At 34.2% G+C, this 57,671-nt stretch carries 52 protein-coding genes (2 of these 52 cut by a window edge); 30 read left to right on the top strand and 22 right to left on the bottom strand.

Features of this window, described 5'->3' with window-relative positions:
* The 4 genes from RM538_RS07615 to RM538_RS07600 form a co-directional block, all read left to right on the top strand.
* Positions 1-1,179: the end of a TonB-dependent receptor gene (locus RM538_RS07615; protein WP_311332816.1), read on the top strand. Its footprint begins 1,548 nt before the window's first position; only the last 1,179 of its 2,727 coding nucleotides appear in the window; its start codon lies off the left edge, out of view; the stop codon is at positions 1,177-1,179.
* Between the two features lie 99 nt (positions 1,180-1,278).
* On the top strand, positions 1,279-2,805 hold the full coding sequence (locus tag RM538_RS07610; RefSeq protein ID WP_311332815.1) for a C1 family peptidase: 1,527 nt from the start codon (positions 1,279-1,281) through the stop codon (positions 2,803-2,805).
* Positions 2,806-2,815: 10 nt separating this feature from the next.
* Positions 2,816-6,088: a caspase family protein gene (locus RM538_RS07605; RefSeq protein ID WP_311332814.1), complete on the top strand. Its 3,273-nt coding sequence runs from the start codon at positions 2,816-2,818 to the stop codon at positions 6,086-6,088.
* Positions 6,089-6,171: 83 nt separating this feature from the next.
* Positions 6,172-6,786, top strand: a complete 615-nt coding sequence (locus RM538_RS07600) for a DUF4230 domain-containing protein (RefSeq protein ID WP_311332813.1) — start codon at positions 6,172-6,174, stop codon at positions 6,784-6,786.
* On the opposite strand, the gene RM538_RS07595 is transcribed toward RM538_RS07600, so the two are convergent.
* Together RM538_RS07595 and RM538_RS07590 are read right to left on the bottom strand one after the other, a co-directional pair.
* Positions 6,781-7,083, bottom strand: coding sequence for a rhodanese-like domain-containing protein (locus RM538_RS07595; RefSeq protein WP_311332812.1), 303 nt, complete (start codon positions 7,081-7,083; stop codon positions 6,781-6,783). The genes RM538_RS07600 and RM538_RS07595 overlap by 6 nt on opposite strands.
* Positions 7,084-7,105: 22 nt before the next feature.
* Positions 7,106-8,857: an aromatic amino acid hydroxylase gene (locus RM538_RS07590; RefSeq protein WP_311332811.1), complete on the bottom strand. Its 1,752-nt coding sequence runs from the start codon at positions 8,855-8,857 to the stop codon at positions 7,106-7,108.
* 70 nt (positions 8,858-8,927) lie between these two features.
* Here RM538_RS07590 and RM538_RS07585 point away from each other — a divergent pair, with 70 nt between their 5' ends.
* From RM538_RS07585 to RM538_RS07525, 13 genes are all read left to right on the top strand, one after another.
* Positions 8,928-9,500, top strand: coding sequence for a TetR/AcrR family transcriptional regulator (locus RM538_RS07585; RefSeq protein WP_311332810.1), 573 nt, complete (start codon positions 8,928-8,930; stop codon positions 9,498-9,500).
* A gap of 80 nt (positions 9,501-9,580) precedes the next feature.
* Positions 9,581-10,654 (top strand): 2Fe-2S iron-sulfur cluster-binding protein, encoded by a 1,074-nt coding sequence (locus RM538_RS07580; protein ID WP_311332809.1) that lies wholly within the window; start codon positions 9,581-9,583, stop codon positions 10,652-10,654.
* 23 nt (positions 10,655-10,677) lie between these two features.
* The gene (gene paaA, locus RM538_RS07575) at positions 10,678-11,634 is read left to right on the top strand and encodes a 1,2-phenylacetyl-CoA epoxidase subunit PaaA (protein WP_311332808.1); all 957 of its coding nucleotides are present in this window, start codon (positions 10,678-10,680) and stop codon (positions 11,632-11,634) included.
* A gap of 2 nt (positions 11,635-11,636) precedes the next feature.
* Complete coding sequence (paaB, locus tag RM538_RS07570) at positions 11,637-11,924, top strand: 1,2-phenylacetyl-CoA epoxidase subunit PaaB (RefSeq protein WP_311332807.1); 288 nt, start codon at positions 11,637-11,639, stop codon at positions 11,922-11,924.
* A gap of 39 nt (positions 11,925-11,963) precedes the next feature.
* The gene (gene paaC / locus RM538_RS07565; protein ID WP_311332806.1) at positions 11,964-12,716 is read left to right on the top strand and encodes a 1,2-phenylacetyl-CoA epoxidase subunit PaaC; all 753 of its coding nucleotides are present in this window, start codon (positions 11,964-11,966) and stop codon (positions 12,714-12,716) included.
* A gap of 10 nt (positions 12,717-12,726) precedes the next feature.
* Positions 12,727-13,230: a 1,2-phenylacetyl-CoA epoxidase subunit PaaD gene (gene paaD, locus RM538_RS07560; protein ID WP_311332805.1), complete on the top strand. Its 504-nt coding sequence runs from the start codon at positions 12,727-12,729 to the stop codon at positions 13,228-13,230.
* A 15-nt stretch (positions 13,231-13,245) separates the two neighbouring features.
* On the top strand, positions 13,246-14,031 hold the full coding sequence (locus tag RM538_RS07555) for an enoyl-CoA hydratase-related protein (RefSeq protein ID WP_311332804.1): 786 nt from the start codon (positions 13,246-13,248) through the stop codon (positions 14,029-14,031).
* A gap of 1 nt (position 14,032) precedes the next feature.
* Positions 14,033-15,190, top strand: a complete 1,158-nt coding sequence (locus RM538_RS07550) for a 3-hydroxyacyl-CoA dehydrogenase NAD-binding domain-containing protein (RefSeq protein WP_311332861.1) — start codon at positions 14,033-14,035, stop codon at positions 15,188-15,190.
* Between the two features lie 77 nt (positions 15,191-15,267).
* On the top strand, positions 15,268-15,675 hold the full coding sequence (locus tag RM538_RS07545; RefSeq protein ID WP_311332803.1) for a PaaI family thioesterase: 408 nt from the start codon (positions 15,268-15,270) through the stop codon (positions 15,673-15,675).
* A gap of 1 nt (position 15,676) precedes the next feature.
* Positions 15,677-16,885, top strand: coding sequence for a 3-oxoadipyl-CoA thiolase (gene pcaF / locus RM538_RS07540; RefSeq protein ID WP_311332802.1), 1,209 nt, complete (start codon positions 15,677-15,679; stop codon positions 16,883-16,885).
* Positions 16,886-17,076: 191 nt separating this feature from the next.
* Entirely contained in the window at positions 17,077-19,611 is a 2,535-nt protein-coding gene (paaZ, locus tag RM538_RS07535) for a phenylacetic acid degradation bifunctional protein PaaZ (protein WP_311332801.1), read from the top strand.
* Between the two features lie 15 nt (positions 19,612-19,626).
* Complete coding sequence (locus tag RM538_RS07530; protein WP_311332800.1) at positions 19,627-20,379, top strand: enoyl-CoA hydratase/isomerase family protein; 753 nt, start codon at positions 19,627-19,629, stop codon at positions 20,377-20,379.
* A gap of 3 nt (positions 20,380-20,382) precedes the next feature.
* Positions 20,383-20,979: an acyltransferase gene (locus RM538_RS07525; RefSeq protein WP_311332799.1), complete on the top strand. Its 597-nt coding sequence runs from the start codon at positions 20,383-20,385 to the stop codon at positions 20,977-20,979.
* Here the strand turns inward: RM538_RS07525 and RM538_RS07520 are convergent.
* A complete protein-coding gene (locus RM538_RS07520; protein ID WP_311332798.1) occupies positions 20,976-21,449 on the bottom strand; it encodes an Lrp/AsnC family transcriptional regulator in 474 nt (157 codons plus the stop codon). The genes RM538_RS07525 and RM538_RS07520 overlap by 4 nt on opposite strands.
* Positions 21,450-21,616: 167 nt before the next feature.
* Here RM538_RS07520 and RM538_RS07515 point away from each other — a divergent pair, with 167 nt between their 5' ends.
* The 3 genes from RM538_RS07515 to RM538_RS07505 all read left to right on the top strand — a co-directional run bounded on the left by RM538_RS07515 (position 21,617) and on the right by RM538_RS07505 (position 26,144).
* Complete coding sequence (locus tag RM538_RS07515; RefSeq protein ID WP_311332797.1) at positions 21,617-22,903, top strand: dihydrolipoamide acetyltransferase family protein; 1,287 nt, start codon at positions 21,617-21,619, stop codon at positions 22,901-22,903.
* A 121-nt stretch (positions 22,904-23,024) separates the two neighbouring features.
* A complete protein-coding gene (locus RM538_RS07510; RefSeq protein WP_311332796.1) occupies positions 23,025-24,077 on the top strand; it encodes a branched-chain amino acid aminotransferase in 1,053 nt (350 codons plus the stop codon).
* A 3-nt stretch (positions 24,078-24,080) separates the two neighbouring features.
* Positions 24,081-26,144: an alpha-ketoacid dehydrogenase subunit alpha/beta gene (locus RM538_RS07505; protein WP_311332795.1), complete on the top strand. Its 2,064-nt coding sequence runs from the start codon at positions 24,081-24,083 to the stop codon at positions 26,142-26,144.
* A gap of 54 nt (positions 26,145-26,198) precedes the next feature.
* On the opposite strand, the gene RM538_RS07500 is transcribed toward RM538_RS07505, so the two are convergent.
* The 4 genes from RM538_RS07500 to RM538_RS07485 all read right to left on the bottom strand — a co-directional run bounded on the left by RM538_RS07500 (position 26,199) and on the right by RM538_RS07485 (position 30,428).
* Entirely contained in the window at positions 26,199-27,293 is a 1,095-nt protein-coding gene (locus RM538_RS07500; RefSeq protein ID WP_311332794.1) for a DUF7452 domain-containing protein, read from the bottom strand.
* A gap of 403 nt (positions 27,294-27,696) precedes the next feature.
* Positions 27,697-28,251, bottom strand: coding sequence for a DUF4136 domain-containing protein (locus RM538_RS07495; protein WP_311332793.1), 555 nt, complete (start codon positions 28,249-28,251; stop codon positions 27,697-27,699).
* A gap of 11 nt (positions 28,252-28,262) precedes the next feature.
* Positions 28,263-30,242: a urocanate hydratase gene (gene hutU, locus RM538_RS07490; RefSeq protein WP_311332792.1), complete on the bottom strand. Its 1,980-nt coding sequence runs from the start codon at positions 30,240-30,242 to the stop codon at positions 28,263-28,265.
* A gap of 15 nt (positions 30,243-30,257) precedes the next feature.
* Positions 30,258-30,428, bottom strand: a complete 171-nt coding sequence (locus RM538_RS07485; protein ID WP_311332791.1) for a C1orf53 family protein — start codon at positions 30,426-30,428, stop codon at positions 30,258-30,260.
* A gap of 33 nt (positions 30,429-30,461) precedes the next feature.
* Here RM538_RS07485 and RM538_RS07480 point away from each other — a divergent pair, with 33 nt between their 5' ends.
* Positions 30,462-30,788 carry a hypothetical protein gene (locus RM538_RS07480; protein WP_311332790.1) on the top strand — a complete coding sequence of 109 codons (327 nt, stop codon included), beginning with the start codon at positions 30,462-30,464 and terminating at the stop codon, positions 30,786-30,788.
* A 4-nt stretch (positions 30,789-30,792) separates the two neighbouring features.
* Here the strand turns inward: RM538_RS07480 and RM538_RS07475 are convergent, their stop codons facing one another.
* The 4 genes from RM538_RS07475 to RM538_RS07460 all read right to left on the bottom strand — a co-directional run bounded on the left by RM538_RS07475 (position 30,793) and on the right by RM538_RS07460 (position 37,595).
* Positions 30,793-34,395 (bottom strand): DUF8693 domain-containing protein, encoded by a 3,603-nt coding sequence (locus RM538_RS07475; protein WP_311332789.1) that lies wholly within the window; start codon positions 34,393-34,395, stop codon positions 30,793-30,795.
* 55 nt (positions 34,396-34,450) lie between these two features.
* Complete coding sequence (locus tag RM538_RS07470; protein ID WP_311332788.1) at positions 34,451-35,305, bottom strand: phage tail-like protein; 855 nt, start codon at positions 35,303-35,305, stop codon at positions 34,451-34,453.
* A 34-nt stretch (positions 35,306-35,339) separates the two neighbouring features.
* A complete protein-coding gene (locus RM538_RS07465) occupies positions 35,340-36,701 on the bottom strand; it encodes a phage tail-like protein (RefSeq protein WP_311332787.1) in 1,362 nt (453 codons plus the stop codon).
* 75 nt (positions 36,702-36,776) lie between these two features.
* Entirely contained in the window at positions 36,777-37,595 is an 819-nt protein-coding gene (locus RM538_RS07460; RefSeq protein ID WP_311332786.1) for a phage tail-like protein, read from the bottom strand.
* 172 nt (positions 37,596-37,767) lie between these two features.
* Here RM538_RS07460 and RM538_RS07455 point away from each other — a divergent pair, with 172 nt between their 5' ends.
* The 3 genes from RM538_RS07455 to hemL are packed head-to-tail and all read left to right on the top strand — an operon-like array spanning position 37,768 to position 40,814.
* Positions 37,768-38,679, top strand: coding sequence for a 1-aminocyclopropane-1-carboxylate deaminase/D-cysteine desulfhydrase (locus tag RM538_RS07455; protein WP_311332785.1), 912 nt, complete (start codon positions 37,768-37,770; stop codon positions 38,677-38,679).
* Positions 38,679-39,521 (top strand): glucosaminidase domain-containing protein, encoded by an 843-nt coding sequence (locus RM538_RS07450; protein ID WP_311332784.1) that lies wholly within the window; start codon positions 38,679-38,681, stop codon positions 39,519-39,521. Before RM538_RS07455 ends, RM538_RS07450 begins: the two co-directional genes overlap by 1 nt.
* Before the next feature lie 6 nt (positions 39,522-39,527).
* Positions 39,528-40,814 (top strand): glutamate-1-semialdehyde 2,1-aminomutase, encoded by a 1,287-nt coding sequence (gene hemL / locus RM538_RS07445; RefSeq protein WP_311332783.1) that lies wholly within the window; start codon positions 39,528-39,530, stop codon positions 40,812-40,814.
* Positions 40,815-40,869: 55 nt separating this feature from the next.
* Here hemL and RM538_RS07440 read toward each other — a convergent pair whose 3' ends face one another.
* The 3 genes from RM538_RS07440 to RM538_RS07430 all read right to left on the bottom strand — a co-directional run bounded on the left by RM538_RS07440 (position 40,870) and on the right by RM538_RS07430 (position 43,131).
* The gene (locus tag RM538_RS07440) at positions 40,870-41,220 is read right to left on the bottom strand and encodes a hypothetical protein (protein WP_311332782.1); all 351 of its coding nucleotides are present in this window, start codon (positions 41,218-41,220) and stop codon (positions 40,870-40,872) included.
* 67 nt (positions 41,221-41,287) lie between these two features.
* Complete coding sequence (locus tag RM538_RS07435) at positions 41,288-41,710, bottom strand: DUF4890 domain-containing protein (protein WP_311332781.1); 423 nt, start codon at positions 41,708-41,710, stop codon at positions 41,288-41,290.
* Between the two features lie 137 nt (positions 41,711-41,847).
* Positions 41,848-43,131, bottom strand: a complete 1,284-nt coding sequence (locus RM538_RS07430) for a fibronectin type III domain-containing protein (RefSeq protein WP_311332780.1) — start codon at positions 43,129-43,131, stop codon at positions 41,848-41,850.
* A 177-nt stretch (positions 43,132-43,308) separates the two neighbouring features.
* Here RM538_RS07430 and RM538_RS07425 point away from each other — a divergent pair, with 177 nt between their 5' ends.
* Positions 43,309-44,595, top strand: coding sequence for a prenyltransferase/squalene oxidase repeat-containing protein (locus RM538_RS07425; RefSeq protein WP_311332779.1), 1,287 nt, complete (start codon positions 43,309-43,311; stop codon positions 44,593-44,595).
* Positions 44,596-44,730: 135 nt separating this feature from the next.
* Here RM538_RS07425 and RM538_RS07420 read toward each other — a convergent pair whose 3' ends face one another.
* Positions 44,731-46,185: a hypothetical protein gene (locus RM538_RS07420; protein WP_311332778.1), complete on the bottom strand. Its 1,455-nt coding sequence runs from the start codon at positions 46,183-46,185 to the stop codon at positions 44,731-44,733.
* 154 nt (positions 46,186-46,339) lie between these two features.
* Between RM538_RS07420 and yiaA the strand changes: the two genes are divergently transcribed.
* A complete protein-coding gene (gene yiaA / locus RM538_RS07415) occupies positions 46,340-46,822 on the top strand; it encodes an inner membrane protein YiaA (RefSeq protein WP_311332777.1) in 483 nt (160 codons plus the stop codon).
* Positions 46,823-46,900: 78 nt separating this feature from the next.
* Here the strand turns inward: yiaA and RM538_RS07410 are convergent, their stop codons facing one another.
* The 4 genes from RM538_RS07410 to RM538_RS07395 form a co-directional block, all read right to left on the bottom strand.
* Complete coding sequence (locus tag RM538_RS07410; RefSeq protein ID WP_311332776.1) at positions 46,901-47,281, bottom strand: thiol-disulfide oxidoreductase DCC family protein; 381 nt, start codon at positions 47,279-47,281, stop codon at positions 46,901-46,903.
* Between the two features lie 119 nt (positions 47,282-47,400).
* Positions 47,401-49,089, bottom strand: a complete 1,689-nt coding sequence (gene lysS, locus RM538_RS07405) for a lysine--tRNA ligase (protein ID WP_311332775.1) — start codon at positions 49,087-49,089, stop codon at positions 47,401-47,403.
* Positions 49,090-49,238: 149 nt separating this feature from the next.
* Positions 49,239-49,658, bottom strand: coding sequence for a DUF1573 domain-containing protein (locus tag RM538_RS07400; RefSeq protein ID WP_311332774.1), 420 nt, complete (start codon positions 49,656-49,658; stop codon positions 49,239-49,241).
* 110 nt (positions 49,659-49,768) lie between these two features.
* The gene (locus RM538_RS07395) at positions 49,769-50,830 is read right to left on the bottom strand and encodes a response regulator transcription factor (RefSeq protein ID WP_311332773.1); all 1,062 of its coding nucleotides are present in this window, start codon (positions 50,828-50,830) and stop codon (positions 49,769-49,771) included.
* 102 nt (positions 50,831-50,932) lie between these two features.
* Between RM538_RS07395 and RM538_RS07390 the strand changes: the two genes are divergently transcribed.
* Together RM538_RS07390 and RM538_RS07385 are read left to right on the top strand one after the other, a co-directional pair.
* Positions 50,933-51,091 carry a YqaE/Pmp3 family membrane protein gene (locus RM538_RS07390; RefSeq protein ID WP_311332772.1) on the top strand — a complete coding sequence of 53 codons (159 nt, stop codon included), beginning with the start codon at positions 50,933-50,935 and terminating at the stop codon, positions 51,089-51,091.
* Between the two features lie 20 nt (positions 51,092-51,111).
* Complete coding sequence (locus RM538_RS07385) at positions 51,112-51,969, top strand: formylglycine-generating enzyme family protein (RefSeq protein ID WP_311332771.1); 858 nt, start codon at positions 51,112-51,114, stop codon at positions 51,967-51,969.
* On the opposite strand, the gene RM538_RS07380 is transcribed toward RM538_RS07385, so the two are convergent.
* Positions 51,966-53,507 (bottom strand): sulfatase family protein, encoded by a 1,542-nt coding sequence (locus tag RM538_RS07380; protein WP_311332770.1) that lies wholly within the window; start codon positions 53,505-53,507, stop codon positions 51,966-51,968. The genes RM538_RS07385 and RM538_RS07380 overlap by 4 nt on opposite strands.
* Positions 53,508-53,573: 66 nt before the next feature.
* Here RM538_RS07380 and RM538_RS07375 point away from each other — a divergent pair, with 66 nt between their 5' ends.
* Together RM538_RS07375 and lipB are read left to right on the top strand one after the other, a co-directional pair.
* Positions 53,574-54,308: a hypothetical protein gene (locus RM538_RS07375; protein WP_311332769.1), complete on the top strand. Its 735-nt coding sequence runs from the start codon at positions 53,574-53,576 to the stop codon at positions 54,306-54,308.
* A gap of 3 nt (positions 54,309-54,311) precedes the next feature.
* The gene (lipB, locus tag RM538_RS07370; protein WP_311332768.1) at positions 54,312-55,016 is read left to right on the top strand and encodes a lipoyl(octanoyl) transferase LipB; all 705 of its coding nucleotides are present in this window, start codon (positions 54,312-54,314) and stop codon (positions 55,014-55,016) included.
* Here the strand turns inward: lipB and RM538_RS07365 are convergent.
* Both RM538_RS07365 and rnhB read right to left on the bottom strand, forming a co-directional pair.
* Entirely contained in the window at positions 55,013-57,445 is a 2,433-nt protein-coding gene (locus RM538_RS07365; RefSeq protein ID WP_311332767.1) for an NHL repeat-containing protein, read from the bottom strand. The two genes, lipB and RM538_RS07365, sit on opposite strands and share 4 nt — an antisense overlap.
* Before the next feature lie 82 nt (positions 57,446-57,527).
* A protein-coding gene (gene rnhB / locus RM538_RS07360) for a ribonuclease HII (RefSeq protein WP_311332766.1) crosses the window boundary here: on the bottom strand, positions 57,528-57,671 show its 3' end. It continues 456 nt past the right edge of the window; 144 of the gene's 600 nt are visible here — the last part of the coding sequence; its start codon lies beyond the right edge, outside the window — the gene reads right to left on this strand; its stop codon occupies positions 57,528-57,530.

The raw sequence follows: 57,671 nt of genomic DNA, 5'->3' as shown, positions 1-57,671 counted from the left end.
AACATAAGTAATTTAAATTTTACAGTTGGGACTACCTATAGTAATCAAAAGTTTAACTCAAATATCTTTCAATTATTAGATAATGGGAGTCAAGTTGACTTTAACGAAACCCCTCCTAACGAGGGGGAAACACTTCCATTAGTAAATGATGTTAGGTATCAATTTACCGATGCATTTTTTGGACTACACTACAAGGTAAAAACGGGACAGTTTATATTTACTCCTGGATTAACACTACATAATTACACATTAAAAGATGAGCAATTGGGTAGTACTACATCTCAAAACGATTGGCTGCTTACGCCAGACTTAAATATCATTTGGAATATTAAAAAGAGCGAAAGTTTGCGTTTTAATTATGCACTATCTGCACAATACACAGATGTAAACAATTATGCTGAAGCATTCGTGTTTAATAATTATAACAGATTATTTAGAGGAAATAGAAACTTGGAGAATGCCTTATCTCATACTTATAATTTGTCTTATTTCAGTTTTAATTTATTTAATTATACCAATATAGGTGGTTCTTTAAATTACACTAGAAGAATTAACGGTATTAAAGGGAACAATCAAATTATTGCAATTAACCAAACGAGTTCTGTTTTTAATATAGACAGTAATTTTCCTGATGAGACTTTTAGTGCTTCGGGTAGGTTTAGTAAAAGAATTAAAAAAATTGAGTTTAGCGGAAGCGGAAGTTTAAATTTAAGCATGTCTAACAACATATTTAATAATGAAATTAGAGAGAGCCAAAGTCTTACACAAAACTACAGAGCTAGTATTAGGTCTTCTTTTAGAGATTGGCCAAACTTTGAAGTTGGATACAGATATACTGTAAACCAATACGATAATGGTGGAATAGAACAGACCTTTTTTACCAATAGGCCATTTGCAAATGTGGATATTAGGTTCTTAAAAGACTTTACTTTTGATGCTGAATGGGATTACTACAATTATACAGATAAGAACAACACGATAGACAATACCTACTCGTTTGTAAATGCAAATTTATACTACCAAAAGGGAGAAAGTAAGTGGGAGTTTCAGTTACAAGCAAGCAATATTTTAAACACAGAGTTTACAAATAACGATAGCTTTAATGATCAATTCAATACAACATCTCAATATTTTGTATTGCCAAGAATATTAATGTTTATAGTTAGATACGAATTGTAATAAACTGTTTTTCAGTAATTAATATTAAAATACGGCAACTGCCGTATTTTTTTTTGCACTCATTTTAAAGAAGTTTACATCATGTAAAAACGAAATATTATGAGAGCACTTACTTTTTTAGCAGTTTTATTACTTACAACAACTTTAGTAGCGCAAGATTACCCTACCGGGATGATTTGGGACGAAGAAGTTTACCGAAGCATTCCTTATAAAGCTCAATTCACAGCATCTACCTACGATAATTTACCTACTTCTTATTCTTTAGAAGAATATGCTCCAATTCCTGGAAATCAAGGGAGATATGGAACATGTGTTGCGTATGCTAGTGCGTATGGATTACGTACAATTATGTTGGCAAAAGACAGGGGTATGAAAGATAAACAAACAATTACTTCAAATGCATTGTCACCTTCATATGTCTATGCCATTATTAAAAGGGAGGATGATATTAATTGTGATAAAGGAGCAAACCCTAAATTAGGTTTAGAAGCTTTAAAAGTAGCTGGAGCTCCTACATTAAAGTCTTTACCATATGCTTGTAATCCTTCCATTAGTACTTCGGTACAACTAGAGGCGATAGATTATAGAATTAGAGATTACCAAACTCTTTTCTTTTTTGATGCCCAACAGCCAGGTGTAAAAACAAATGCAACTAAAAAAGCACTAAGTGAGGGGTATCCAATATTATTGGGGATGAAACTGCCAGAAAGTTTTTTTAAAGCAAAAAAAGTATGGAGATCTGTTGCTGCAGACAAAGGCACAATGGCAAAAAAACATGGATACCACGCAATGGTAGTAGTAGGGTATGATGATAATTATGAAGGTGGTGCCTTTAGAGTTTTAAACAGTTGGGGGACTAATTGGGGTGATGAAGGTTATATATGGGTTCCATACAAAGAATATGAAGAATGGGCTATGGGCGCTTTACAGCCATATAGTTACCATAAAAAGAAAGAAGATGATAACAAGCCTAAAGTAATTCCTGTAAAACCAAATAAGCCTGGGAAACCTTCTCTACCAGATAATACTCCAGATGAAGAACCTATCGCTGGAAAACTACCTAAAGGAAGTCTACGTTTTGAAACCAATCAAGGACAACCTATGGAAGTTTCAAGAATTTCAACTAGAAATCTTGTAGTTGAAGATGATGTAAAGACTGAAAAAGAAGACCTAGTTGCCTATAGAATGACGCAAGGATATCCTTCTGGAACGCGGTTTAGATTTTATCTTAAAAATGAAAACGAAGGCTATATCTATGCATTTGCTACAGATTTAACCCAGAAAATAAATAAGATACTTCCTTATAGTGATGGAATGTCCCCATTAATTGGAGCAAATTCTGAAATCGCTTTTCCTAGTGAATCCAAAGTGATAAAAATGGATGATAATCCCGGAACAGACTACCTTCTTATTCTCTTTAGTCAACAAGAATTAAATGAGAAAGAATTACTTCAAAAAATGCAAAGTACTTCAGGAGGGTTAACATCAAAAATTAAAAGTGCTCTTGGCGATAAATTAATTGATAAAAGTATGGTAAAATACGCTTCTGGAACACCAGGATTTGAGGTTAAAAACGGAGCCAATGGCTATGTAGTACCCGTAATGGTAGAAATTTCACACCAATAAAATTTTGAGTATGAAAAAGTTAGCCAGTTTATTACTCACACTTTGCAGTTTTCTTACAGTTACTGCTCAGCAAGACTTTGTAGTGCAAAGCATACATTCTCAAGGAGCAAATAGTGTAGCTTATGATGAGAATAGAAATTTGCTTATAACGTATGGATATCAAGATAAGACCTTAAAATTTTGGGATGAACCTAGTGGGCTCTTGTATAGAACAGTAGACCTTGAAGGATATAACAATGATTTTGAGATAGATAAGAAGAATGGAAAAACCTATTTACTTATTAATAACAAAGTTGTCATTTATGAAAACACAACATTTAAAAAAGTAAAGGAATATCCTTTAGGAAGAATTTACGCCTTAGATTTTTTAGAAACACAAGAATTTAGTTATGTAACACTATTTGCTCAAGATACAGAAGGAAAACAAAGCCTTTATGCACTTGATGAAAATACTGGCGAATTTTTACCTGCAAATAATATTCCTCCATTTACAGGTGAGGGAGAAATAAATCATTTTGAATTCAATAAAGACAATTCATTCATTTTTATAACTACAGACAGGTTGTATAGTTATGTGTATTCTTATCAAACTCAACAATATTATGAGATAAGAGACTACGCACTTGCTATGTTAGAGAATGGAGATATTATTACAGGAGCGTATGAAGATGAAGGTAAGAGAGCTGTGTATTCTAGAATTAACCCTATTACAAAAGCTGTGGTATGGAAACAAGAATTGAAAATAGACATTAATGTTGAATCAATTGTACCTACACCCTACAGAACTGATGTTATAATAAATAGTGATGAAAAATCTTTATGGGTTTCACCAGGAACTAGCTTGTTTGTAGAGCTTGATGCTAAAGCAGGGTATATAATGGGTAAAATTTATAGAGAAGAACAAAAATTAGCTGGATTAGCTGTGGGAGATTATTTCTATGCGCAAAGCGGAATTGACAAGCCTTTCGCAAAATTTAGAAGATATGAAAATAAGCCAGTATTAACCTATGGTCATAATGTTGTAAGCCCAAACAATATTGTAGTTTATTATGGAGCAAGTGAAGCTGATATTATTTTCTCTGCAAATTATGGAGAACATACATACTCTTTATTAGCAAACCCTAATGTTACTCGATTTACAAACTATAAAACTAACTATCGGGACGATTATAGTGATGGGCGCTTAGTTGTAGATCAAAAAAGTAATAAAGTATTTTCGGTTACTAATACTTCAGACCCAATAAAAGTTTTTAAACGAGGAAAACCTAATAGTTTTAAAGATTTAGTTAATAACATCAAAGAAGTAGAGCATTTTGATTATAACAAATCTAGTAACATATTAGCTACCCTAGGGAAATCGGGACTTAGAATAATTAATACTGAAGAGGGTAGAGAAGTCTTTTCAAAAGTAATAGGGCTAGATATGCAATTTGCAGATAGAGGCCTAGCACTTTCTCCTGTAAATAATACGCTGGCGTATATAACTCGAGAAATGACTGGGAGTAGTGATACTAATGAACAATTACATTATTTTGATTATGTAACTAATCAAGAATTATGGAATAAAAAAGGGAAGTATTCTGCACTACAGTTTATTAAAAACGGAAGCCAATTAGTTGCGGCTAACAATACTACTAGTACGCTTGAGTTGTTAGACCCACAAACGGGTAATGTACTTAGGTCATTTCCATTAAATTTTGGAAAATCTACACTTGAAAGTACCATTTCTCCAGATGAGAAGTATATTATTTTTTCAGGATTTGAAGCAAAGCTATATGTTTTTGAAATTGATACAGGCAAATTAGTAACCAGTTATATAAATCAAGCTTTTAAATACAGTCCGGGTACTTTTGTGTCTAATGAAATTGTAGCTATTTCAGATGCTAGCGCAATAAAATTCTTTAATGTTCTAAACAATAAAGAGGTGTTGCGTATCTATATTTTTACAGATGGTGATTGGATTGCTTATACCCCAGAAGGACTCTTTGATGGTTCTCCTAGTGCTTGGGATAAAGTGGCTTTTGTGAAGAATAGAGAAGTAATTCCATTAGAAAGTGTTTTCAGCAGTTTTTATACACCTAGACTATTACATAAAACCCTTTTTAATGGTAAGGTGGAGAAAAGAGAAGATATTAAAAATTTAAAAGCACCACCTTCAGTAACTATTACGTATAAAGAAGGTTCTAGAAATCTTACTGTTGAAGATGATGTGCAATCATCTAAAGTAATTACAACTCAGAACCAAAACGGCGAAATTACTTTAAACGGCAATGCCAACGGCGATAGAATTATAGAAATGCGATTGTTTCAAAACGGGAAGTTAGTTAGTGCAAATACTAGAAACTTGATTGTGGAAGATGATTTGCCTAGCGGAAATTCAAAATCATACAAGGTAAAACTGGCAGAAGGAAGTAATGAGTTTATAGCCGTAGCTATCAATTCTCAAGGGACTGAAAGTCGCCCAGACAAACTAACCGTAATCTATAAACCAGTAAAATCTGAATTTACACCACAAGGGCTACAAGCGCATATCCTTGTTATTGGCATTGATAAATATAAGAACTCAAAGTATGATTTAAACTATGCTGTTGCAGATGCTACTAGTTTTAAAGAGAGTGTAATGAAAGGTGTAAAAAATATTACTTCAAAAGTAAATATCTATGAGATTAAAAATGATGAAGCGGTACGAGACAATATATTATCTAAGCTTACCGAAGTTGCTTCTAAAGCAAATCCACAAGATATTTTTGTGTTTTACTATGCTGGTCATGGAGTGGTGGCGCAAGAAGGAGATAAAGATTTTTATTTAGTGCCTTATGATGTAACACAATTATATGGTAATGATGGCGCATTAAAGCAAAAAGGAATTTCGGCTAAAGAGTTAAAGCAGATTGCAAGTAGTATACCCGCTCAAAAACAATTATATATCCTAGATGCATGTCAAAGTGCTGGAGCACTTTCTACCATTGCTGCTCGTGGTGCTATTGAAGAAAAAGCAATTGCACAACTTGCTAGAAGTACTGGAACGCATTGGTTAACAGCTTCAGGGAGCGAACAATTTGCTACAGAGTTTGATGAGCTTGGACATGGAGTATTTACATATGCCCTTTTAGAAGCACTCTCTGGAAAAGCCGATAGTGGAGATAAGCGTATTACTGTAAATGAAATTAAAGCATACATTGAAAGTAGAGTCCCAGAAATTTCAGAAAAATATAAAGGAAGCCCACAATATCCATCAAGTTTTGGGTTTGGTCAAGACTTCCCTCTAGGAATCCAAAATTGAGTTAGTGTTGTTTTTGTTTTTAAGAGTTGCTTTTGCATAAGTAAAAGCAACTCTTGTTTTTTGTATATTAGATAAAAACAAAAATGCGTAAAATTCTCTTCGGAATAGTAATAGCTTTCTTTATAATGTTTGGGGTGCAATATTGTACACATCAAAAAGAAGAGACTCAAAAATTGCAGGCTACCTCTTCACTTATAGAAAAACAACTTAAAAATGTAGGTAAACTTGTTGTTACAGAAGGTACCTATGCACAGGTATTTAGCTATGAAGACTCTAAAAAGTTTTACTTTGATGTATTTTCAGCAAAGAAAAAGGCACTAGTAGTTGTTAATGCTGAGGCTTCAATTTCTTACGATTTAAGTAAAATTGAAACACAAGTTAATCAAGAAAACAAAACGGTTACTATTTCAAAAATTCCAGAGCCAGAACTTAAAATTAACCCAAATATAGAATATTATGATGTGCAACAGGATTATTTAAACCAGTTTGAAGCATCAGATTACAACAAAATTAAGATACGGGTTGAGGCATCATTACGAGAAAAAATTGAAACTTCAGGTTTAAAAAAGAATGCTAAAAACAGGCTAGTTTCAGAGCTCCATAAAATTTACATTCTAACTAATTCAATGGGATGGACACTAGTATACAATGACACAATTGTTGAAAGTGGAAGTGGGTTTAACGAAATTAAATTATAGTTTTCTTTCAAGAGAATTTTTTCCACCTCCATTAAGCGCTTCAATACCATGTTTTTTAAGTATGCCGGTAGCGATGGCACTTCTGCCACCACTTTTACAAAATGCGATTATAGGGGCGTTTTTCTTTTTTAGAGTATCAATATTAGAAGACACTTCTTTTAAAGGTATGTGTAAAGCGCCATCGATAGACCCTTCGTTGTACTCTTGATGCGTGCGTACATCCAACAGGATAGCATCTCTATCTAAGAAGCCCTGTAGCTTGTTTTTATTTCTGTTAAAAAAACTAAATAATCCCATAAGTTTTGATATTAGTTTTAAGCTAATTGTTTTTTTCTAGAAGAAGTAAACCATCATCAATTAGGTGTGCAATTTCTGGCCTTCTTTCTTTTAATGCGATTAAGTATTCTAGTACACTAGCATCATTAGTTAATTCTAGTATTTCTAGAGGTAGTAGCCAATCTCTTGGATATACTTTTTTTAAAGTATCAAAAATTTCTTTGAGCTTATTGTTTTGATCGGGAGTAAGTGAGGCATTTGTAGTTTCACGAATTTCACGTACTTCCTTATAAAATTCAATGAGGTTTTTCTCTGTTTCAGATTGCGTGACTTTTATTGTTTTTGTCTGGCTTACTTGCTGCTGAACAGGAAAAGATAAATAATCTGCAGCACCTGCGAAAGCAGATACAATTTCTTTTCCTACAGCCATGTCAAAATCACCATCTTCTGGTGTGAACAAAACTGAATCTTTATAAGTAACTGTACAATCTGTAAACTGAATAAGCATTAATTCTCCCTTAATATTTCGCATACCAGTAACATTCATTCCTTTTACATGAATCCCACTTTCAAATTCAAACTCAATAGGCTTTCCATCGTAAAAATTATAAGCTGCTAGGTCTCTTGGCCCCATATTTTCTATGGCAAGATTAATCCCTTTTAGTTTTCCTAAAGGTGATCTAAACCCATTTTTATGTCTACTTATACCATGCCCAATAACTTCTTTTTCTCTGTATGCAAGTGCTGTTTCTCCTTCGGTTTCAAAGTACACTACTTCGTTATCTTCATTTTGTATCATCTTGGAAAAAGAACCACTTATTTGGAGTCCAGTACTAATTTCAATAGTTCCTATTTGTTTGGACTCAATTAATTTTTTAAGACCTCGCCAACCTCCTTTACGAACTGCCATGGTGTTTGCAAACTCTTCTAATACTTGCTGTAAGTAGGCAAAATCTGGAGTTACAAAAAGTTGAGGTTGAGGTTTTGTAATATCAAATTCTTGATATGCTGCTTCTATAGAATAAGGTACTTTTTTTACTTCATCTTTCATACACCAAACACTTTCTCCTATGGAAGAAAGTAAGCCAGCACCGTAAATTTTTGGGTCTTCAATAGTACCAACCATACCATACTCAACCGTCCACCAATGTAAGTTTCGTATTAAAGAAATTTCAGAAGGAGGTACTTCTTTTTGTTGTAAGGCTTCTACATTTTTTTCGGCCTTTATTATTTCTTCCTTGGTAGAAGCCTCGGCTTCTTTAAGGATTGAGAGTGTTCTAACGGCTTCATACATTTCAATATCATGCGCACTAGAAATCGCTTTTGCACCAATCTCGCCAAATCGTCTTAAATACTCTGCATAATCAGGACTTGCAATAATGGGAGCATGCCCAGCACCTTCATGAATAATATCTGGTGCAGGAGTATATTCTATATTTTCTAATTGACGAATATCACTTGCTATGACAAGAATTTTATACGCCTGAAATTCCATAAAAGCGTTAGGAGGAATAAAACCATCAACTGCTACTGCAGCCCATCCTATTTCTTTTAAAATTCTATTCATCCCATACATAGATGGGATACTATCTATAGAAATGCCTGTTTTTTGTAGTCCTTCTACATAACTATTGTGCGCAACTTTACTTAAATAATCTACATTTTTACGCATCACATAGCGCCATACCGCCTGATTTATAGGGGTGTAGTTTTCATAATTTTGCGGCTTAATATACTGCTTAAGGTGTGGAGGTAAGCGGTCTATAAGTTCGTTGCTTTCAATGGATGCTTGCATAGCTGTAAAAGTAAAGTAGAGGCAGGTAGTTTCCAAACCTCAAAAGCCTATTTTTAGTATCTTCGTTTTAATGAAACTTACACGCAAGCAAGAAATTATTGTAATTGCCTCAAAACTTTTTAAAGAAAAAGGGTTTCAAGCTGTTTCTATGAGGGATATAGCGAAGGCTATGGGGATTAAAGCTTCTAGCTTGTATAATCATATACAAGGAAAACAAGAAATTTTATCTACCCTTATTCTTGAAGTTGCTCATGAGTTTACAAATGGAATGAACGCTGTAGTTTCTGAAACGCTAACGCCAATACAAAAAATTGAAAAAATTATAGAACTTCATATTGATATAACTGTAAATTACTCCGAAGGGCTTGCGGCGCTTAATAATGATTGGATGCATCTTGAAGAAGAAAATAGAAAATCATATATAAAGATGCGAGATGATTATGAAGAAAACTTCAGAAGTATAATAAAGGAGGGCATAAGAGACAAAAGTCTAACAAATAATCACCCAGAAGTAATTCTTTTTTCTATACTATCTACTCTTAGAACCCTCTATTTATGGTATCAAAAAAGAGGAAAGTTAGACGAAAATGTTTTAAAAAAGGATATGGTTGCAATCATGTTACAGGGTATTGCTAATCATTAGAACCCTAAAAGTAAACGAAATATTAAAGTGTTTGCTATTGTAACTAACAATCGTTAGTTTTGTGTAATTAAATTTAATTCGTGGCTACATTTCATACATTAACTGCAAAAGAAGTCTACAAAGAAACAGACGATTGCACCGTAATAGGTTTTGATATTCCTGAAAATTTAAAAGATAGTTTTAAATACAGGCAAGGACAACATTTAACCTTACGAGCTACTATAGATGGTGAAGATGTTCGTCGTTCTTATAGTTTATGTTCCTGCCCAACAGATGGAGAATGGAAAGTTGCAGTAAAGAAAATACTTGGAGGTAAGTTTTCTACATATGCAAACGATGTTCTTAAAACAGGAGATACAATAGAAGTAATGGAGCCAAGTGGTGTATTTGGAGTTGAGATAGCGCCAGACAAGCCTAAAAATTATCTCTTTTTTGCTGCTGGAAGTGGTATCACACCAGTACTTTCTATGATTAAAACTCACCTTAGTGCTGAGCCTAAATCAACTTGTAAGCTATTTTATGTGAATAAAACAGCAAAATCCATTATCTTTAAAGAAGAGCTAGAACAGCTTAGAAACCAATATTTTGGAAGACTAGAGATTTATTATTTTCTTACAAAGGAGAGAAGAGATATTGAGCTTCTTAATGGGAGGTTTAATGAAGAAAAAATGGATATCTTAACAAAGACCTTTATAGATATTCCAGATACAAATGAGGTGTTTTTGTGTGGGCCGGAACAAATGGTGCATTTTGTGAGTGACTATTTAGTAAATGCTGGTTTGCCTAAAGAGAATGTTCACTTTGAACTTTTTGTAACAGGTCTTACTGAAGAAGATAAAGCAAGACAAGAACGGTTAGCAAAGCAAAATGTAGAAGGGGTTGAAGTAACTATAGTAGATGGAGGTAAAGAGTTTGTGTTTACAATGACCAAAGACTATGACAACATATTAGATGCTGCCCTTGGAGCAGGAGCAGACTTACCATTTGCTTGCAAAGGGGGAGTTTGTAGTACATGTAAATGTGAAGTATTGGATGGAGATGTAGAAATGATGATAAATTATGCTTTAGACGAAAAAGAAGTGTCTCAAAATTTAGTGTTGAGTTGTCAAGCTGTTCCTACTACACAAAAAGTGAAAGTAGACTTTGATGTTTAGATTAAGAATTAAAAGAAAGAATTATGAGTGAAAAAGATGTAAAAAACTTAGAAGAAATTTTTGAAGCTCGCATCGCGCGTGATGAAAAAATAGAACCTAAAGATTGGATGCCAGAGAAGTATAGAAAAACGCATATAAGGCAAATTTCACAACATGCACATAGTGAAATAATTGGAATGTTGCCAGAAGGAAACTGGATAACAAGAGCTCCTTCTTTAAGGCGTAAAGCAGCTTTGCTCGCAAAAGTACAAGACGAGGCTGGTCATGGATTATACCTTTATTCAGCTTGTGAAACATTAGGTGTATCTCGTGATGAGTTATATGAGCAATTACACTCCGGAAAAGCAAAGTATTCTTCAATATTTAATTACCCTACAGTAACATGGGCAGATATGGGAGCGATTGGTTGGCTTGTTGATGGAGCTGCTATAATTAATCAAGTTCCATTATGTAATACTTCTTTTGGTCCTTACGCAAGAGCTATGGTAAGAGTTTGTAAGGAAGAAAGTTTTCATCAACGTCAAGGTTTTGAGATTATGCTCACGCTTTGCAATGGAACCCCAGAGCAAAAGGAAATGGCGCAAGATGCATTAAATAGATGGTGGTGGCCAAGCTTAATGATGTTAGGCCCTACAGATGATGTTTCTGTACACACAGAACAGTCCATGAAGTGGAAACTTAAAAGAAAAACTAACGATGAGCTTCGTCAACAATTTATAGATCAAACTGTACCTCAGGCAGATATTCTAGGGCTTACAGTCCCAGATCCAGATTTAAAATGGAATGAAGAAACTGGACACTATGACTTTGGAGAAATAGATTGGGAAGAATTCTGGCAAGTAGTTAAAGGACATGGTCCTTGCAATAAAGAGCGTATGAATGCTAGAGTTAACGCATGGGAAAATGGAGCTTGGGTACGTGATGCTGCCATGGCTTATGCCGAAAAGAAAGAAAGTAGTAATAAAAGAAAAGCAGTATAGATATGTCAAAAAAAAATTGGCCTCTTTGGGAAATATTTGTGAGAAGTAAAAACGGTTTAGAACATAGACATTTTGGAAGCCTACATGCTGCAGATGCAGATATGGCTTTAGAAAATGCAAGAGACGTTTACACTAGGAGAAGCGAAGGTGTTAGTATTTGGGTAGTAGAAAGTAAGCATATCACAGCATCAAACCCTGAAAATAATGGAGAACTTTTTGAACCAGCTCAAGACAAGGTATATCGTCACCCAACTTTTTACGATTTACCAGATGGTGTAAAACATATGTAAAATACAGTTAAAACCTTAAAACAGAATTCAATTTTCTTTATGAAAAACGATTTGTATAATTATATAATTTCAATTGCAGATAATAGTCTAATACTTGGCCAACGCCTTGGAGAACTTTGTGGTCATGGTCCAACATTAGAGACCGATATAGCCTGTACTAACATTTCATTAGACCTAATTGGTCAGGCTAGAAACTATTACCAATACGCTGCAAAGGTTCAAGGAGAAAATAAAACAGAGGATGATATTGCCTTTTTAAGACTAGAAAAAGAATATAGAAATGTATTGTTGGTTGAACAACCCAATACGCATTTTGGTTATGTAATGGGAAGACAATTTTTGTTTGATGTTTATCATCTTATGTTTATGGAAGCTTTAGCAAGTAGTAAAGATGAAACTCTAGCTGCTATTGCAAAAAAAGGAATTAAAGAGGTGAGTTACCACAAACGGTTTTCGAGTGATTGGGTAAGAAGGCTTGGAGATGGAACAGAAGAAAGCAATAAAAAAATACAAGAAGCAATAAGCGATTTGTGGAGATTTACCGAAGAATTATTCGATGTGACGGATGTTGAAAAAAGTATGATCGATGATAGTCTAGGTGTTGATATTAGAGAATTAAAAGATAAATACTACGAAGAAGTTACAGCTGTTTTAGAGGAAGCAAAACTTAAAGCTCCAGAGCATAACTATTTTACAAAAGGAGGGAAAAAAGGAGTGCATACAGAGCATATGGGCTATCTCTTGGCAGATTTACAATACATGCAGCGAACCTACCCTAATATGAAATGGTAAAACTATTAAGATGACAATAGTTCACCAAGCACATATAGAACCACACTTAATTGAAGTTTTAAAAACTGTCTCAGACCCAGAAATACCAGTATTAACAGTTTTAGATTTAGGAGTAATTAGAGAAGCGACCGAAAAGGATAATGTTATTTCAATTAAACTCACTCCCACATATTCTGGCTGCCCAGCAATGGATGTAATTGGAGATGATTTAAAAGCTGCTTTCAAACCTTTAGGAAAAAAAGTTACTATAGAGCTTGTTTTATCTCCAGCTTGGTCAACAGATTGGATTAGTGAGGAAGGGCTACAAAAAATGGAGGAGTACGGTATAGCAAGACCACTTTCTGAAACAGCAGATAAAGATGTACTCCTAGGTAATGCTAAAAAAGTAAAGTGTCCTCAATGTGGAAGTAGAAACACACATTTAGTAAGTCAATTTGGTTCTACCGCTTGTAAAGCACTGTTTAAATGTAACGATTGCCAAGAACCTTTTGATTATTTTAAATGCCTTAAATAATAATAACTAATTATAATGGATAATAAGTCAATAGAAATAAATGTTCAAAACAACATAGCTAATATTTCCTTAAACCGCCCAGAGGTTTTTAATAGCTTTAATAGAGACATGGCATTATCACTACAACATCACTTAGATGAATGTGAAAATAATTCAAAAGTAAGAGCCATTCTTTTAACAGGTAATGGGAAAGCATTTTGTGCAGGACAAGACTTAAAAGAAGTTACTACTCCAGAGTTAAACCCAGGTTTTAAAAAAATATTAGAAGAGCATTATAATCCTATTATTTCAAAAATTAGAAGCATCAGTAAACCAGTTATTGCTGCTGTAAATGGAGTTGCTGCGGGTGCTGGAGCAAATATTGCCTTAGCTTGTGATATTGTAATAGCGTCAGATAAAGCGAGTTTTATTCAGGCCTTTAGCAAAATTGGATTAATACCAGATAGTGGTGGCACATTTTTTTTGCCAAGATTAATAGGGTTTCAAAAAGCTTCTGCTTTAATGATGTTAGGTGATAAAGTTTCAGCAGCAGAAGCAGAAAAGCTAGGAATGGTATATAAAGTAATTCCTTCTGAAGTTTTTTCTGAAGAAGCAGTAAAACTAGCTGAACATATTGCTCTTATGCCAACAAAAGCATTGGCAATGACAAAAGAGTTATTAAATAATTCGATGTCTAACTCATTAGAGCAACAATTAGATTTAGAATCTAAATTACAAATAGAGGCAGCACAAAGTGAAGATTATGCAGAAGGAGTTGCCGCATTTATTGAAAAAAGAAAACCAAACTTTAAAGGAAAATAACATGAATGTAGGAGTTATTGGCGCAGGTACTATGGGTTCTGGTATTGCACAAGTTGCAGCAACCGCTGGTTGTGTAGTAAAACTATATGATACCAATCAGGATGCACTTGATAAAGCAAAAACTAGTTTAGATAAAATTTTATCGCGATTAATAGAGAAAGGAAGAATTGATGCTCATGAAAAACAAAGGATTCAATCCAATATAAGTTATGTTTCTTCCCTAAAAGATTTGTCTGACAGCAATCTTATTATTGAAGCTATTATCGAGAATCTAGAGATTAAAAAGAAAGTATTTCAGGAATTGGAAGAATATGTCTCTAAAAAATGTATCATTGCTTCAAACACCTCTTCATTATCCATTGCTTCTATTGCAGCATCTTTAAAAAAACCAAAACGCTGTATTGGGATTCACTTTTTTAATCCCGCACCTTTAATGAAACTAGTTGAGGTAATTCCTGCAATACAAACTTCAGAAAAGATACTCGCTAAAACTGTCGAAACTATTAATAACTGGGGTAAAACTGTCGCAGTTGCAAAAGATACACCTGGATTTATTGTAAATAGAGTAGCGCGACCTTTTTATGGAGAAGCACTTCGTATTTATGAAGAAGGCATTGCAGATTTTGCTACAATTGATTGGGCTATGAAATCTTTAGGAGGTTTTAGAATGGGACCTTTTCAATTAATGGATTTTATAGGTAATGATGTTAATTACACAGTTACCGAAACTGTTTTTAAAGCCTTCTATTACGACCCAAGGTACAAGCCAGCGTTTACTCAAAAACGTTTTTCTGAAGCAGGATATTTAGGCAGAAAATCAGGAAAAGGATATTATAACTATGCCGAAGGCGCTACTAATCCTAAACCAATTGAAGATGTAGCCTTAGCACAAAAAATTGTAGACAGAATACTAGTAATGCTCATAAATGAAGCGGCAGATGCTTTATTTTTAAACATAGCTTCGGCTCAAGATATTGATAATGCAATGACAAAGGGAGTTAACTATCCAAAAGGACTATTGGCTTGGGCTGATGAAAAAGGAATTGATTGGTGCGTCTCAAAACTAGACATACTTTATGATGAGTATAGAGAGGACAGATACAGATGCTCTCCATTATTAAGAAGAATGAATAGTGATAATAAAACATTTTTTAATTAATGTCATTCCAAGCGAAGCGTGGGAATCTCTTTGTTTAGATTGCTAAGTTTTTCGTCTTCGCAATAACAAGTAAAATTATGAAAGGAGAACAAATTCCTTATAAAATGTTAAGTCAAGATGCCTACAGTAAATGGTTAGGTATCGAAATATTAGAATCTAAAGTTGGACATGTAAAGGTAGGAATGACTATTAGAAAAGAAATGCTTAATAGTATGGACAAAGCGCATGGGGGCATTAGTTATTCTCTAGCAGATACTGCCTTTGGTTTTACTGCAAACACACATGGTAAGTATGCAGTATCTATTGAAACTAGTATAAACCATATTGAAGCATTAGAAGAAGGAGACTATATTACTGCTGAGGCAATAGTAGATTTACAAAAAACTAAAGTAGGCTTTAACATAGTAGAGGTAAAACGAGACCAAGAATTAGTAGCTTTGTTTAAAGGAGTTGTTTATAGAACACAAAAAGATTGGGAAGAATAATATGAAAAATGCATATATAATAGATGGAGTTAGAACTCCTATAGGAAATTATAAAGGAACATTAAGTGCTGTAAGAACAGATGATTTAGGGGCGCATGTTATCAAAGAAATAGTAAAAAGAAACCCGGGTATTCCCAAAGAAGCATTTGACGATGTTATTATGGGATGTGCAAATCAAGCAGGGGAAGATAATAGAAATGTTGCTAGGATGAGTTTGCTCTTAGCAGGATTACCTTTTACTGTTCCTGGAGAAACAGTAAATCGTTTATGTAGTAGTGGGCTCTCTGCAATTATTCATGCTAATAGAGCAATTAAAGCAGGTGATGGTGATTTGTTTATTTCTGGTGGTGTGGAGAACATGACACGCGGACCCTATGTAATAGCAAAACCCTCTAGTGCTTTTGGAAATGATAGTAAAATGTACGATTCTAGTTTTGGATGGCGATTTGTTAACCCAAAAATGCAAGAAATGTATGGTACAGATGGGATGGGTAATACTGCTGAAAATTTAGTAGAAAAATATAACATATCCCGAGAAGATCAAGACACATTTGCCTATTGGAGCCAAATGAAAGCGACTAAAGCTCAAAAAAATGGTAGATTATCAAAAGAGATAGTTCCTGTTGAGATTCCACAACGAAAAAAAGATCCAATCATTTTTTCACAAGACGAGTTTGTTAAACCTATAACAACTAAAGAAATTTTAGCAAAACTACGCCCAGCTTTTAAAAAGGAAGGCGGTAGTGTTACTGCGGGAAATTCTTCAGGGCTTAATGATGGAGCGGCAGCTACTATTATTGCTAGTGATGATGCAGTTAAGAAATATAATTTAAAGCCATTAGCTAGAATTGTAAGCTCTGCAGTAGTAGGAGTAGAGCCTAGAATTATGGGAATAGGACCGGTACTAGCTTCAAATAAAGCACTTGAAAAAGCTGGTTTAACCATGGAAGATATGGATGTAATTGAGCTAAATGAAGCGTTTGCATCCCAAGCATTGGCTTGTATTAGAGAATGGGGGCTTAACGATGACGATCCAAGAATTAACCCCAACGGAGGTTCTATAGCTATAGGTCACCCTCTTGGAGTTACAGGAGCAAGAATTGCCTATTCTGCAGCCTTAGAGTTACATGAACAAAACAAAAAATATGCGCTTATAACTATGTGTATAGGAGTAGGCCAAGGGTATGCTGCTATCATAGAAAGAGTATAAAGATATTAAATTTTAGACCGCTTTGCTTTTAGAAAAATAGAATCAATGTGAAGCAATGAAATAAGATTGGTGAAGCAATGAAATAAGATTGAAAAATTCTTCATTTCAAACTTGAATCTTTGGTTCGTTTTGTTTCAAGATAAAATGAACGTTGAGAGTATAAAAAAAATATTTAAAATAAGAGTTTAATTATGATAAAGACACAGCATTACATAAAAGGACAATGGATTAATGGTGATGGAGAAGGTACTCCCGTTTTAGATTCTGTAACAGGTGAGCACTTTACAAACGTTACTACTAAGGGGTTAGATGTGCCTTCCATTCTTCAATATGGTAGAGAGAAAGGTAATGTGTTGCGTAAAATGACTTTTCAAGAGCGTGGAAATATGCTCAAGAAACTTGCTTTGTATTTAGTTAAAAGAAAAGATGATTTTTATGAGTTAAGTTACCGTACAGGAGCTACAAAGATTGATAGTTGGATAGATATTGAGGGTGGTTTTGGAAACTTATTTGCAAATGCTTCACTTAGAAAATTATTTCCTAATCAACCATTTCATGTTGAGGGCGACCCAATAGATTTGTCTAGAGGAGGTCGTTTTATGGCACATCACATAATGGTGCCAAGAGAAGGAGTTGCGGTTCATATAAATGCATTTAATTTTCCAGTTTGGGGAATGCTAGAAAAATGTGCGGTAAATTGGATGGCAGGAATGCCAGCGGTAGTATTGCCTGCACCACAAACCGCTTATTTAACAGAGGCTGTTGTAAAAGAGATTATTACTTCAGGAATACTACCAGAAGGAGCGATACAACTTATTAGTGGTACCGAAAAGAGTATTTTAGATACTGTTAACTCTCAAGATGTGGTAACGTTTACAGGTTCAGCTAGTACAGGTAAAATATTAAAGCAACATCCTAGATTAATTGAAGAATCTGTGCCTTTTACAATGGAAGCAGATAGTTTAAATGCCTCTATTTTAGGGGAAGATGCCGTTCCAGGTACTCCAGAATTTAACTTGTTTATCAAAGAAGTTAGAAATGAAATGACTGTTAAATGTGGACAAAAATGTACTGCAATACGTAGAATTATTGTTCCAGAAAAACTTACAGAAGATGTGCAAATTGCTTTAGGTAAAGCACTAGATAAAGTTACGGTAGGTGATCCACGACTTAAGGAGGTTAGAATGGGAGCTTTGGTAAATGCTGCACAAAGAGAAAACGTAAGAGAACAAGTGGCTAAAATTGCCAAGACAGCAGAGATAGTTTACGGAAATCTTGATAGTGTAGAAACTGTGGGAGCAGATGCCCAAAAAGGAGCGTTTATTAAACCAATCTTGCTAAGAGAAGACAATCCGTTAAAGAATGAAGCTGTCCATATTACTGAAGCTTTTGGGCCAGTAAGTACGCTACTGCCCTATAAAAACTTAGACGAAGCGATTGAGCTTTCAAAAATGGGTAAAGGCTCACTTGTAAGTTCTATAGTAACTAATGATGATAAAATTGCAAAGGAATATACTGTTTCAGCGGCTACACACCATGGTAGAATTTTGGTGCTAAACCGTGAAAGCGCTAAACAAAGTACGGGTCATGGTTCGCCGCTTCCTAACTTAATTCATGGAGGACCAGGACGTGCCGGTGGTGGAGAAGAAATGGGAGGAATGCGTGGTGTTAAACACTATTTACAACGTTGTGCCATCCAAGGTTCACCAACTACTTTAACCGAGATTACGGGGATATACCAGCCTAATGCAGAGTATAAGGAAAGTGAAAAACACCCTTTTGCGTACCATTGGGAAGATATTAAGCCCGGAATGTCTCTTAAAACGCATAAGCGAACCTTAACAGATACAGATATCATAAATTTTGCGAACCTTACCTGGGACCACTTTTATGCGCACACAGATATTACATCTTTAGACGGGAGTATTTTTGAAAAGCGTACTGCTCATGGTTATTTTATAATATCTGCTGCAGCTGGATTATTTGTGTACCCCAATAAGGGACCTGTTTCTGCAAATTACGGGTTAGAAGAAATTAGGTTTTTGCGTCCATTGTATCATAACGATACTGTATATGTACGTTTAACCTGTAAACAGAAGGTAGATAGAGATGTAAATTCTGCAGAACACCCAAGTGGTATAGTAAAATGGTTTGTTGAGGTGTTTGATGCTAATTTTGAAAACAGACCTGAAAAAGACAAAACAGATAAGGATACTCCATTGGTTGCAATTGCTACTATCCTGACCATGGTTCAGAAAAAGCAAGAGACGTTTGTGGAGATGACTGAAGAAAAAATTAATAATTGTCTTAGTAAATTAACCGAAGATACTAAGCCGAAATGGGGTGCGATGACCGCACAACAAATGATAGAGCATTTGGAATATACCTATCAAATAGCTTCAGGAAAACTTCAGGATTTTAAAATAGCTACACCAAAAAAAATTCTAGAAAAGGTAAAAAATACACTTTATAATTACGATAAAATGCCACGGGAACATATGTTTCCGTTAGCAAAAGAATCTAAGATTGAAGAGTTAAGGTTTAGTAATTTAGAAGAGGCAATTGAACAATTAAAGAAAACAAGAGAAAATTACATAGAGTTTTTCAAGGAGCATCCCGATGCAACACTCAAAAATGTTGTTTTTGGTGAATTAAATAAATATGAATGGTATTTATTAGAAAGAAAACATTTGAATCATCACTTTGAACAGTTTGGATTATTATAAAAATTAAAAATAAACATGACAGACCCATACGTAAAGCAAAATATTGAAAACGGAATTGCAACAATTGAATTTTTTCACCCTGCACACAATAGTTTACCGGGAGATATATTAGCAAAACTAGCAAATACTATTACAGAAGCCGGAACTAACGACGATGTGAAAGTTATTATCCTCAAGAGTGGGGGCGATAGAACATTCTGTGCTGGAGCAAGCTTTAAAGAATTAATCAATATTAACGATGCCGAAACTGGAAAAGTATTTTTTAGTGGCTTTGCTAATGTCATAAACGCTATGCGTAAATGCCCTAAATTTATCATTGGTAGAATTCAAGGTAAAACTGTAGGGGGAGGTGTAGGAGTTGCTAGTGCTACAGATTATTGCATGGCAACAAAATTTGCAGCTATTAAGTTAAGTGAATTAAATATAGGAATAGGGCCATTTGTAGTAGGTCCCGCAGTAGAGCGAAAATTAGGTTTAAGCGGCATGAGCCAGATTGCTATTGATGCTAATAGTTTTTATGATGCAGAGTGGGCAAGACAAAAAGGACTATATGCTAATGTATATGATTCTACTCAAGAACTTGACGAAGCTGTTAAGTCTTTTGCAGAAAACCTATGTAAATATAATCCAGAAGCTATGAAAGAGATGAAAAAAATTATGTGGTCTGGTACAGAAAACTGGGATGAATTATTAGCAGAAAGAGCTATTATTTCAGGACGCTTGGTTTTAAGTGAGTTTACAAAAGAAACGCTGAAACGGTTTAAATAATTTATGATATACAGTTTCAAAGGACATATCCCTGTAGTACACAAAAGTAGCTTTGTACATCCACTTGCTGCTGTAACTGGTAATGTTATTATTGGTGAAAATTGCTATATAGGACCAGGCGCAGCTATACGTGGTGATTGGGGCGAAATCATTCTCGAAGATGGCGTTAATGTACAAGAAAACTGTACTGTACATATGTTCCCAGGTAAATCTATAACTTTAAAAGAAAGTGCACATGTAGGTCATGGTGCCGTAATCCATGGTGCCAATCTAGGAAAAAACTGTTTAATAGGTATGAATAGCGTTGTTATGGACGGTGCGGAGATAGGAGACGAATGTATAGTTGGTGCAATGTCATTTGTAAAAGCAGAAACATTATTTAAAAGCAGGCAACTTATAGTTGGTAATCCAGCCAAAACAATAAAAGAAGTTAGTGACGAAATGATTGCTTGGAAAACTGCTGGAACAAAACTATATCAACAATTGCCAATGGATTGTTATGAAACTTTAAAAGAAGTAGAACCACTCAGAGAAATACCAAAAAATAGGCCTATTCAAGAAGATTTTTATAAAACACTTCAAGAGATAAAAAGAAGTTAGTTTTCCAAATGGCTTAAGTCAATTTCATTACTTTCTTTACCAGTAGACAATGTAATCATACTTTGTACATTTCCTAGATAAGGTATAAGTGTTAACTTGGTTATTATAAACTGTTCGTAAGATTCAACATCTTTTACTAATAATTTTAAAAGGTAATCAAAAGTTCCACTAATTCTGTGACATGCAACTACCTCAGGAAATTCATTTACCTGCCTAACAAATTTCTCTAAGTAGCTCCTTGTGTGTCCTTGTAATGTAATCGCTACAAATACAGTTTGTTTTAGCCCTAACTTTCTTGGATTTAAGCGAGCTGAGTATCCTTCAATATAACCTTCTCTTTCAAGTTTTTTTATTCTTTCAAAAACAGGTGTAGTAGATAAACCAAGCTCTTGAGACAAGCTTTTAACAGTTCTGTTCGAGTTGCTTTGGAGTGACTTTAAAATGCTAATGTCTATACTGTCTAATTTCATTGTGCTAAATTTCTTTTTATCCTGCTTTTAATTAAAAATTGTAGAACAAAAATACTATTTTATATACTACTTAAGAATAAAATTCTATGTAGATAAATTTAGTTAGTTTTTTTAACCAAATTAGCAGATGAGTTTGTTATTTTGTAAATTATATCAAACTTTATTTAATGAAAGAGACTGAATTTGTAATGCCCAAAATGGGCGAGAGTATCACAGAAGGAACCATCATAAACTGGTTAGTTAATGAAGGTGATAGCTTTGAAGAAGGTGATATTCTGGTTGAGGTTGCTACGGATAAAGTAGATAATGAAGTACCTGCTCCTGCACCAGGAAAAATGATAGCGCACAAGGTATCTGCAAAAGATGTCGTGCCTGTTGGAGATATTATAGCAATCTTAGAACTTTCAGAAGAAATACAGAAAAAGAGCGCCTCTTCAACAAAAAGTAATTCAAGCTCACCAGAAAAAAGAGAAGTTAAAAAGCCAAAAAAGAGCACGTCTCTTACAGCTTCTAAAAATGTAACAGTAAATGATAATCTTTTTATTTCACCATTAGTAGATAGTATTGCTAGAAAGCATCATATTAGTTATGAAGAGCTAGCCCGAATAAAAGGTACCGGCGAAAATGGTAGAATACGTAAAAGCGACGTGACTAATTACATTAAAGAAGGGCGCCCTTTCCAATTTGCTCAACCTATTTCAGAAAATACAGGGTTTATAGTTCCAGACTTAAAATTTGATAAGGGAACTGGTAAGATTGTTGAAATGGATCGTATGCGAGAAATGATTGCAGACCATATGGTCTATAGTAAGCATACTTCTCCACATGTAACAGCATATGTTGAAGCAGACCTTACTAATATGGTACAATGGCGAAATGCAAACAAAGTAGCTTTTCAAGAAAAATTTGAAGAGAAACTAACCTTCACTCCTCTTTTTATTGAAGCTGTTGCAAATGCCATTAAAGAGTTTCCTATGATTAATTCTTCATTAGACGGGAAAAATATAATAGTTAAGGAAGAAATTAATATTGGAATGGCAACAGCTTTACCTAGTGGCAATCTAATTGTTCCTGTTGTTAAGAATGCAGATAAAAAAGAATTACAAGAGCTTGCGGCTACTACAAACTTATTAGTTGGAAAAGCTAGAGATAATAAATTGAAGGGTGACGATACTAAAGGAAGCACGTTTACAATAAGTAATGTTGGAACCTTTGGTAGTTTAATGGGTACTCCTATAATTAATCAACCTGAAGCAGCAATATTAGCAACAGGTATTATTAAAAAAAGAGCTGAAGTTATTGAAAAAGAAGAAGGAGATACGATAGAAATTAGAAGTATGATGTATCTATCTCTTTCATTTGACCATAGAATTGTAGATGGTTATTTAGCTGGTTCTTTCTTACGAAGAATTGCGGATAATATGGAGCAGTTTGATAGGGAAAGAAAAATTTAAATATAGTAATACTGTCATTTTGAACACGAAGTACAAAATGAGAAGTAATCTGTTTAATGATTTTTTTCTTTTTACTTATTATAACACTTCGGGGATTGAAATAACAAACAAATAAAATAGAATGAATTTTAATATAACCACTACCGAAGTACAAACATCTAAAGTTCACTCTTTAGATTTTAATAATATTCCGCTTGGTAGAACCTTTACAGACCATATGTTTATTTGTGATTATCACGATGGGCAATGGAATAACCCAAGAGTACAACCGTTGGATAACATTCCTACTCATCCAGCAGCTATGGCCTTACATTACGGGCAAGCTATTTTTGAAGGTATGAAGGCTACATTGGATCAAGATGGTATACCTATGCTATTTAGACCCCAAAGAAATGCAGCGCGATTAAATTTTAGCGCAGATAGAATGGGGATGCCAACGTTTCCAGAAGACTTGTTTGTTGAAGGTTTAAAAGCATTGGTAAAAGCAGAACGTAAGTGGATTCCACCGCAGGAGGGAAGTGCTTTGTATTTGCGTCCTTTTATGTATGCAGACGAACCTTTTATTGGAATGCGTGCAGCCACTAGTTTTAAATTTATTATTATAGCCTCACCTGCCGGGCCTTTTTTCAGTAATAGAATAAAACTGTATGCTGAAAAAAAGTACATCCGCGCAGCAGAGGGTGGAACAGGAGAAGCAAAAGCTGCTGGAAACTACGCTGCAGCTATTAGACCTACCGAAATTGCTAAAGCAAAAGGCTATGACCAAGTACTTTGGTTAGATGCACATGAGCATAAATATATTCAGGAAGTTGGAACCATGAACATTTTTTTTAAGATTGATGGAGCATTTATAACGCCTAAGAGAGATGGTGCTATCCTTGATGGTATTACAAGGATGAGTGTTATAGACCTTTTAAGGCATAAGGGTTTTGAAGTTACTGAAAAACCTATAACTATTGATGAGGTTAAAGAAGCTTCAGCAAATGGGTCGTTAGAAGAAGCTTTTGGTACCGGAACTGCCGTTGGGATTGCATATATTCATGAAATAGGATGGGGAGAAGAGACTATTCATGTTTCAGACAATAGCCCTGTGGGTCTTGATGTTAACAATACACTCAATGCTATAAAAACAGGAAAAGAAAAAGATATTTTTAATTGGATGGTTAAAATATAATAGATGGAGCGCAAATTATCAAGAGAAGTTTTAGAAAAAGGATTTAAAAACCTAGTGACTGCTAAGGCAATGACAGAGCTTTATGAAGAAAACTTCAAGCTAGTTTCAAAATACGTACATGCTACATCTAGGGGACATGAGGTAATACAAACTGCTATTGGGATGCAATTACTCCCACAAGATTATGCGTTCCCATATTACCGAGACGACTCTATGTTACTGGCTATAGGTATGACTCCCTATGATTTAATGTTACAAGTTCTAGCAAAAAAAGACGACCCTTTTTCTGGTGGAAGAACCTATTATTCGCATCCAAGTTTAAAAGATGACGATAAGCCTAAGATTCCGCATCAAAGTAGTGCTACGGGTATGCAGGCAATACCAGCAACTGGCGTTGCTATGGGTTTTTGGTATAATGAAGTTGAAAAACTTTCTACTCCTTCAAAAGAGGAGGCACCTTTTGTAGTATGTTCGCTTGGTGATGCTTCAGTTACCGAAGGAGAAATTGCCGAAGCCTTCCAGATGGCGGCGTTAAAGCAACTACCTATTTTGTATTTAGTACAAGATAATGGTTGGGATATTTCAGCAAACGAAGAAGAAACAAGAGCACAGAATGCAGCAGAATATGCAGCAGGTTTTCATGGCTTAGAAGCTGTCTCTATAGATGGTACAGATTTCGAAGAAAGTTACACGACCCTACAAAATGTGATAAAAATAATAAGAGAAGAGCGTAGGCCTTTCTTGGTACATGCAAAAGTTCCATTGTTAAATCATCATACTTCTGGAGTGCGAATGGAGTTTTATCGTGATGACTTAGAAGAAGCACGATCTAGAGACCCTTATCCAAAAATGAAGGAATTGCTATTAGATTCTAGTTTTTCTGAAGGTGATATTGAGGCGCTAGAAAAAGAGGCTAAAACAGTAGTTGAAAATCATTTCAAAGAAGCATTAGACGCAGAAGACCCTTCTCCAGAAGATCTATTTACCCATGATTTTGCACCAACAACAATAACCGAAGAAAAAGGAGAACGTTCTCCAGAGGGAGCAGAAAAAGTAGTAATGGTAGATTGTGCATTGTTTGCTATAGAAGAGTTGATGGCAAAGCATAAAGAATGCTTGTTGTATGGTCAAGATGTGGGAGGACGATTAGGAGGTGTTTTTAGAGAGGCTGCCACCTTAGCACAAAAATTTGGTGATAATAGAGTTTTTAATACACCTATTCAAGAGGCATTTATTGTTGGCTCTACAGTCGGGATGAGTGCTGTAGGGTTAAAGCCAATTGTTGAGGTTCAGTTTGCAGATTATATTTGGCCAGGATTAAATCAGTTATTTACAGAAGTAAGTAGAAGTAATTATTTGTCTAATGGAAAATGGCCAGTTAGCATGATTTTACGAGTCCCTATTGGTGCATACGGAAGTGGAGGGCCTTATCACTCGTCTTCTGTAGAAAGTATTGTCACAAATATTAGAGGACTTAAAATAGCTTATCCAAGTAATGGAGCCGATTTAAAAGGTTTGATGAAGGCTGCTTATTATGACCCTAATCCTGTGGTGATTTTTGAACACAAAGGATTGTACTGGAGTAAAGTTAAAGGAACTAAAGGAGCAACCTCCATAGAACCAGCCGAAGATTACGTGTTGCCTTTTGGGAAAGCTTGGGTATTACAAGAAATATGGCCTCAAGAGGAAGAAGAAACGTTGTCTATTATTACCTACGGAATGGGAGTGCATTGGGCTTATAATGCATCTAGAGAACTTGAAATGACTCATAGAATTGAAATTATTGACTTAAGAACATTACATCCATTAGATTATGATACTATGTTTAAATCGGTTAAAAAATGTAAAAAATGCCTAGTAGTTACAGAAGAACCTAGCAATAATGGTTTTTCAAGAGGATTACAGGGTAGCATTCAAGAAGAGTGTTTTCAAGAATTGGACGCACCAGTAATGCTTATTGGTAGTGAGAATATGCCTGCGATTCCATTAAACAGTATCCTAGAAGAAACGATGATTCCTTCTACAGAAAAGGTGAAGAAAAAGATTGAGGAGATTTTAGGGTATTAAAAAAGAGGCACAAAATGCACCTCTTTTTAATGATTAGTTAGTTAATTGAATATTTTAAAGCTTTATAAACTTTGAAGCTTTAACCGCATCTCCAACTTGAACTTTAGCGATGTACGTCCCTGTTGATAATTGAGAAACATCAATGTTCATAATTACATCGTTCCCTTTGTAAGTAGCGATTTCTTGTCCTAATACATTATAGATTGAAATATTAGAGATAGCTTCTTTAGCAGTAATGTTTAATTGATTGTTAGTTGGGTTAGGATACATGCTAAAACCTTCAATTGTATTATCCTCTATTCCTAATACGGGTGAGTCATAAATTGTAATGTCAAACTCTATATCTTGAGGCATTGGGCTTAAATCTTCAGTATAAATTGCCCATTTAGATCCGGTGTACCAAACCCCTAAGGTTTTGTCTAAAATAACATTAGAGCTATCTCCTGTAGCACCCCAGTTATGAGTAAATACTAACACAGCGTCAGGGTTGTTATCAAGTAATGGATGATCTATTTCAGTCCAGTTACCACTAATATTTGCTGCTGTTGCAGTATGAGTAATAGTTATAGCGTCGGTTTCTCCAACACCTACAAAGAAGGCTGAATCTAATGGGATATCTACCAAATCTTCTGTATAAATTTTCCAACGATCATCTGCACTATCATACCAAACACCATAATTATGATTGTTTCTTATACCATTTGGATTATAATAGGTGGTAAGAATGACTTGCGCATCTGGATTTCCATTTAAATTTGGATGATTTAAAATAGAATATATTGGATTGGTATCTTGATTTGCTAAATCTGCAATATGTAAAGTAATGTCTGTACTTTGTCCTATAAATATATTATAAGATGACCCATCTAGCATTGATGCACCGCTTTCATTATAAACACCCCACCTATTTTGAGAATTGCTATAAAAAACTCCAGTTATATTGTCATTATAAACACCAGTACTTCCAGGAGGATTCCAGTTATGTGAAACAATTAGCTGCGCAGTAGGGTTATTATTTAATAATGGATGGTCAATAAAACTGGCATCAGCAGAAATGTTTGCTGGTGTTGCGGTATGGACAAACATATTGTCCTGAGCGAAAATAATTGTTGTAAACAACAATAAAAAAAATGTAAAAATTGGTTTCATAATTACGTAGTATTTAGTTAATAATAAATTATTTAATATTTGATAAAATTAGAGTTTAACTGTTTGTTTGTCAGTAGTTAAAACTCCTTTTATGTTAGGGTGTTTAAACCCTTTTTAATGATATAAGTACTTATAGGTGTAAAATTAATGGAAAGTCAAACTGCAGATTATTAGCATTGTAACAAGTTGTATAACTAATGTAACAAAATCGTGAATGTTGGTAATTTGAATGTTTTAAATTATGTAACATTCCTGTGTGTAAAACCTTTAATTTGATTAGGTTTTATTTTTAAGACTTTTGGAAGAAATGATGATATCTTAAAAATGAAAAGTAAAGGATAAAATTATGAAAGTGTTGGGGTATTAATTAAAAAAAAGCCACTAAATAGTGGCTTTTTTGAGGTTACTTTTCCATAGCTCCGGGAGGAAATTTCATTAAAATTTCTTGTACAATTTCTTTTATGCGTTGTTCTTTTTTGTCAATATTACCAGAGGTAATTAAGTTTGCGGTACCTATACCTTGCCATACTAGTTGATTTGTTTTGGCATCTATTAGGTCTATAAATAGCGAACCTTCTGTTCTTTGGCTAACTGATGTGCCCCAATTAGCACCTCCCCACCACCATGGGTTCCAGCCAAATCCCCAGCCGCCACCCCAGCCAAAGTTGTTTTGATACACATTTACACGCTCTTTCTCTTTAGTAAAAATGCTTACAAGTAAGTTGGGAGTTTCAGATTTATTCATTCCTTTTGCAGCTAATTCTGCATCAATAGCTCTAAGTATTCTTCGTTTGTCAAGATCGCTAATTGCTGCTTTATCTATACCTGGTTTGTAGAAGGCATAAGTTTGATATAAATCAAAATTCACTTCTCTATCATAATCTGTAGCTACGCGAACAGGACTACATGAAACTATTGCTAGAAGAAGTACTAATGGTAAAAATCGAAGTGCTTTCATAGTATAATTTTTTAAAATAAAGAATCGTCAACAAAGTTAGGTAGTGTTACTTTAAGGCTTGGATTGTTTTCCATCGCTCTTTTTATAGCAAATACCGCTTCATTGTTTCTTGCCCAGCTACGTCTCGCTATTCCGTTATTTACATCCCAGAAAAGCATAGATTCTAGACGTCGTTGTGCATCCTTACTACCATCAAGAACCATACCGAAACCACCATTAATAACCTCGCCCCAACCAACTCCACCGCCATTATGTATGCTTACCCAGGTTGCACCTCTAAAGCTATCTCCAATTACATTATGTATTGCCATGTCTGCTGTAAAACGGCTTCCGTCATAAATATTTGATGTTTCTCTGTATGGAGAATCTGTTCCTGAGACATCATGATGATCTCTTCCTAAGATAACTGAGCCTAATTTTCCTTCAGAAATTGCTTTGTTAAAAGCCGCTGCAATTTTTATTCTTCCTTCTGCATCAGCATATAAAATCCTAGCTTGAGAGCCTACAACCAATTTGTTTTCTTGAGCTCCTTTAATCCATTGAATATTATCTGCCATTTGTTGTTTAATCTCTTCAGGAGAATTTTTCATTAAATCTTCTAAAACTTTTGTTGCTATGGCATCGGTTTTTGCTAAATCTTCAGTATTTCCAGAAGCACAAACCCATCTAAAGGGGCCAAACCCATAATCAAAACACATAGGACCCATTATGTCTTGTACATAGGATGGGTATTTAAATTCTCTATTTTTTTCTTCAGAAAGTATATCAGCTCCAGCTCTAGATGCTTCTAATAAAAATGCATTTCCGTAATCAAAAAAGTAAGTTCCTTTTGCAGTATGTTTATTTATGGCTGCAGTATGTCTTCGTAAGCTTTCTTGAACTTTTTCTTTAAATAATGATGGGTTGTTGGCCATCATATCATTAGCTTCTTCATAACTCATACCTGCAGGATAGTAGCCTCCAGCCCAAGGGTTGTGTAGAGATGTCTGGTCACTACCAAGATCAATTTTAATATCTTCTTCTGCAAAATGTTCCCAAACGTCTACTATGTTCCCGTCATAAGCTATAGAAACAGTCTCTTTGTTTTCAACTGCTTGGGACACTCTTTTAGCGAGCAATCTAACGTCACTAATTACTTCGTCTACCCAGCCTTGACTGTGTCTTGTATGCGTAGCTTTTTTATTTACTTCTCCACATACTGTTACGCAACCAGCAATATTTCCTGCTTTGGGTTGCGCTCCGCTCATCCCTCCTAATCCTGAAGTTACAAAAAGACCACCTTTTGGAGATTTTTTAATTTTTCTAAAACCGTTTAAAACTGTAATGGTAGTCCCATGAACAATCCCCTGTGGACCAATATACATATAACTTCCGGCTGTCATCTGTCCATATTGTGTAACCCCAAGAGCATTAAATTTTTCCCAATCGTCTGGTTGAGAGTAATTAGGAATCATCATTCCATTTGTTACAACAACTCTAGGAGCATCTTTATGAGATGGAAATAAGCCAAGAGGATGACCAGAGTACATTACAAGAGTTTGTTCTTCAGTCATCTCTGAGAGGTATTGCATTACCAATCTATATTGTGCCCAGTTTTGAAAAACAGCTCCATTACCACCATATGTAATAAGTTCATGAGGGTGTTGTGCCACAGCATGATCAAGATTATTTTGAATCATTAGCATAATAGCCTTGGCTTGTTCACATTTACCAGGATATTGATCTATAGGTCTTGCATAAATCTTATGTTCTGGCATAAAGCGATACATGTAGATTCTGCCAAATTTTTCTAATTCTTCTTTAAACTCTGGTAGAAGGGTAGCATGATGTTTAGGTTTAAAATAGCGTAAAGCATTCCTAAGTGCTAGTTCTTTTTCATTTTCAGCAAGTATTTCCTTTCTTTTTGGAGCATGATTAACCGTTGGGTCATAGGGTTTTGGTGCTGGCAAGTTATCTGTAATTCCTGCTACTATCTCTTCTTTAAAAGTCATTTTTAGTGAAAAATTTTATGTGTTCTTTTTTTTTGGCTTATTAAATCCATAAGGGCAATGTCTACACCCACTTTCACAACAATAGCCTCTTTTTAAGTGATATTGCTCTGTAAAGCATTTGTATCCTTCTGGAGTTAAATAATAGTCTCCGTCTTCAATTTCTATTTTTTTCTTAGGAAAAAGCATATTACAAAAATACCAATTTATTACCTTGTGGTTATGATTGTTTTGGTAAATAGACTTTTTCTTAGGAAAGGCTTTAACGGAATTACGCTTTGGCCTTTTATAGTGGTGCGCTTAAAAGAATTGGTAAATGATAAAGTATTCATGAATCATGAAAAAATACACCTTAGACAACAAATTGAAATGTTAGTACTCCCTTTTTATCTTTGGTACGGTATAGAGTTTATAATCCGACTAATTCAATATAAAAACAGAAATCTTGCGTATAGAAATATAAGTTTTGAGCGTGAAGCTTATGGAAATGAAAAAGACCTTTGTTATCTAAAACAAAGGTCTTTTTGGAAATTTATTAGGTTTATTTAGGGGGCTACTTTTTAATTATTCTTTTTGTAAAACTAGTACCATTTTCAGCATTAACCTTTACTAGATACATTGAGTTTTCTAATCCTTGAAGATTTATAGTTTGTTCTGTTTTAGTACTAATACCATCAACATTTTTAACTAGTCTACCTTGTATATCATACACTTGAATAGACTTAATAGCCTCTCTAGTATTGATTGTTATATAGTCATTAGCTGGATTAGGGAAAACAGCAATTAACTCTTCAAGGTTTTGCTCTTGTGTTCCTAAAACAGTTTGACCTTTGAAAAGGATAGTAAACCTATCATTAAAGATACCTTTGGTACTTTTAAATTCATAATCTTGATCGCTAAGATTTACCGTTGTTCCATTATAATTATCTCTTAATAAAACAACTTCTCTATCTATATTGTTTCCTTTAATTGAATTAATACTAATAGTATAGGTATATTCTTCATCAATTTGACTTGCGAAACCTAACGGTATCTCCATCGAATCATTAAAAGGTTCTATAGTTTGTATACCATAAGCATTAGCAGTATCAGAAGTTCCATCTAGTGTGAATAATGATACTATAGTAGCTATACTTTTTGAGTCGTATCCAGGGTCATACTCGCTTGTAGCTTTAGGGTTAAAAGCTAGCACAGCATTACCACCTACATAATCTCTAGCATCTGTTACTCGTAATCCAATTTGATCAATCAAGTTCTCATCTTCTGTTCTAAGAGTATTATTTTCACTCGTTACTCTCATAGTGTTGTTAAATACAATTGGTGTATTATCTGTTACTATAACAATAAATCCTTGGGCACTTGCAATGTTTCCACCTGGTGCCGTAGTACCGCTACCATCATTTCCAGCTGCAGTTCCAGCAGAAATGTTTCTACGTGAAATATCTTCCATGCTATAATTAAGTGTGTAAGCTCCCGGAAGACTTCCATTAGGAGTTGTAATATGTTCCCAGAAATAAATTTCATTAACAGAAGGATTCTGTTCTAAAAACTCTACTACTGAGATAGCCGATGGATATGGATTGGCAATCATATTTAACGTCCCGCCTGGGTTATTAGTCGCACCGTTATAAGTAACTGGTATACTAAAATCACCATTGTTTAATGTTCCTTGTGAGAAAGTTATGTCATAACTAGAAGCAGGTTGTGTTTCGTCATTTTCTGGTCTTAATAAATATGCACTACCTTCATTTATTGGTCCAGAAGGGTAATTTATCCAGTTGTCTCTATTATCATCTGCAAAGTTAATTCCAAACGCTACAGGTACATTATCATCTGGTATAAAGTTTTCTGGGTGTGACTCCATTACTCTGTAATCTGAAATAAATAAATTTTGTCTAGTTTCATTATCCATAGGACTCCCTATAAGCATAAAGTCTTTAGGGTTAAGAACTGGTGTGGTCACTTCAACATTAATGATACCAGAACCTCCTTTTGTTACAACTGCATCTTCATCTACTTGTATAAGACTACCTTGATGCTCAATTATTAGAGTACCATTTACTGTGATATCACCTTTAATTCTAAGGTATGTGTCTGCAGGGACAGTTAAGGTAACACCATTTGCAATAACCAAATCACATCCTTCAATATTAGAAGAAGTTACTGTGTAATCTGAATTTATAATTACTTGATTATTTAATGAGTCTGGAAAATCATTCCAAGAGCCATTATATGTTGATGTAGATAAACAAGGAATATTTATTGAAACATTATCAATAGCTAAGTCTGAAGAAAAGTTAGTTCCAGTTGTACCTATAAATCTAAGTTTAATGTCTCCAGAATATGCTGAAAGGTCTAAACTTACAGATTTCCAATCATCTTCTGAAGGTGTTGATGTTGTATAGATGTTGTTCCAAATACCTTCAACTTCACTAACTTCAACTGCAATAGTACCAATATTATCGCCAAAAGTATGGTAGTCAAAATTAAAGAAAACACCAGGTAAGTCTCCTATAGAAATACAAGGGCTTTCTAATATTGCGGTTGCGTTAGCTCCAATTTCTCCAGTTGTACCATTAGAAGAGGCTTCAATATATAGATAATCTGTACCATCATTTGCTGCACTAGGTCCTGTTGTTGTTGAAGGTGTCGTATCGGAGTTGATTAACCAGTTTCCGTCATCTCCAGATGCTTGTATCCATAGTCCAATGTTTCCTTCAAAACTTTCGTTGTAAGGAAATTCACTAACTGTATTACTACATACTACAGAAAAATCATCTAATACTCTGATATTGTCTATTGCCATATCACTTAATGCTCCATTACCAGTTGTTGCATCAAATCTAAACTTAACTGTTTCACCAGCGTATTGAGAAATATTTATAATTTCATTAGTAAACCACTGATTTCCTTGATTTCCACTTTCACTCCATAATTGAACCCATCCATTTCCGTCGTTTGAGTTCGCCATTAGGCTTAAAGTACCCATATTGGCTCCAAACATATGATAGTCAAAAACAATAGAAGCATCAGGGCTATTTGTTGGTATCATAAAACATGGTGATCCTATTACTGCTCTATTGTTAAAGTTTTGGCTTCCAATATCAGAAGACTCTACAAATGCATACAAATCTCCCTCGCTAGGCCCTGCTGGACCTGTGTTTGCATCTGGTGTGCTAAATCTTGTTCTTATCCACGAATTATCATTGTTACATGTTTCTTCTTTCTCCCAAGTTTGAGTTTCAAAATCCATTGTATATGGGAAAGTGTCTACTGTTTGTCTACAGAAAAAACCTGTGTTGCCTTCACCACTATCGTACATACATTGTAGTACATCAATAGGTTCTATAAAGTTTGCTACTGCTGCAGTATTATCTCCAACATCATAAACAAGACCAGGGCTAGTTTCTCCAGGTGATAATACTTGTACAAATGCAGTACGCCCACTATTTCCTCTAGATTGACATCTATTGTCTCCTCCAACTCGTTTAGCTCCTTGTAGCGCTGCCATTAATCTATCGCCAAGAGTACCATCTGCACTAAGGAAAGCTTCTTGCATATCATAAAGAATGTCATCTCGTCCACCATTAGTAGAAGTATCAAGTATGTTTCCTTGAATTGAAATAGTAAAATTTGCATCATCATATTGAATATCATTAGCATAATTTCCATTACTACTACCTGTATGACCTGCAGCACCTGCATTGAATGGTTTGGCGCCAACAACACCGTATTGTCTTGAAGCTGACCCTCCATCTGCTGCGACAGTTGCATCAATAATTTCTTGTGGAGTGTCACCAGCTAACATTCTATTTCTGGCAATAGTTTGAGTTGATGCGTTATAGGCTGCTTGTGAATGTATTGCGCCAACTATATTGTCAGAATTATTAGTTCCATCTGTTATAAGATCACTTAAAAAATCTATTCCACCACTATAAGACACACAGCTACAACCAGCTCCTCCAACTTGACCTGTGTTTTTATCATAAACTACAATAGAAAAAGTGTCCCCTTCATGGTCTCTAGATGTATCTGAGTAGGCGGGAACATTTTGTTCTCCACCTGTTGTTTTTGGTTGTAAGAGAATAAAGCTAAGTACTATTAGAATTGGTAATGTTAATAATAGTTTTTTTACGGGGGGAAAAGATAATTTCATATTAGGTTAAGTTTTGGGGTGTAGTTATTTAACAAATAAGTATTTTTTTTAAGTTTTAAAGTTGTTGTAATAATGTAATAGTTAAATATGCGTCTTGAGCATTGTCTGTTAAACCATCGTTACCGTTGTATGGTCCAGAACAGATACCAAAAAAGGCATAGCCTGTAGCAGCTCCTCCACATATTCCAGAAACATTTAAGCTATTTGGGTCAACATTTTCATGATCCCATAGTCGGGCACGTACTCTAATGTTGTATGTGTCTCCTTCATTTAAATTAACAAGGTGAGTCATTGTAGCTTGTCTTCCTAGAGCTTGAAAAGCACTAGTTGGCGCTCGTTTAGTATTAGAAGTGACAGTAGTCTCATCTACTTTGGTACCATCAATTTCTAAAATATAAGAACCATGTACGGTACCTTCAAAATTTGTGTTTGACATATTTGCTGCTGCAATATATCCCGTAACATGTATTTCGTAAACTCCAGTATAAGGAGCTGTAAATGTTTGATCTAAACCAGGAATAGTATATGTAGTTGTCGTGTTTGCTGCACGTACTGTTTCAGTTTGTTCATATTGAACAGTAAACCCTTCATTAAACATTTTTTCCCATCGAGAACTGTCCCAAAAGTAGAAACCTGGCGATACTTTGTCTAAACCACTCCCAAGACTAGAAGTATTATATACCCATAGACCTTCAGTAGGAGATGAAATAGTAGTATTATCATTTCTAGATTGCAATAACACTTTAGGAATCATAAGCCCTTTATCTTCACTTTTTAGTTGGAATGTAGCTCCGTCATCAATTGTAACATCTCCTGTAAGGGATGATGAACCTACCACAACTTGAGCATTAACACAATTTGAAATTGTGAAAGCCATAATAAGTATTATAATAGAAGTATATTTTTTCATGACGATATATGTTTAAATGAGGGTGTTAATTATTTTAAAGTTGTTTAATTAGGCTTATAGTCATTGTGCCTCGCTGTGCGTCGTTTACACTATTTCCAGAATATGCACTAGTGTTTCTACCAAAAGATCCAGTACCTACATTGTTAGTAAGCCATTCTCTTCCTCGAACAGCGAACCTATAAGTTGTTCCTGCAGTTAAGTCTATATTGTATATAATGGTAGCACTCTGCGCTAGATTATTTACTGTAGTACTTCCTAATCTCTTAGACGCGGTAGTAAGGTATGTTTCTTTTACTGTTGTAAATGACGCAGCGCCAGGACTGTTAGTTACACTAATATTATCTATGGCAATATCTGCCTGCCATGTTGACCCAGTTACTCTATTAAATCTTAATTGAACAGAACCACCAGCATATCCAGATAAATCAATGCTTTCTGAATACCATGAGTTTCCTTGATTTCCAGTACGAGACCAAATCGAAGTCCAAGAACCTCCATTGTCAGTACTAATTTCTAAATCAAAAGTTCCCATATCTGCTGCTCCATACATGTGATAGTCAAAATTAAATGAAGCAGATGAGAGAGCAGTTAAATCAAAACAAGGTGAATTTAAGATAGCTTGCATATTTGGGTATCCTGTACCATTACCTGAAGCTTCCACATACCTGTAAAAAGTTCCATCAGATGCACCAGATGGCCCGGTACTACCACTAGTTGTTCCACCAGAATTTTGAATCCAATCTAGATCATCTGCACCAGATTGTGTCCATGCTCCTAATCCAGATTCAAAGCTTTCGCTATAAGGGAAAGCAGAAATACCTCCTGCACAACCTCCACCACCTCCACCACTAGGAATGGTTGCCATAGCTAGACTAATAGAACCTTGCGAAGCTCCATCTCCAGAAGTACTAATAAGATCTCCTGCTGAGTAATATCCTTCTACTCGAATTTGATAGGTGCCACTAAATGGTGCTGTTATATTACCTGAGTCAAGACCAGGGAGTACAACATAAGTAGTATTACTTGTACTTGCAGTAACTGCAGCAGTCTGGTCATAAGAAAGTGAATATCCTTGGTTGTAAAAACGACGCCATCTTGTATCATTAAAATAATAAAAGCCTGGTACAACTTCATTTCCTGGAGTTCCCGCTGTAGCGGTATTATATATCAATAATCCTGTTGTTGGGGAAGGTGTGATTGTTGAAGTGTCGTCTGTACCTGTAAGTGCTATTTTGGTCATTAAAAAACCTTTATCTGTACTAGTAATATCTAGTGCAGAAGATGCTTCAGGTGTTGTTGTGTTAACACCCACTTGAGCAGTAGCATTAAACGTTCCTAATAGAGCTAAAAAGCTTATTAGAATTATTTTTTTTGAAATGTGTATTGTTGGTGTCATAGCTTGCTATATTATTTTCAACGAAACGATAATTTTTTATTGATTAATGAGTCTTCAGTAATTTCTTTAAGTGTATTACTGTTGCTTTAAAAGCACGATAGAAATAGAGCCACGATGCGCATCATTAACCCCACTTGCACCTGGATAACCACTTGTGTCTTTTCCAAATACACCGAGACCTACATTGTTTCGAGACCATTCTCTTCCTGTAACATTAAAACGATATGTTTGTAGAACATCTAGATCTACTGTATAAACAATAGATGTGTTTTGTGGTAAACCATTCATTGTAGTAGCGTTGACTCGTTTTGAAGTTGAGGTTACATATTTTTCTTTTACGTTAACTGGAAGTCCAACCCCAGTAGTCATATTTAGGCTAATAGATGCTTGACCTACTCCATCTGAGGCGGTAGAAGAAAGATCGCCACATGCATATGTAGTTTCAACCTTAATTTGGTAAGTGCCAGAATATGGAACATTTATAAAGCCAGTATCAAGACCTGATATTTGGGTATATATGAAATTAAGAGAACTTGCTGTAGTTTCAGATGTTTGGTCGTATTTTATACCATATCCTCTATTGTAAAAACGTAGCCATTGTGATCCTCCCCAATAATAAAAACCTGGAGTAACCTGGACTGCTAATGCTCCTGCGATATCGGTATTGTAAACTAAAAGACCTATGGTTGCAGGACTTATTGTTGTAGTGTCATCTGTACCTGTTAGCTCAACTCGTGGTATAAGCATACCTTTATCTGGGCTAAAAACATCTAATAATGCTCCATTAGCAGGACTTGTTGTGTTGATTCCAACCTGAGCCTCTGTTTCTAAAATAAATGAGAATAATAGAGCAGTAAATAAAACTACAGTATTAAATTTGTAGGTAGGGGACATAACTTTGATTTTTTGATTTGGGATGGTAAATATACACGATAAACGATTAAATATCAAATAATTCGATAAAATGCAATTAATTTTATGATATGTACGAAAAATATTACTAATTGGTTTTGTTTATTTTAATTTAAGATAATTTTAAGAACTCTAATGTTTACTAATCCCTCGAATGGAAAGACTTCAAAAAATTGATAAAATAGAATCTGAATCATTAAAAGAGAAGAATATTCTGTTCCATGTCCTAAGAGAAGATAAAATCCATCCTTTTGTATCTGGAAACAAGTATAGAAAGCTAAAATACAATGTGTTAGAGGCAAAAAAACTAGAAAAGCGTAGTTTATTAACTTTTGGAGGTGCTTTTTCAAACCATATAGCTTCCGTTGCTACTGCTGGAAAGTTAAATAATATTGAAACAATTGGAGTTATTAGAGGAGAAGAATTATCTGTTTCAGTACAGGACAACCCAACTTTAAGTTTTGCACTATCACAAGGAATGAAACTTCACTTTATCTCTAGAGAAGATTATAAAAAGAAGGAAGACACCTTATTTATCAATGATTTAAAACAAAGATTTGGAGACTTTTATTTACTCCCCGAAGGTGGCACAAATGAACTTGCGGTAAAAGGTTGTGAAGAAATTTTAACCAATTTACCAGAAAACTATGAGTATGTGTGTGTTCCAGTTGGTACAGGAGGTACAATTGCTGGTTTAATAAAAGCTTCAAGTATTAATCAAGAAATACTAGGTTTTTCAGCTTTAAATGGAACTTTTCAGTCCTCTGAAATAGAAAAATATACTTCAAAGAGTAATTATAAGATTATAGATACATATAATTTTGGCGGGTATGCCAAAATAGATGCGCAATTAATTCGTTTTATAAATAATTATAAAGTACAAACTAATATTCCTTTAGACCCTATTTATACTGGTAAAATGATGTATGGTATTTATGATTTGATTTCTAGAAACTATTTTACACCTAATAGTCGTATTTTAGCCATTCATACTGGAGGTTTACAAGGAATTGAAGGGATGAACATAAGATTACAAAAAAAAGGATTACCTCAAATTACTATATAATGCTTAAGAGAATTTTACCATTAATTTTTATTAGCCTACTTGTATTAGCTTCTTGTAAATCTAAAAAGAAAGCGATAAGTACTTCAAATAAAACAAAAACGGAAAAGGTTATTACTAAAAAACCTATTCCTAAAAAGACTGTTGTTAAAGAAAAAACTGAAACTCCAAAAACAGTTATAAAAAGCCCTCCAAAAAATGCTTCTTACGCAGAGGTAGTTAGTAATTACATTAATAATTACAGTACCATTGCTAAAGACGAAATGGCAAAATATGGTATTCCTGCAAGTATTACACTTGCTCAAGGGATTCTCGAAAGTGGTGCTGGTAGGGGAGAACTTACTAAAAAAGCAAATAACCATTTTGGTATAAAATGCCATACAACTTGGACTGGTGATCGTGTTTATCATGATGATGATGAACTACAAGAATGTTTTAGAAAGTACAAAGACCCTAAATATTCTTTTAGAGATCACTCTTTGTTTTTAACAGGTAGAAGTCGCTATAGTGATTTATTTTCATTACGAAAAGATGATTACAAAGGATGGGCAAGAGGATTAAAAAAAGCAGGCTATGCTACAGACCCTAAGTATCCAAATAAGCTTATTAGTATCATAGATAGGTATGACTTAACAAAGTATGATCAGGAAGTACTTGGCAAGAAAAAAACTAATAATTCTCCTTCTAAGGTTAAAACCTACACCGTACAAAAAGGCGATACGCTATATAGTTTATCAAGGCGTTTTAATGTTACTATACAAACGTTAAAGGATTATAATGGGTTAGAATCTGATACCATTTCTGTTGGGCAAGTATTATATTTGCATCCTGTAAAAAATCAATAATCATTTATGATTTATAAGAGAAGTAGTGCTTTGTTTTCTGAAGCACAAAAAGTAATACCTGGGGGTGTAAACTCACCTGTAAGAGCATTTAAAGCCGTTGGAGGAGATCCTATTTTTGTTAAAAGAGCAGAAGGAGCCTATCTCTACGATGAAGATGGAAACACCTTAATAGATTATATAAACTCTTGGGGTCCAATGATATTGGGGCATGCTTATCCTTCAGTTGTAAATGCTGTTATTGAAAAAACAAAAAAAGGGACTTCTTTTGGGATGCCTACTGAAATTGAAACTGAAATTGCAAAACTTGCAGTTTCTATGGTGCCAAACATAGATAAAATACGTTTTGTAAATAGTGGTACTGAAGCTTGTATGAGTGCTGTACGACTAGCAAGGGGCTACACAGGAAAAGATAAAATTATAAAGTTTGCGGGTTGTTATCACGGACATAGCGACTCTTTTTTAATACAAGCGGGTAGTGGTGCAGTTACTTTTGGGTCACCTAATAGCCCAGGAGTTACTAAAGGAACAGCGCAAGACACTTTGTTAGCTTCTTATAATGATATTGAAAGTGTAACTACTTTAGTTGAAAATAATAGAGATGAAATTGCCTGTATTATTATTGAACCAGTACCAGGGAATATGGGATGTATTCCACCTTCTGATGGTTTTTTACAATCACTTAGGAAAGTATGTGATGAAAACGATATCCTATTAATTTTTGATGAAGTGATGACTGGCTTTAGACTTGCAAAGGGTGGGGCACAAGAATTATACGGGATTAATGCAGATATTGTAACTTTTGGAAAAGTAATAGGAGGAGGGCTACCTGTAGGTGCTTTTGCTGCTCGTGAAGAAATAATGAACTTCCTAGCACCACTTGGTCCTGTATATCAAGCTGGAACACTAAGCGGAAATCCATTGGCCATGGCTGCAGGATTAGCAATGTTAACTGAACTTAACTCAAAACCGCAAGTTTTTGAATCTCTTGCTAAAAAAACTGAATATTTACATAAAGGGTTAGCAGAGGTATTATCAAGAAATAAAGTTACCCATACTATAAATAGGGTAGGTTCTATGATATCTGTTCATTTTTGTGAAACATCTGTTACAAATTTTGAAACTGCAGCTTTGGCAAATAATAATACTTTTAAGAAGTTTTTCCATGATATGCTTGCCAAAGGAATCTACATTGCACCAAGTGCTTTTGAAACTTGGTTTTTATGTGATGCCTTAACCTATGAAGATTTGGATAAAACTATTGATGCCTGTAATGAAGTATCAAAACAGTTATAATTTAAAAAGCCTTTCCAAGTGGAAAGGCTTTTTAAATTATTGGCGACACTTCAATTTATTGGTCTTGTAGTGTAAGCCATTTTTTATATTGTTCAGGTGTTAATGCTTTTTTTACACTTTCTTTGAAAGTAGCATCAATTTTTTTCTTAGCCTCGGTTACACCAGCATTTGTACTTGGCTTACTCTCTACTTCTTTTCGGTAATTAGAAATTTTAGATACATAAGCTCTAAACAATGTACGTTGTTGGTCTCCACTTAAATCAAGTGTTTGCGAAAGCTCTGCAACTGTTTTTTTTGCAATAACTTCTGGTCTATCTTGATTTTGACTTAAGCTTTGCGCTGATACTGCTTGCATACCAAGTAGCATGAACAAAGCGAAAGCGATTTTGGTTACTATTTTTTTCATTTTTAATAAATTTATGTTACTAAAGTAACTAATTCAAAAGATAGTAACCAATTATTACGCCAAAAATTTATTTTCTGCCTTTTCGTCCTTTTCTTTTTGTGTCTTGTCTCTTTTTACCAGCCTTTCTTTTCATGCTTTTTTCCCACTTCTCATATTGCTCAGCATTTAAAATAGACTTCATTTTTTCTTTTACTTCTATCCTATCATCAAGAAAAGCTTTTCTAGCTTCAAATTTCTCGGTATCATTCATATCTGCCATTTCTTTTCTATTGGCTCTCATTTCTTTCTTTTTTGCAGCTATTTCAATGTTTATCTCATTAACCTGAGCTTGTTGTTTTTCATTTAAATCAAGATGCAAAGTCATTTTTTTTGTCATTAACTCTGCCATTTGCTCTGTAGTAAGGTTACTCCTTTTGTCTTTTCTTTCTTTTTGTTGTGCAACACCAGTTATTGTAACTAGTAGTATTGCAAGGAATGCTAATTTTTTCATGTATTTTATTTTAAACGTTATATCTATAGGACTTACTATCTGTTATTAAGTTTAATTTTTGGTGGATTAAAGTTTTGTTAAAACAAAAAACCACTCAATATTGAGTGGTTTTACAAATTATTATTTTTTGTTGATTATTATGGTTCACTAATTTGTGATAAGTAATCCATTAACATTGTGAGCGCTTCTTCATGTACAACAGTTCTACCTATAAGTGGCATACTATACCCTGCTATTACAGAAGAGAATCGTGCTTCAATGCTTGATCGTTTCTCATAAATTTTAGTATCTGCATAAGGCGTCTCCAGTCTTAAATCAAGCTCTATCTCTGGTGGTGTTGTACTCCCTGGTCTATGGCAATGCGCACAGTTTACATCAAGGTAGGCTCTTCCACGTTCAAAAATGTCATAATTGGCAGTATCTGTCCAATCTGGTAATACACTTACCTCAGAAGAACTACCAAGACCTTCTAATAACCCATTGTTAATAAAGAAGTCTAATTGATTTTGTCCACCAGTATACGAAGGTGTAAAATTCATACTACGTAATTTCATCCCTATAGGAATAGGAGTACTATTGTTATTATGGCAAGTAAAACAGTCTTGTTTTGATGGAATAACATAGTCTATGTTATTAGTATCTCCATCTTCATCAATAAAACTAATGGCAATTTGACTACTATTTTCGGTATATGTGGCATCAGTTTGACTTTCGTTCCAAATGTAATCACCAACTTCCCAAACACCATTTATTTTTAAGAAAATCCTAGTTTCAATTATTGTTTTTCCTAAGCTAGGATCTCTATCGTCTATATTGTAAAAAAATGTTTTTGCAATAAGCGTTTCATCTGGATAGCTAGGTAATAAATCATCACCATTGTAAGTTAGAGTTTCACCATCGGGTAATTTAATAAGACGTTGTTTTTTTGAATAATCTGTGAATAAGGTTGTATTTATTTCATAAAGCTGTACACCAGTTGAAGGGGTTAAAGTTGCCATATCTTCAACATAAACACCCATTTGAGATAAGTTGTCTCTAAAGCCAAAAGGAGCATCAATAGTAGTTGCATCAATTGTATTGCTTGTATTAGACTCGTTTCCTGCAGCATCAAAAGCAATTACACTATAGCTGTAGGTGGTTTCAAAATCTAGGTTTAGCGCAGTATAACTTGTGCCAGAAACATTAGAAGCAATCTCAATTCCGTCTTGAAATACTTTATAGCCTATAACGCCTACATTATCTGTAGAAGCGTCCCAAGATATGTCTATAGAGCTTTCGGTTTCATTAGATGCAGTTAAGTTAGCAGGTGCACTTGGTGCTTCTGTGTCATTTGTTTCTGTAGGGGAATAATCATCATCTCCACCACAGGAAGAAAGAACAGTAGCAAACAATAGTAAAAGTAATGTGGGTAAATTTTTCAAAATAAATCTTTTTATAGCAGGATAAAAATATAAAAAAGTATTGATAACCAATGTTGTCTGTATGTAAAACTAACTAAAAAGTATGTATTACTCATTGAAAACATGGTTTTACTCATCTACTGTTTTATAAAGAAATCAGTTGGCGTAGCTTCGGTTAAGAATTTTAAATACTACACTATGAAAACAAAAATGTTACTTGTTGCCTTTCCTTTCTTAGCTATTGGAATTGTAGCTTCATTATTTTCAGATGAAAATACTTATTTAGAAACAAAGAGAACACTAAAACCTATAGATGGATGTGTTTTTATGACAGTTATGGGAGAACAATCCTCTGAAGATTTTATGGCTTATAAGAATAACGAAAATGTTCAATTAGCTATTCGTGACGGACTAGATTGGTTGGTTGAAGCGCAGTTGCCTAATGGAGGATACGGAGCTGGTACCCACGCTAGGCAAGATGTAAGAGACCCACATGCTGTTAAAGCAGACCCTGCCACTACTGCAATGGTGGCTAATGCCTTTCTTAGAAGTGGGAAAACTACTTATCAAAAAAAATTAATTAAAGCTGTTAATTACTTATTAGAAACTGTAGAGAATACACCTAAAGATGCCCCGTATATAACAGATGTTAGAGGAACTCAAATTCAACGAAAATTAGGGCAGAATATAGATGCAGTTTTAACAGCTCAGTTTTTATCAAACTTATTAGATAGAGACTTAAAATGGGTAGATACAAAAAGAGTAAATAAGTGCCTTGATATATGTGTGAGTAAAATACAAAATGGTACTGATGAAACTGGTAGGCAAAAAGGAGCTGGCTGGGCTGGTGTATTGCAGAGTGGTCTAGCAAATAGTGCTTTAGAGTCTGCACAAGCCGTAGGTATAGAAGTAGATGAAGATGTGTTAGAACGCTCTAGAGACTATCAAAATGGAAACTATGATAGTGAGTCTGGAAATGTAAAAACTGAAGATGGAGCAGGTATTATGTTGTATGCAGTAAGTGGAAGTGTTCGCGGAAGTGCTAAAGAAGCTAGAAAAGCGGCCGAAGTAATTGAAAAAGCTAAAAAAGATGGTGTGCTTAATGAAGTAGTTGTAACGGCTCAAAATTTACAAAAAGCTGGATTGAGTGAAGAAGAAGCAATTGACTACGCAGCTTCTTATAAAGTGTATAACGCGGCAAAAAATGTAGCGCAAAGAGAAGATGTACTCAATGGTTTTGGAAATAATGGTGGAGAAGAGTTTTTAAGTTTTCTACAAACAGGAGAGTCCTTAGTGGTAAATAAAGATGATGACTGGAAAGATTGGTATGATGATATGAGTGGGCGTATTTTAAAAATACAAAATGAAGATGGAAGTTGGAATGGACACCATTGTATAACAAGCCCTGTTTTTTGTACTGCAACTAGCTTGTTGCTGTTAACGGTAGAGAACGATATTCAATTTTTAAGCAAAGTAGGCGAGTAATCGTCTTTGTAACGATAATTTTTAGGTTGGTGGATTCCGTCGGGAGGCGGAAGTTTTTACACCGCTCGTACCTTCTGGCAGGGATGCCAGACCCCTTAAGCCAAGATAGGAGGAAGTAGGTGTGAGCGGTGTTTTTTATTTTTTCTTGACCAATTCCAGCGTAACTTCATACATATCTCTACGTTCCATTTTTGCTTTTAACCAAGCATAAAAACTCATTACAAATACATCTTCTTCTTCATAAGGTTTCCAATCAAAAGATGCTTCTACTTCATTTATAAAGGCTTCATGTGTAACTAGTTTGGGGTTTTCATAATATTTGGTGATTAATGTAATAAAGTTGAGTACTCTATTTTCTTCAATTTCTTGTAACCGTTTGTGGTACGTACGCTTAAAACTTTGTAGTCTAGAAAGTACAAGTTCTAATTTGTCTAATTCAATGAGTAATAATATCTCAATTAGATTCTTTTTTAAAATCCATAATAGCCCCACTTTTTTTTCATACCAAGCATCACTATGTTGTAAGGTTCTTAAAACCGAATACGCTTCCTTGAATTCCGTTTGTTGAAAGTGACACATTGTTAAAGTTAGAAGACCATCCAGCGATTGGTCTTTTCTATTCTTTAAAACTGAAATTGCTTGTTGTGCATTTCCAGTATAATTTTCTAAAAGTGCTTCTAAGACAGTTGCTTTGGCTATAAACTGATTTCGATAACCCTTTTCAAGTTGTGTTTTTAGTATGCTTAAAAATTCTTTTGAAGTAGTAAAATCTTTATTTCTGAAATACGCATACGCTAATAAATTTAATAACTGAATATGATAGTACAAGTTTTTATTGGCAAGCGCTTTTTTCTTTTCTAGAATTGAAGCTACTTCATTTAACAGCGGTGTTAAAGAATAGTAATCACTTTTTATCGTAGCAGCTTTTGTTACAACTTTTAATAGCTGAAATAATGATTTATAAGTAAGTGTTTCGTTTATTTCTATTTCATATTCTGAAAAAGCAACTTCAATAATAGATAAAACCGATTTTTCTTTAGTATGTAAAAACTCATTAGTAATGGTAGCATATGCCAAGTTAAGTTTTTGTTCCTTCGTAAAGTTTTGCAAGTTAATAGTTGCTTCTTTGCTTATTTCTGAAAGTGAGAGCGTAGTTGAGAGATGTGCATACTGGATTTTTGTATGATAAACTTCTGTAAGTATAGAGTACACATCAAGATTGCGTGCTTTTTGTTCAGCTTTTTCTAATGTTTTAAAAGCAATTTTATGCTTTTTATGTTCAAAAAAGATTCTACTTGCAAGCAGGAGTTTAAGAATCTCTAATTCTTCGGAAGTTTCTCCAGCAAAACTTTTGTTTGCTGTGAAATCTATTAAACTATCGGTTAGTCGTTTGCTTAATGCATGCAATGCATTTTTTGAAGGTTTCCCATACAATTTAATATCTAATTCTTCAGATGTGCCTTTTACAAGCTGCTTAAATAACTGTATGTTTTTAGTGTCTCCTCTTCTGTTTTTTTGCTTTAAATAAGAGATAAATTGAGTGCAATCTTCTTCAGATAAAGTACTAATAATAGCTTTGTTTGTATTCATTAAAACATAAGTAAATATGTATCTAAAGTACTAATAATTATATATTATAAGTATATATTTTAAATTTAAATCGTAAGTTTTATGAAAAATTAGTTTTCCCTATTGTTTTGTTTCCTTAGATATTTGTTTCGTCAAACATCAAAACATTTTAAAAATGGAAAGTCAAATTTTAAAAGACAAGAAACCTGTTAATTCTCCTTTAATAGAAGAAATAACAAAAAAGAAAGAAAAATTTAATTGTAAACCCACGCCAGCTTTTATTTCGGCTTCATGGACAGCATTATTTATTGGTATGGTGTCCTATTGCGTAGGGTTGTGGAATGCAGATATGTGGCTTAATGAAAAGGGATACTATTTTACCATTCTGCTTTTTGGGTTATTTTCTGTTGTATCAGTCCAAAAAAGTGTACGAGACAAGTTGGAGGGCATCCCCGTAACCGATATTTACTATGGAATTTCATGGTTTACAACCATAGCTTCTATCTTGTTACTCATAATTGGATTATGGAATGCAGATTTAGAGTTAAGCGAAAAAGGATTCTATGGGATGTCGTTTATGTTAGCTCTTTTTGCAGCAGTAGCCGTACAAAAGAATACGAGAGATATTAAGTTTTTGGAGAGAGAAGAAAATAAATAACACAAAACAGGAACTTACATCTGTAAGTTCCTGTTTTGATGTAAAAAGCAGTTTTGGAAACAAGGCTGCTTTTGTATTTTATCTCAAGTTTATAGTACAGGTCTGTGAAGTGCCAAACCACTTTACTCTATTTCTGGAAGCTGTTTTGTATATATAATCGCGTAACATACGAGGAATAAATGCTAAGAGTGCTGCTAGGCGCTGCCACTTTGGTATTTTTGAAACAATACGTAAAAAACCATCACTATGTGTATGGACTCCATTTGTGTCAATTAAGATAACAGTTTCTAATTTTTGTAAAGGGAATCCGTAAGTAGCTAAATACTCTTGTCCTTTTGGAGATTGAAATGGGATAAAGCTAAATAGTTTTTTAGGTGCAAATTTTAATAACCACCCTACAACTCCGTTGCATAGGTTGCACTCTCCATCAAATATTATTATTGCTTTTTCAGTTTCCATACCTAATAGTTTAATTAGGTAGTAAGTCGGGAAGTATTGAAGAGGCTTACAACATGCTTAAAAAACAAGAAACAATCTGACAATAATACCTTGCTATTAGCTTTAAGTTTATTTATTTTTTAAACTATTGAAACAAATAAACCATCATCTGTTTTTTCAACATTAGCAAGCTTATTTTTTGTTAACTCCTTAATAGATTTATCCCACTTTTTATTAGATAAGCCAGATTGTTCTTTTAAAGCTGTAAGTTCTAATTTCTCAGCTTTTTTAAGAAGCGCTAAAACTGCTTTTGCTTCGTCTGTTAAAGCAACTGCTTTACGTTCAGGTTTCATTTGTGGGAAAAATAGAACTTCTTGTATAGAAGGATTATTAGTTAAAAACATGATTAATCTATCCATTCCAATACCCATACCACTTGTAGGTGGCATACCATATTCTAGTGCACGAATAAAGTCATTATCAATAAACATAGCTTCATCATCTCCACGGTCTGCAAGTTTTAACTGTGCTTCAAAGCGTTCGCGTTGATCAATTGGGTCGTTAAGCTCACTATAAGCGTTAGCTATTTCTTTTCCACAAACCATTAACTCAAAACGCTCTGTAAGTTCTGGATTATCACGATGTTCTTTACATAGAGGGCTCATCTCTTTTGGGTAGTCTGTAATAAAAGTAGGCTGGATAAAGTTTGGCTCACATTTTTCTCCAAACATTTCGTCTATAAGTTTTCCTTTACCCATAGTATCGTCCACAGCAATTCCCATACCTTGTGCTGCTTCTCTTAACTCAGCTTCAGACTTACCAGTAATATCAAAACCAGTAAATTTTAAAATAGCTTCTGCCATAGTTACACGAGGATAAGGTGCTTTAAAATCAACTGTGTGTTCACCAAAAGTAGCTTTGGTTGTTCCGTTTACCTCCATTGCGCAATACTCTAATAACTGCTCACAGAAATCCATCATCCAATTATAGTCCTTGTACGCAACATAGATTTCCATTGCGGTAAACTCTGGATTGTGAGTACGGTCCATTCCTTCATTTCTGAAGTTTTTACTAAACTCATATACTCCATCAAAACCACCAACAATTAATCTTTTAAGATATAGCTCGTTTGCAATCCTCATATATAATGGAATATCTAGCGAGTTGTGATGTGTAACAAATGGACGTGCAGCAGCACCTCCAGGAATAGGTTGTAGGATTGGAGTCTCAACTTCAAAATAACCTCTTTCATTAAAGAAGTCTCGCATGGCATTAAATAACTTAGTGCGCTTTACAAATACTTCTTTTACATGTGGGTTTACAGCGAGATCTGCATAACGCTGTCGATATCTAAGTTCTGGGTCATTAAACTCATCATAGGTATTTCCTTCACTATCTGTTTTTGGCAAAGGAAGAGGTTTTAAAGATTTACTTAATAATGTAAAGTCTTTAACCAAAACGGTTTTTTCTCCTACTTTAGTAGTGAATAACTCTCCTTCAATTCCAATGAAGTCTCCAATATCCAGTAATTTTTTATATACATCGTTGTACTTGGTTTTATCATCACCTGTACAAATTTCATCCCGATTAAAGTACACCTGTATTCTTCCTTCTGCATCTTGAAGCTCTGCAAAACTTGCTTTTCCTTGAATACGACGAGACATTAATCGCCCAGCAATAATTACTTTCTTGCCTTCTTCAAAATCCTGTTTTATGGCACTAGTTTTTGTATCCACAGGAAATAAATCTGCTGGATATGGATTAATGCCTAAATTTTGTAGCTGAATACGCTTATCTCTACGTATTTGTTCTAGTTCAGAAAGTTGCATGCTTAGTAATTTTTAAAGTGCAAATATACTTTATTACAAGATATTTTAATGTGGGAACTCTCTAGAATTATATAGCATTTTGAAATAAAAGAAGGTATCTAAAAAAAACAGTAGATACCTTCTATAAAAGCTGAAAACTATTTGGCTAGTTATTTACTTCCCACAATCTCCCCTTTAATTTTTAGTGTTACTTTTCCTTCTTTAGCATTAGAAGAAACTGTAATTGTTTTAGTAAAAGCTCCAAGCTTTTTGGTATCATACTTTACTGCAATTTCTCCTTCTTTCCCTGGCATAATTGGCTCTTTAGAGTAGTTAGGTACAGTACAACCGCAACTAGACTTTACATTGGTTAGAACTAATGGAGCATTGCCAGTATTCTTAAAATAGAAGGTGCGCTCTCCATCAGAATTTTGGGCTACTTTACCATAATCGATTGTTTGAGATTCAAACTCGATTACTGCAGCTTTTTCTACTAGTGCAAGCTCTTGTGCCTTTACTGTTGAAAAACTAGCGACAATAAAAAGTACTAGTACTACTGAAGTTTTTAAAATGTTTACTGTTCGTTTCATGATTATGAATGTTTAATGATTAATATGAAACAAACATCTCATTTAATACTGAAAAATAGCTGAATTGGTAGTTGGAATAAGGTGCTAGACCCCGTTTGAAAAATATGTAATTATTTAGAAAACAATGTTTTAACTTCGTCTCTTGATGAAACATTTAATTTTCTATACACATTATTTATGTGTGTTTTTACAGTACTAACACTTACAAAAAGCAAAGTGGCAATCTCTTTGTTGGTTTTATTTTCAAGAATTAAATCCAATACTTTCTTTTCTTGATTGGATAAATTTTCATCTGTGATTTTAGGTTCTTTTGCTTTTCGCCATTTTCCGAAGAAATAAAAATTACCCGCAATAGATAGTATTGAAACTATGCCAATAAGATACAGCCACCAAGGTATTTGAGCTTTCTCTGCTATAGAATTTATAAGATATTGATCTGCTTTTAATTCTGCTTCGTATTGCTGGGTGTACCCAGTCTCTGGGTATTTTTGCTGTAAGCGTACTAGCAAATCTTGGTAGTAATTATTGTTTTTTAAATCTTCGAGGTAGTAGGTATGAAGCAAACTGCTTCGGTCACTTAAAAAAGAATAGATGTATAACTCTGCAAGTGGTTCTTGTAATTGCTCTCCATATTGCTGAAAAATTGTAAACCATTTTTCAGTATTTACTTTTCTATTTGCCTCACTTCTATAGCTGTTAAAGGCATAGTGCATATCGTTTCTAAGAGAATCAATTTTTAAAAAAGCTTCGGCCCTTTTGTCTTCAGAAACTACTTTGCAAAATACTTCATCTGCAAAGGAGGTAGGTAGTTGTATGGTTGAGGTATTGTTAGCAATAAAAATAATTTCTTTACTGTTTTTGCAATGTCCCATAACATGTGAGGTGTTGGGAGCATCATCTGGGCAGGTATCCACATGGATACGGTACATTCGGTTATCTGCCGGAAGGTTATTTCCTGTAAAACTAAAATAGCCTGTAGTGTCTGCTTTAGTTTTGATTAAGATTTGCTCATTATAAACACCAGATAATTTTCTGTAATCTTCAACAAGGGATAAGAATATTTCTCCATCTTTAAGTGTTTCGTCAACATAACCTTCAAAAGAATATTGAGCAAACATTCCTTGCGAAAACAAGAAAGTACAAATAGATAGTATTAAGAGTTTAAACTGCATTCGCAACGAAGATAAACACTCTATTTCATTAAATCAATAGCTGTAACAAAATGCTTTATTCTCTTACTTATTAATTGAATATTAATCTTAACTTTGAAATCTATGAGCATTTGGAGAGTACTATTATCAATTTTATTTCCGCCTTTGGCAGTTTTAGATAAAGGGTGTGGGTCTATTGTAATAGTATTGATACTTACCATCTGTGGTTGGATTCCCGGTGTAATTGCCGCTCTAATTATATTAAATAATCCTAATAAGTAATTTTTAACCTTTCCTTTTTTTTGAAAGCCATTAATTGTCTTTTCCTTGTTGCAATTTTCTTTGTACTATCTAGCTGTAATACCAAAGAGAAGCAGTTAATAGAGGGAATGATATATATAAATGGTGGGGAAACCTACGTTGGCTCCAACACGTTCTCTTTAGATGAAGCTCCACAAAAAACGAAAATTGTAAAGGGCTTTTATATGGATAAACATCCAGTAACTGTACAACAATTTTCAGATTTTATTGAAGCAACAAACTATAAAACTGAAGCAGAAACTTTTGGTAATTCTGCAGTTTTTAATTTCAAAACGGGTACTTGGGCCCTCAAAGATGGAGCTACTTGGCGATACCCTCAGGGAAAAGATTTTCCAAAATCAGATGGAAATCATCCTGTAACTCAAGTGTCTTGGAATGATGCTATAGCATATTGTAAGTGGAGTGGTAAAAGACTTCCAACCGAAATAGAATGGGAATACGCCGCTAGAAATGCTGGGGCAATTACAGATGCTATTTATCCTTGGAACTCTAATGAAATAAAAAAAGACGGAGATTATTTAGCAAATTTTTGGCAAGGGCCATTTCCATTATATAATGCTTTAGAGGATGGGTATGAAACTACTTCGCCAGTTGGAGCATTTGGAGAGACACCATTAGGTTTACAAGATATGGTTGGTAATGTTTGGGAATGGTGTGCTAATTGGAAAGTTTCATATTCAGATAGTACTAAAACGTCCAATGAAAAAGTACAACGGGGAGGTTCTTTTTTGTGTGATCCAAAGGTTTGTTATGGCTATAGAGTTTCAGCTAGAAGTAGCTCTACTCCAGAAAGCGCATTAATGAATGTAGGGTTTAGATGTGTTAAGGATGTAGATTAATTTGATATTCGATTTACGTAGGATGTAAACTTTGGCCGAAGTGTTAAAAGTTTATCTATCATTTCATCTTTCTTTTCTATTTCATTTTCTATAGTATTATTTATCTCATAAGGATCGTTAGCCATGTTAAACAATAGTTTTGTGTCTTTACCAATAATGAGTTTATAATTACCATCTACAATGCTCATGTAATCTCTCATTTGACTTACTGCTAAATTGTCTGCAATTGTGTTCTCTTTGTTATCTAAATAAGGCAATAAACTTTTTCCGTTTGGTACAGTTTCTAATACTTTCTTTGATGTAGAATTACCTTGATTGGCTATGTCTAGTAATGTTTTAGGTAAATCTATTAATTCAACAGGTTGAAAAACTACTTTTCCTTCTTTTTGTCTTGGCTTTTTAATTATTAAAGAACTTTTAAGTACTTGATTAAATAGGTTTTGTTTCCCTGTTAAACCATGATCACCAGTTGTAATACCATGATCTGAAACAAATATGAAATAAGTATTGTCTATTTGGTTTGAAATAGTCAAATACTCGTATAATCTTTCTATTTGATTGTCCATATAGGCAATGTTTCCAAGGTACCTTCGTCTACTAGTTTTATGTTGTTGTAGTGTTTTTTTTTGATTGTTTTTTTTCCAAGATTTAGGAAGTTCATAATTGTGTTCGTCTTCACTAATGGGGTTTTTTGTAATTACCTTATTAAATTTTTTATGAAAAGTAAAAGGTGCATCAAAAGGATGATGAGGTCCAGAAAAATTTAACCACAGAAAAAAGGGCTTGTCATCTATATTTTGTTCTAGTACTTTAATAGCCTCATGGGTAAAATGCCCATCCATGTACTCAGTATCAGGGTCTAGTGTAGTTAGTTTTCTGTCACTCTCCTCGCAAAACTTTTCCATCAAATTATTTCTATCAATAAAATCTCCATAAGTATCTTTTCCATCTTTCCAAGCTGCACCATTATTGTATTGCTGTCTAACCATTTGAGTTACAATAGATCTGCCCATAGACTCGTATACATAATCAAACCCCATTGCGCATAAACCATTATTTCTGTAAACTGCAGGAGAATGAGTTGGGCGATTACTTTCTAAAGTTAAAATATGATTTTTTCCAACCCAAAGTGTTTTATAACCAGATTTTTGTAATGCTTTAGGAAATGTCCATATACTATCTGGAAGGTTTTTTAAATCAAGATTATGATATAGATTTAGTTCATGAGGATAGTTAGCGGTAATGAAGCTATTTCTAGAAGGAGTACACATTACACCTTGTACCATTGCATTTTCAAAAAAAGTACTTCCTTTAGAAATACTATCTAGAAATGGAGTTGCTGAAATATTAGTACTTCTTAGCCCCAAAAAATCTTGGGTAAAATCGTCAACTTTAACAAGGACAATGTTTGGGGTTTTAGAAACAAATGTAGATGTGGTCTGTTCTTTTTTTTCTTCACTTTGCTTTTTTTCAAAACAAGAAGTTAGCAGGAAAGTTATTCCAACTAAATAAAAAAGGAACTTGAAATTACGAACCACTTAGTATTTCTTTTTTAAGAAAATTAATACCTACTTTTGTAGTAAATATACTTAAAAACTTATAGTATGAAACAGCTCTTAATATTACTTGTAATTATACTTTTTTCTTCCTGCCAATTTACTGAAACTATGGTTCTTAATGAAGACGGTAGTGGCACCATGACTTTAGGTATGGACTTAACAGAAATGATGGCTTTTGGTGGAGATCTTAGTCAAGACTCAACATTTGTTAAGATGGATACTATAATTTCTTTTAAAAAACTATTTGAGGAGAAAAAAGATAGCATTGCAAAGTTGTCTGTAGAAGAACAAAACAAACTTCTTGCTATGCAAAACTATAACATGCGTATGCAAATGGATCCGGAAACTGGAACAACAGTAATGAGCGTGTTTACAGATTTTAAAAATGTAAATGAAGCAAACGATTTAATTAAAGGTTTTAATCAAGCTGAAGGTATTATGCCAGGTACAAAAGCAACTCCAAAAAAAGAAGAGGGTGGTCCACAACCAGATATTATAGGTGTATCGTATAGTTATGAAAATGGGAAATTTAAAAGAGATGCTTTTATAAAAGACAAAGAAAGACACGACGTACAGATGGATAGCCTAAAGCAAGCCGAAGCCTTTATGGGTGGTATGAAGTATACTTTAAAATATACATTCCCTAAACGTGTTGTAAAATCATCTGCAGAGGATGCTAAGTTATCTATGGATGGAAAAACAATTGAAATAGAGCGAAGCTTTTTAGAGTATTTTAAAAACCCAGACGCTTTAGACCTTGAGGTAGAATTAGAAAATTAAGATGTGAACAAATCTATAGTAGTACAAGACCTAGGACGTAAGGATTATAAAGAAACTTGGGACTATCAAGAGGAGCTTTTTAAGAAAATTCTAGACCTTAAAATTAGAAACAGAAGAGAGAACCTTACCTTAGAAACACCTAACTATTTTTTGCTTGTAGAACATCCACATGTCTATACTTTAGGTAAAAGCGGTGATTTTGAAAACCTTCTTGTTTCTAAAGACTACTTAGCTAATATTGGAGCTACCTTTTACAAAATAAATAGAGGTGGAGATATTACTTACCACGGCCCAGGGCAAATTGTGGGATACCCTATTCTAGACCTAGAAAACTTTTTTACAGACATCCATAAATATCTACGCTTACTAGAAGAAATGGTTATTTTGACCTTAGCCGAGTATGGAGTTAAAGCTGAAAGAAGTAAAGGCGAAACAGGAGTTTGGCTGGATGTAGGCACTCCTTTTGCTCGTAAAATATGTGCCATGGGAGTTCGTGCTAGTAGATGGGTAACTATGCATGGATTTGCACTAAATGTAAATGCAGATTTAGGTTATTTTGATAATATGATTCCCTGCGGAATTAAAGGAAAAGCAGTCACCTCACTTAATGTAGAGCTAGGAAAACAAGAAGTCTCTATGGAAGAAGTACAGCAAAAACTACTCAAGCATTTTACGACACTTTTTGAGGCAGAGGTTAGTAATAATTAAAACCCATACACAATAATTTCCTTATCATTAGCTTTTGTAAGTACTAAGGATTTATTTTTAACGGAAGATATTGCCGATTCGCTTATTCCATAAATAGGAAAGCCAGATAAAAGTCGCCCCGTCTTATCATATACGTACACTTTATTTTCTTGTGTTTCGGTTACAGAAATATAGGTAGTTCTGTTTGCTAAAAATAGTTGAGGGTTTGTATAAATACCGAAAGGAAGCTCAACAAGTTTACCGTTAATACGAAGTAGGTTATCATCTAGAGTAGCTTTTATACTACCTTTTGTAGTAAACCAATAGCTAGGAGAGATGTTAAGGTTTTGAAAGCTTACTTTGCCATTTTGATTTATAGATGCTTTTTTGTTGTCTTTAGTGATAACCACAAAGTTGCTACCTTCTCTAGTTACTGGAATTTTAGAAAAAGAGAAAGTTTTTGTTACCGTCACTCTGTTTTTACCAACTCTACTTAAAATAGTTAGCTTGCCATTTTCTTCAGCAATAATAATATAATCTTTATTCCCCATTCTTATATGCTTGGGAGGTTGTACAATACTAGACTTTGTACCATTAAAGCCAAACCCTTTTACAAGTTTTCCTTCACTATTATAAAGTAAGACATCTTTATCTTGAGTAATTACAAAGCGATACTTTCGGTTATTATCATAATCAAAAACAGAAAGTGGTTGTGTTACTTCATCTTTAAACTTAATAGGAAAAGGAGCTACATCTTTACCATTTCTGTCTACAACATATAAAGTAGATGCTGTCGTAAAGGCTAATTGTTTTTTTCCATTTCTTAGGATATCAACTTCGTTAATTTCCCCTAGAATAGGTTTGTCTAGCTTTTTTGTCCAAAGAGACCTTCCGTTAATAGCAAATAGATGAAGCGTATTGGTTACATCTTGTACAACAATATCTTTACTGTTGGTTCTGTGGTTGCTGAAAAACTGAGGGTTTCCTAGTATTTCGTTTTCAAGAGTGATACTTGTTTCTTGACTAACAGCTGCAGAAACTTGTTTGCTTGTTGAAGCCTCTTTACAAACTAAATTTATATGAGCAAAATCTCTATCATAACTAAATTGAAGCAATGCTAAAGGATATTTTGAAAGCGATTTGTTTTTAATTTGTTGCTCATTTTTCGAATTAAAAAACATACTTAACCCATCTGAAATATGTTCTTTACTTCGGTATAATAGCATAGATGAAGATTCTCCAATATATGTTTTGCTGTCTTGATAATAGCTAGTTTCACTTAGTACATCTTTGTTTTTAAAAGCAATTATACATTGGTTTGCGATATCTTCGGTAGGTGTAAATACAAAAAAATCATCCAACTGAATCATATAGTTAGCCTCTGTATGATTTAGTAGTGGACTAAAAGCTTCAGAAAACAAATCAGTTTCAGAAAATGAATAAATAGTCACTTCTCGTAATGAGCTAGTTTCAGTAATAAAAGGTGCCAATGCATCTTGGGTAAGCGTGGCATCAATGCTTTTTAAAGCAATAACAACCCCTTTTTCTAGCACTACGCTTCCAGCTTCATTGGTACTACCTATGATTGATGAAATTTGATTAAGGCTATCTTTTTTAAACGTATTAATTGATTTAGTGAGTGCTTCTGCATTACTATATGTAATACTTGTAGCCCATTTATAGTCTGTTGGGGTTATTTGTGCTAAATTATTTTTTTGAGGAATTTGACCTTTAAAAACATTAATTAATTGAGGTACTGTATCTCTCGCTAAAGCAACTCCCGTAGCAGTAATGGCATCTGGTAATACAGCAATGTCTAAGGTCACCCACGAGGCAAAATTAAGTTTTGATGAATCTGTGTTTTTTAGTGCTGTAGCTGGTAAAATCATTTCTACTTCAGCATTGCTTTTTATTGAAGCTACTTTTTTAAAAACAGGGTCTTTTAAGGTTTTCTTTTCAATAATATCCTGTAATACTTTTTGAGAGGAGGAGGCTACAAACACACTATCTATGGTGGTTGTAAATGCAGTTTTATCTTCAATAATAATACGTTGCATAGAAATATCGTTGTATGCTAACGTCTCAATACTTGTATTTTTTAGAGAATCTGCAATAAAAAGCTTAGGACTTTCTCTTGTAATAAATGTGTAAGAAGCAGTACTGTCATTTTGCTCTGAAATTGCTATAATACTTGCTTCTTCAGGCTTAAGGTGCCTTAATAATGTAGCTTTTTCTGAAAGAAATTTATAAGCACTTACTTTTTTATAGTTATTGATAATTGCGTTATTGCTTAGATCTTTTTGAAGGGTTTCAAAATTTGAAACTTTAAATACTACCGAAGCATCCTTTGGAATAAAATCCTCAATCACTCCTTTTTTTGAAGTATTTTCACCACAGCTCCAAAGCAATATAGAAGCGATATTAATTAAAATAAACTTGAAACCTTTCATTATAACAAAAATAACAACCTTTTGTAGGGTTTTGTTGTATGATACCAAATGTTTATCGACGGGTTTTCAACAAGTTTTTAGCCTAAAAGTCTAATGCGTATTGTTCTGGAAGTAGTCTAAAACTTTTTCTATGGTAGGGGGTAGCACCAAACTCTCTAATGGCTTCTCTGTGCTGTCTAGTTGGATAACCTTTGTTTTTTTTCCAATTGTATTGCGGATATTCCTT

This window comes from Patiriisocius hiemis (genome assembly GCF_031846325.1).
Taxonomy (GTDB): Bacteria; Bacteroidota; Bacteroidia; order Flavobacteriales; family Flavobacteriaceae; genus Patiriisocius_A; species Patiriisocius_A hiemis.
The sequence above is the reverse complement of the archived record's forward strand: the minus strand, read 5'-3'. Positions and strand labels throughout refer to the sequence as shown.

What these genes read in the sequence shown, in the direction of transcription:
- paaZ (WP_311332801.1), top strand. Translation starts at nt 17,077, where the DNA reads ATGATAAAGACACAGCATTACATAAAAGGACAATGGATTAATGGTGAT.
- hemL (WP_311332783.1), top strand. Translation starts at nt 39,528, where the DNA reads ATGATTTATAAGAGAAGTAGTGCTTTGTTTTCTGAAGCACAAAAAGTA.
- lysS (WP_311332775.1), bottom strand. Translation starts at nt 49,089, where the DNA reads ATGCAACTTTCTGAACTAGAACAAATACGTAGAGATAAGCGTATTCAG.
- RM538_RS07450 (WP_311332784.1), top strand. Translation starts at nt 38,679, where the DNA reads ATGCTTAAGAGAATTTTACCATTAATTTTTATTAGCCTACTTGTATTA.
- RM538_RS07525 (WP_311332799.1), top strand. Translation starts at nt 20,383, where the DNA reads ATGATATACAGTTTCAAAGGACATATCCCTGTAGTACACAAAAGTAGC.
- RM538_RS07425 (WP_311332779.1), top strand. Translation starts at nt 43,309, where the DNA reads ATGAAAACAAAAATGTTACTTGTTGCCTTTCCTTTCTTAGCTATTGGA.
- RM538_RS07605 (WP_311332814.1), top strand. Translation starts at nt 2,816, where the DNA reads ATGAAAAAGTTAGCCAGTTTATTACTCACACTTTGCAGTTTTCTTACA.
- RM538_RS07510 (WP_311332796.1), top strand. Translation starts at nt 23,025, where the DNA reads ATGAATTTTAATATAACCACTACCGAAGTACAAACATCTAAAGTTCAC.
- RM538_RS07555 (WP_311332804.1), top strand. Translation starts at nt 13,246, where the DNA reads ATGGATAATAAGTCAATAGAAATAAATGTTCAAAACAACATAGCTAAT.
- RM538_RS07530 (WP_311332800.1), top strand. Translation starts at nt 19,627, where the DNA reads ATGACAGACCCATACGTAAAGCAAAATATTGAAAACGGAATTGCAACA.
- RM538_RS07585 (WP_311332810.1), top strand. Translation starts at nt 8,928, where the DNA reads ATGAAACTTACACGCAAGCAAGAAATTATTGTAATTGCCTCAAAACTT.
- RM538_RS07500 (WP_311332794.1), bottom strand. Translation starts at nt 27,293, where the DNA reads ATGAAACCAATTTTTACATTTTTTTTATTGTTGTTTACAACAATTATT.
- RM538_RS07460 (WP_311332786.1), bottom strand. Translation starts at nt 37,595, where the DNA reads ATGTCCCCTACCTACAAATTTAATACTGTAGTTTTATTTACTGCTCTA.
- RM538_RS07395 (WP_311332773.1), bottom strand. Translation starts at nt 50,830, where the DNA reads ATGCAGTTTAAACTCTTAATACTATCTATTTGTACTTTCTTGTTTTCG.
- RM538_RS07600 (WP_311332813.1), top strand. Translation starts at nt 6,172, where the DNA reads ATGCGTAAAATTCTCTTCGGAATAGTAATAGCTTTCTTTATAATGTTT.
- RM538_RS07455 (WP_311332785.1), top strand. Translation starts at nt 37,768, where the DNA reads ATGGAAAGACTTCAAAAAATTGATAAAATAGAATCTGAATCATTAAAA.
- RM538_RS07520 (WP_311332798.1), bottom strand. Translation starts at nt 21,449, where the DNA reads ATGAAATTAGACAGTATAGACATTAGCATTTTAAAGTCACTCCAAAGC.
- paaA (WP_311332808.1), top strand. Translation starts at nt 10,678, where the DNA reads ATGAGTGAAAAAGATGTAAAAAACTTAGAAGAAATTTTTGAAGCTCGC.
- RM538_RS07595 (WP_311332812.1), bottom strand. Translation starts at nt 7,083, where the DNA reads ATGGGATTATTTAGTTTTTTTAACAGAAATAAAAACAAGCTACAGGGC.
- RM538_RS07440 (WP_311332782.1), bottom strand. Translation starts at nt 41,220, where the DNA reads ATGAAAAAAATAGTAACCAAAATCGCTTTCGCTTTGTTCATGCTACTT.
- RM538_RS07420 (WP_311332778.1), bottom strand. Translation starts at nt 46,185, where the DNA reads ATGAATACAAACAAAGCTATTATTAGTACTTTATCTGAAGAAGATTGC.
- RM538_RS07485 (WP_311332791.1), bottom strand. Translation starts at nt 30,428, where the DNA reads ATGCTTTTTCCTAAGAAAAAAATAGAAATTGAAGACGGAGACTATTAT.
- paaC (WP_311332806.1), top strand. Translation starts at nt 11,964, where the DNA reads ATGAAAAACGATTTGTATAATTATATAATTTCAATTGCAGATAATAGT.
- RM538_RS07495 (WP_311332793.1), bottom strand. Translation starts at nt 28,251, where the DNA reads ATGAAAGCACTTCGATTTTTACCATTAGTACTTCTTCTAGCAATAGTT.
- RM538_RS07545 (WP_311332803.1), top strand. Translation starts at nt 15,268, where the DNA reads ATGAAAGGAGAACAAATTCCTTATAAAATGTTAAGTCAAGATGCCTAC.
- RM538_RS07475 (WP_311332789.1), bottom strand. Translation starts at nt 34,395, where the DNA reads ATGAAATTATCTTTTCCCCCCGTAAAAAAACTATTATTAACATTACCA.
- RM538_RS07410 (WP_311332776.1), bottom strand. Translation starts at nt 47,281, where the DNA reads ATGGAAACTGAAAAAGCAATAATAATATTTGATGGAGAGTGCAACCTA.
- yiaA (WP_311332777.1), top strand. Translation starts at nt 46,340, where the DNA reads ATGGAAAGTCAAATTTTAAAAGACAAGAAACCTGTTAATTCTCCTTTA.
- pcaF (WP_311332802.1), top strand. Translation starts at nt 15,677, where the DNA reads ATGAAAAATGCATATATAATAGATGGAGTTAGAACTCCTATAGGAAAT.
- paaB (WP_311332807.1), top strand. Translation starts at nt 11,637, where the DNA reads ATGTCAAAAAAAAATTGGCCTCTTTGGGAAATATTTGTGAGAAGTAAA.
- RM538_RS07590 (WP_311332811.1), bottom strand. Translation starts at nt 8,857, where the DNA reads ATGCAAGCATCCATTGAAAGCAACGAACTTATAGACCGCTTACCTCCA.
- paaD (WP_311332805.1), top strand. Translation starts at nt 12,727, where the DNA reads ATGACAATAGTTCACCAAGCACATATAGAACCACACTTAATTGAAGTT.
- RM538_RS07505 (WP_311332795.1), top strand. Translation starts at nt 24,081, where the DNA reads ATGGAGCGCAAATTATCAAGAGAAGTTTTAGAAAAAGGATTTAAAAAC.
- RM538_RS07465 (WP_311332787.1), bottom strand. Translation starts at nt 36,701, where the DNA reads ATGACACCAACAATACACATTTCAAAAAAAATAATTCTAATAAGCTTT.
- RM538_RS07400 (WP_311332774.1), bottom strand. Translation starts at nt 49,658, where the DNA reads ATGAAACGAACAGTAAACATTTTAAAAACTTCAGTAGTACTAGTACTT.
- RM538_RS07435 (WP_311332781.1), bottom strand. Translation starts at nt 41,710, where the DNA reads ATGAAAAAATTAGCATTCCTTGCAATACTACTAGTTACAATAACTGGT.
- RM538_RS07375 (WP_311332769.1), top strand. Translation starts at nt 53,574, where the DNA reads ATGAAACAGCTCTTAATATTACTTGTAATTATACTTTTTTCTTCCTGC.
- RM538_RS07515 (WP_311332797.1), top strand. Translation starts at nt 21,617, where the DNA reads ATGAAAGAGACTGAATTTGTAATGCCCAAAATGGGCGAGAGTATCACA.
- RM538_RS07480 (WP_311332790.1), top strand. Translation starts at nt 30,462, where the DNA reads ATGATTGTTTTGGTAAATAGACTTTTTCTTAGGAAAGGCTTTAACGGA.
- RM538_RS07390 (WP_311332772.1), top strand. Translation starts at nt 50,933, where the DNA reads ATGAGCATTTGGAGAGTACTATTATCAATTTTATTTCCGCCTTTGGCA.
- RM538_RS07365 (WP_311332767.1), bottom strand. Translation starts at nt 57,445, where the DNA reads ATGAAAGGTTTCAAGTTTATTTTAATTAATATCGCTTCTATATTGCTT.
- RM538_RS07470 (WP_311332788.1), bottom strand. Translation starts at nt 35,305, where the DNA reads ATGAAAAAATATACTTCTATTATAATACTTATTATGGCTTTCACAATT.
- RM538_RS07550 (WP_311332861.1), top strand. Translation starts at nt 14,033, where the DNA reads ATGAATGTAGGAGTTATTGGCGCAGGTACTATGGGTTCTGGTATTGCA.
- RM538_RS07610 (WP_311332815.1), top strand. Translation starts at nt 1,279, where the DNA reads ATGAGAGCACTTACTTTTTTAGCAGTTTTATTACTTACAACAACTTTA.
- hutU (WP_311332792.1), bottom strand. Translation starts at nt 30,242, where the DNA reads ATGACTTTTAAAGAAGAGATAGTAGCAGGAATTACAGATAACTTGCCA.